Source organism: Klenkia sesuvii (genome assembly GCF_037083825.1).
In the GTDB taxonomy this organism is placed as follows: domain Bacteria; phylum Actinomycetota; class Actinomycetes; order Mycobacteriales; family Geodermatophilaceae; genus Klenkia; species Klenkia sesuvii.
Genome location: NZ_JBAPLU010000025.1, coordinates 1 through 52,729, shown reverse-complemented (window position 1 = coordinate 52,729; position 52,729 = coordinate 1). Strand labels below are relative to the sequence as shown.

Sequence of the window (52,729 nt, the reverse complement as noted above, 5' to 3'; positions counted from 1 at the left end):
CCCGGCGGGGGCGGGTCTGTGGGGTTGGGGTGCGGTCGGGGGGGGGTCCGTGGTGCGGCCCCCGCCCCCGGTGATCACTTGAAGACGTCCTTGACCTTCTCGCCGGCCTGCTTGGTGTTGCCGGCGGCCTGGTCGCGCTGACCCTCGGCCTGCAGCTGCTCGTTGTCGGTGGCCTTGCCGATGGCCTCCTTGGCCTCGCCCACCAGCTCCTCGGCCTTGTTCTTGATCTTGTCGACGGCGCTCATCACATCTCCTCGTGGTGTGGAACTGGATCGTTCGCAACCGGCCCTACGCTGTAAGCCGGCGTGCGAGCCACTCATGCGCAGCCGGGCCGGCGCCCAAACATGGATGACACACATCACATCGACGCCCTCTCGACATGCTGAGCCTGACGTGCAGTGCGAGGGTCGAGCTCGACCACCACCACGCCGGACGAGGAGCACCGTGGCCACCCGCACGCCACCCGACCCGGACGACCAGGGCCCGGGGGAATCCGGCGCCCTCGCCGACGGCGGCGTCGCACCACCCGACCACCCCGCCGACAGCGACCTGCCCGAGAACCGGGGGGAGCGACCGGCGCACGAGGCCACCGGCCCCCTCGACCTGGGCACCCGGGTGCCGCTGGACCGGGAGCGCATCGTCCGCGGCGCCATCGAATTCATCGACACCCAGGGGCTGCCGCTGCTCACCATGCGGCGCCTGGGTGCCGCGCTCGGCGTCGAGGCCATGAGCCTGTACCGCTACGTGCCCAGTCGCGACGAGCTGCTCGACGCGGTGGTCGAGACCGTCGTCGACGAGCTCTTCGCCGACGACGACGTCCTGCTCGCCCCCGAGCACGGCTGGCAGGACTACCTGCAGCGGCTGGCCCACGGGGTCCGCCGCATCGCCCTGGCCCACCCCGCCGTCTTCCCGTTGGTCGCCACCCGGCCGTCCGCCGCGCCCTGGGTGCGCCCGCCGCTGCGCAGCCTGCGGTGGGTCGAGTCGTTCCTGGGCGCCCTGCAGACGAGCGGGTTCAGCAGCACGCAGTCGGTGGTCGCCTACCGGGCCTACACCAGCTTCCTGCTCGGGGACCTGCTGCTCGAGGTGGCTCAGCGGGGTGTGGGCATCAACGCCGTCGACGACCCCGACGGCGCGGCCGACGCCGACCCGCTCGACCTGGCCGACTACCCGCTGGTGTCGGCGCTGCAGCCCCTGCTGTCCCTGGACGAGACGCAGGCCGAGTTCGAGGAGTCGCTGGAGAGCCTGCTCGACCGGCTGCAGACGATGCTCGACACCGGCGCCCACCACCTGCCCCCGGTGGCGGTCGACACGTCGGAGGTCGAGGCGCCGCCCCCGGCCGGCATCTGATCCGTCCTGATCGGTTCCGCCCCCGCCGCGTCGGGTAGGGGGCCGGCATGAGCCTGCTCGGATTCCTCGACCGCGTCGCCGACTCCCCCGCCCTGGACGCCGCCGACCGCCCCGCGCGCGAGGCCGTGGGCCGCGCGCTGCGGCCCCGGGCGCTCAAGGACGCGCTCCACGGCACCTGGCTCGGCCACCCGCTGCACCCGGTGCTGGCGCAGGTGCCGGTCGGGTCGTGGATCGCCGCCGGGCTGCTGGACGCCGTCCCCCCGCTGCGCCCGGCGGCCACCGTGCTCATCGGCACCGGGGTGGCCGCCGCCGTCCCCACCGCGGTGGCCGGCTCGGCCGACTGGTCGGAGCAGGAAGTGGGCGTGCGCCGGGTCGGCCTGGTGCACGCGGCGCTCAACACCGTCGCGCTCGGGCTCTACGCCGGGTCGCTGGTCGCCCGGCGCCGCGGGTCGGGCACCACCGGGCGGGTGCTGGCCTACGCCGGGCTCGCCCTGGCCGGCGGCTCGGCGGCGGTCGGTGGCCACATGAGCTACGCGCAGAGCTCGGGCGTCTCGCACGCCGCCACCGCGGCCCGCGCGCTGACGCACGACTGGATCGACCTGGGCCCGCTCGACGAGCTGCCCGACGGCGCGCCGGTGCGCCGGTCCGGGCAGGGTCAGGGCGGGGAGGTGCCGCTGGCCGTGGTGCGCCGGGGCGACCGCGTCGACGTGCTCCTGGACGCCTGCGCGCACCTCGGGGGCCCGCTGTCGGAGGGCACGGTGGCGCAGGTGCGCGGCCGCGACTGCCTGGTCTGCCCCTGGCACGACTCGGCCTTCGACCTCGAGGCGGGCCAGCCCACCCGCGGCCCGGCCGCCGTCCCGCAGGAGAAGCTGGTGGTGCGGCTCGACAGCGGCCGCGTGCTGGCCCGCCTGGCCGGCCGGCACACCGGTGACGACTGATCAGCCCAACGCCTGTTCAACCTAGCGCCTGATCAGTCCAGCGCGGCTCCCGCAGCCGCCCGGACGAGGTCGGCCAGCCGGTCCAGGCTGGGGGACCGCAGCCGCCACTGCTGCCACCACAGCACGACGTCCACCGCGCCCTCGGGGTCCAGCTCGACGAGGCCGTCGTCCGGCCCGGTCTGCAGGTCGGGCACCATGCCCCAGCCCACCCCCAGCCGCACCGCGGCCAGGTAGTCGGCGCTGGAGGGCACGTGGTGGGTCGGCGGACTGGGGCGGTCGTGCGTGCGCCGCCGCAGGTAGGCGGCCTGGAGGTCGTCGGTGCGGTCGAACACCACCACCGGCGCCCGGCGCAGCGCCGTCGGGGTCACCCCGTCGGGGAACCACCGGTCGGCGAACCGCCGGGTCGCCACGGGGCGGTAGGTCATGGCCCCCAGCCGGGTGACCGAGCAGCCCGGGACGGCGGCGGGGTCGGCGGTGACGGCCGCCATCACCGTCCCGTCCCGCAGCAGCGCCGAGGTCATGGTCTGGTCGGCCACCCGCAGGTCCAGCTGCACGTCGGCGGCCAGCGGGGCGACCGCGGGCAGGAACCACGTGGCCAGGGAGTCGGCGTTGACCGCCAGCGGCAGCACCGGCGGCCCGGCGGGCCCCCCGGCCCCGGTCAGCGCCGCACGGGTGTCGGCCACGAGCAGCTCGACCTGGCGCGCCAGACGCAGCACGGCGGCCCCGGCCGCGGTCGGGACGACGGGCCGGCTGCGCACGAGCAGCACCTGGCCGGTGGCCGACTCCAGGGCCCGGATCCGCTGGCTCACCGCGGACGGGGTGACGTGCAGGACGCCGGCGGCCGCGTCGAGCGTCCCGGTCTCGACGGCCGCGACCAGGGCGCGCAGCTGCGGGAGGTCCACCGGAGCCGGTCGTCTAGGACTGCTGGTCGTCGGACAGCAGCGACCACACGTAGTGGGCGGTCACCAGGTCGCCCGCCGCCGGCTCGCGGCTCCACCCGATCTCCTCGTAGCGGTGCCAGACGGCGGCCACCTCGGCCTGCAGGGCCACCATCTCCTCCCGCGTGAGGCTGAGCCGCCCCATGCCCAGTGCGTGCTCGCCGTCGCCGTCGCTGCCCTCCCGGGCCCGCCGCTCGAGCGTGGCGGCGATGCGGGCGCGCAACGGGGAGAGGTAGGCGTCGACCAGGGCCAGCCGCCCCGCGGGGTCGTCGACCGCGCTCAACCGGATGTCGTAGCGCAGCGCCGGCGCCTCCCACAGCCGCTCCCGCCCGTCCTCCCCGGCGGCGGCGCGGCGCACGAGACCCACCCGTTGCAGCTCGCGCAGGTGGTAGCTCATCGAGCTGGGGCTGACCCGGGTGCGCCGGGCCAGCTGGGTGGCCGTCATCGGGGCCTGGGTGGCGAACAGCTCCTCGAACGCGATGAAGCGCACGGGCGAGGCGATCACCGCGAGCTGCGCGGCGTCGTCCAGCTCGAGCACCTCCGCCTTGCCGTCCACACCGCCTCCGTCCCCGGGTCGTGCAGCTGCTGATCACGCAATCCCCCGCCGGGCCCGCAGGTGCGGGTGCAACAGCTGTGCTGTCGGTCCTGCAGGATCATGCGCGCCGCTGTCGACACGGGCCACCTAGCTTCTGCTCCGTGGAAGCTGCCGCACTGGCCGGTCTGGGCCTGGGACTGTCGCTGATCGTCGCCATCGGGGCGCAGAACGCCTTCGTGCTGCGCCAGGGTCTGCGCCGGGAGCACGTGCTCGCCGTCGTCGCGGTGTGCACCGCGTCGGACGTCGTCCTCGTCCTCGCCGGGGTGGGCGGCACGGGCGCGGTGCTGGCCCGGGCGCCCTGGCTGGTGAGCGTCGTGCGGCTGGCCGGGGCGGTCTTCCTGCTCGGCTACGCCCTGCTGGCCGCCCGCCGCGCGGTGCGGCCCGCCGTCCTGGCCCCCGACGCGGCCGGCACCCGGGCGCCGCTGGGCCCCGTCGTCGGCACCGCCCTGGCGCTGACCTGGCTGAACCCGCACGTGTACCTGGACACAGTGCTGCTGCTGGGCAGCATCGCCGGCACCCACGGCGAGCACCGGTGGTGGTTCGCCGCCGGGGCCTGCGCGGCGAGCCTGCTGTGGTTCGCCGGGCTCGGGACCGGCGCACGGGCCCTGCGCCCGGTGTTCGCCCGCCCCGGGGCGTGGCGGGTGCTGGACGGCGTCGTCGCGCTCGTCATGACCACGCTGGCCTTCTCGCTCCTGCTCTCCGCCTGACCGCGCCCGGTTCCCAGCAGACCCACAGCCGCCGATGGCCGACTGGCAGCCGACTCCCGGGCCCCGAGCGGTAGGAACGGGTCATGAGCAGCAGCAGGAGGCAGTTCCTCGGTCGCGCCGGGCTCGGGCTGGGCGGGTTGGCCGTGGGCGGGGCGGTCGGCGGGACGCTCGGCACCGTGCTCACCCGCAGTGACGACGACGTGCGCGACGAGGCGCGGGCCCGGGCGCAGGAGCAGTTCATGGAGGCCGGCGGCGCGGCCGACGAGGGCGAGAGCGTGGCCCGGCTGGGCACCCACCGCGTCGTCTGGAACACGACGGTCACCTCGCCGATCGCCTGCATCAGCTTCGACGACGGCCCGACGCCGGAGTACACCCCGCGGATCCTCGAGGCGCTGGCCGCCGCCGGGGTGACCGCGACGTTCAACGTCATGGGCCACAACGCCGTGCAGCACCCCGACCTGCTGCGCGAGGTGGTCGCCGCCGGGCACGAGATCGGCAACCACACCTGGGACCACCAGGACCTCACCACGCTGACCGCGGCGCAGACCCGCGACGAGCTGGTGCGCTGCCGCGACGAGGTGGCCGCGTTGATCGACACGCCCTTCACCAGCTTCCGGCCACCGCGCGGCGAGATCACCGGCTACGCGCTGCGGGTGGCCGCCGAGCTGGGCTACGACACCTACATCTGGTCGGTCACCCGCGGGCCCGGGGACAAGAGGGAGGTCTCCGAGATCGGTGACTACATGGGCCAGACGGTGATCGCCGGGGACGTCCTGGGCCTGCACGACGGCATCGGCCGCGGCACCTTCGACCCCGACGCCTCGTTCGCGCAGGCCCTGGCCGAGCGGCGCGAGCTCGAGGTGCGGGCGCTGCCCTCGGCGCTGCAGCAGATCGCCGACCGCGGCATCACGCTGATGAGCGCCAACCGGCTGCTCGCCCTCAGCGAGCCCGAGCCGATCGGCGGTCAGCCCGCGACGACGGTGAACTGACCGGCCCTCTCAGATCCGGACGACGATGCCGCGCCGGGCCAGCAGCTGGCAGACCGCCCAGACCACGACGACGGACAACCCCGCGTACAGGTAGGCCGCCGTGGTCGCGCTGGTCAGGCCGGTCAGCCAGCGGTCGACGGCCGGCTGGACGTCGTACCGCAGCAGCGCGCGGAACAGCAGCTCCGACGTCGCGAACGCCACGATCGCGTTCAGGCCGAGCACCTCGGCCGGGCGGAACGGGCGCCGGACCCCGCGGACGTCGACCAGCCAGATCGCCGTGGCCAGCACCAGCAGCCCGATGCCGCCGGTCACCAGCACGAACGACGGCGTCCAGAGCCGCTTGTTGACCGGCAGCAGCGGGGCCACCGCGAGGCCGACCACCAGCAGCGCACCGGCCCCGGCCAGCATCCGTGGCAACGCACCGCGGGCGCCGCACTCGAGCAGCGCCCGGCCGGCCAGCACACCGAGGAACACGGTGACCGCACTGGGCAGGTACGAGTGCGGCGCCTCGGCGGAGAAGTCGAGCCCGAGCAGGTCGTCGAACCAGTGCGCCCAGCTCGCGTCCGGCTCGACCGCCGTCCGGCCCGTGCCCGGGACCGGCACGAGCACCGCGACGAGCGTGAGGACGGCGAGCACGGCCGCCGCGGTGGGCACCTGGGCGCGGCGGGGCAGCCGGAGCAGCAGCCAGCACAGCAGGTACGCACCGGCGACGTGGCCCAGCACCCCGGCACCGACGGCGTCGAACCCGTACTTGGCGACCACGATCAGCCAGCCGAGCAGGGCCAGCTTCAGCACCCGCAGGACCACGGCGCCGGGTCGGTCGGCACGGCGGGAGAAGGGCATCGACACCCCGACGACCAGCAGGAACACCGGGAAGACGACGTCGGCCAGCCGCAAGCCGTGCCACGGCGCGTGCACGAACTGCTCCCCGATCTCAGCGTTGCCGCGGTTGTCCACGAACAGCATGCCGACCACGGCCAGGCCACGGGCGACGTCCACGCCGTGCAGCCGCACCGTCGTCCCCGCTGCTGCGCCGACCTCGGACCCCACGTGTCCATGGTCGGGGTGCCCAGCCGCCCGCACCATCCCGGTGGGGCCGGCATGGATCAGCTGGGTTCACCAGTGTCCGTCCTGGCTCACCGGCGTCGGTGAGCCAGGACGGAGTTGGATCAACCCAGCTGATCCACGCCGAGCCAGGCCGGGCCGGGTCTCGTCAGGTCAGCGGGGAGCGCGGGAGCATCCGGTCGCTGATGATCCGCTTCTGGATCTCGCTGGTGCCCTCGAAGATCGTGGTCAGCCGGGCGTCGCGCCAGTGCCGCTCGACCTGCCGCTCGGTGGTGTAGCCGTTGCCGCCGTGCAGCTGCATGGCCTGGTTGGTCACCCGCACCGCCATCTCGGTGGCCTGCAGCTTCACCATCGCCGCCTCGCGCTCGCACGGCACGCCGACGTCGAGCAGGTGCGCCACCTGCCGGTAGAACGCCCGCGACTCCTCGACCTGGGCGGCCATCTCGGCGAGGGCGAACCGCAGCGCCTGGAAGTCACCGATCGGGTGGCCGAACTGCTCGCGCTCCTGCAGGTAGGTGGTGGTGTCCTCCACCGCGGCCCGGGCCAGCCCGACCGCACGGGCCGCGGTGTGCACGCGGGCGGTGTTGAGGAACTTCTGCGCCTCGGCGAACCCGGCGCGCCCACCGCCGTCGCCGTCCCCGGAGTCCCCGCCGACCTCGACGATCAGGTCGTCGGCGGGGATGCGGACGCCGTCGAAGGTGAGGTCCCAGGTCAGGAAGCCGTGGTAGCCGACCTTGTCGATGGGGTAGCCGCTCAGGCCGGGCGGGAACGAACCGCGCTCCTTGGCCAGCAGCACGTTGCGCAGCCCGCGTGACCGCGACTCCCCCGGCTCGGGGTCGGCCACCCGCACCAGCACCTGGATGAAGTCGGCGGCCTGGGCGTTGCCGCACCAGCGCTTGTGCCCGGTGATGACCCACTCGTCGCCGTCGCGGACGGCGCGGGTCTGCACGTTCGCGAGGTCGGAGCCGGCGTCGGGCTCGCTCAGCGCGACGGCCCCGATCCACGAGCCCCCCGCGGACCTGCGCAGCAACGCCGCCCGCCGGTCGGGGTCGGCGACCGAGGTGCCCATGCCCTGCGAGCGGGCGAGGATCGAGGCCACGCTCATCCAGGCGCGGGCCAGCTCCTCGCTGACCATGCAGTACTCGAAGACGCCCAGCCCGAGGCCGCCGTGCTCCTGGTCCACGGTGATGCCGAAGTACCCGAGCTCGCCGAGCCGCTCCAGGATGCGCTGCGGGATCTCGCCCTTCTGCGGGTCGAGCTCGTTCGCGACCGGCAGCACCTCGTCCATCGCGAACGCCCGCGCCTGCAGCTGCAGCGCCTCGCGCTCGGGGGTGTGCCACGGCGGCAGCAGGTCGGGCCGGCGGGGCTCCATCTCGACGGTGCCGGTGGTGGTCTCGTCGGTCGCGGTCACAGCGGGCTCCTGCACGTCGTCGGGCGGGGTCGGTGCCAAGTTACCGGCGGGTAACAGTCGCGGCACCCGCACTGGCCGAGATCACACCCCGCCGGCCAGCACCCCGCGACCGCGCTCCGCGGCCGTCAGGTGTCGGACCGGACAGCAGACGGGCGTCGCCATGGACAGGTGACCGCCGTCGCCGAGGGAGTGAGCGCGCTGCGCGCCGCTGCGGCCGACGGGCGGCTCGACGCGGTCTGCGCGCGGCACGGGGTCCGGGTGATGACCGTGTTCGGCAGCGCCGTCCACCACCCCGGGACCGCACGCGACCTGGACATCGCCGTCCTGCCCGACCAGCCGGCCGGTCTCGACCTCCTCCGGTTGCTCGAGGACCTCGTCGAGCTGGCCTTCGGGATCAACGGGCACGTCGTGGTCGCCCGCGCGTGACCTGCGCCCATCCGGGCCCGCGTCAGCGCGGGCCGCGCTCGGCGGCCAGCGCGACGTAGTGCTGCACCACCTCGGCGTCGTCCACGGCGCCCAGGTTGAGCGCCTTCTCGGGCGGGACGCCCTGGAACAGACGCTTGAGCGGCACCTCCAGGCGCTTGCCGGTGCGGGTGTGCGGCACGCCGGGGACGACGACCACCTCGTCGGGCACGTGCCGCGGGCTGGCCTCGCGGCGCACGGCCTCGCGGATCTCGGCGACCAGCGCGTCGGTGAGCTCGAACCCGGGCGCCAGCTGCACGAACAGCGGCATCCAGTAGCTGCCGTCGCGCTGCTCGACGCCGAGCACCACGCAGTCGGCGATCGCCGGGATGCTCTCGACCGCGGCGTAGAGGTCCGCCGTCCCCATGCGGACGCCGCCGCGGTTGAGCGTGGAGTCCGAACGACCGGTGATGAGGCAGCTGCCGGTGGGGGTGATCTCCAGCCAGTCGCCGTGCCGCCACACCCCGGGCCAGGGCTCGAAGTAGGCCTCCCGGTAGCGCGAGCCGTCGGCGTCGGCCCAGAAGTACAGGGGCATCGTCGGCATGGGCTCGGTGACCACCAGCTCGCCGAGCTCGCCCACCACCGGGTGGCCGTCCTCGTCCCACGAGGCGGCGGCCACCCCGAGCATCGGCCGCTGCAGCTCACCGGCCACCACCGGCAGCAGCAGCGACGAGCCGATGAACCCGGTGGCCACGTCGGTGCCCCCGGACAGCGAACCGAGGAACACGTCGGGCTTGACCGCGTCGTAGACCCACTCGAACGTCGAGGCCGGCAGCGGTGACCCGGTCGACCCGATGCCCCGCAGCGCGGACAGGTCGTGGGCGTCGCCGGGACGCAGGCCGGCCTTCTCGCACGCGGTCAGGTACCCGGCGCTGGTGCCCAGGTAGGTGGTGCCGCACGCCGCGGCGACGGCGAACTGCGCGTCGAGGGAGGGCCAGCCCGGGGCTCCGTCGTGCACCACCAGGGTCGCCCCGGTCAGCAGCGAGCAGGCCGCGATGTTCCACATGATCCAGGCGGTCGAGGCGTACCAGGAGAAGCGGTCGCCGGGGCCGACGTCCAGGTGCAGGCCACCCTGCTTGAGCTGCTCGACCGCCACCCCGCCGTGCCCGTGCACGATGCCCTTGGGCAGGCCGGTGGTGCCCGAGCTGTAGACGATCCACAGCGGGTGGTCGACGGGCAGCTCCTCGAACACCGGTGCCTGGACGTCGGCCACCGCGTCCGCCCAGGGCAGCGCGCCGGCCGGCACCTCGGCGTGCAGGCGGGGCAGCGCGATCGTCGTCCGCACCGTGGGCAGGGACTCCCGCAGCTGCGCGACGACGTCCTGGCGGTCGTGCTCGCGGCCGCCGAACCGGTAGCCGTCGACGGCGACCAGCACCACCGGTTCGATCTGGGCGAACCGGTCGAGCACCGCACGGGGGCCGAAGTCGGGCGCGCAGGCCGACCAGACGGCGCCGATCGACGCGCAGCCGAGGAAGGCGACGACGGCCTCGGGCACGTTGGGCAGGTACCCGGCGACCCGGTCGCCGCGCTGCACCCCGAGCCGGCGCAGCGTCGCCGCGAACGCGCCCACCTGCCCGCGCAACGACGCCCAGGACAGCTCCTCGGGGGCCGACAGGCCGTCGGCGGTCTCGCGCACCGACACGATCGCCGGCCGCTCGTCGGTGGCGTGCCGCAGCGCCAGGCGGGCGAGGTTCGTCGTCCGGCCGGGGAACCACTCGGCCCCCGGCATGGCTCGCGACCCGAGCACCTCGTCGTCGGCGACCGGGGCGTCGAACACGTCGAACCAGGTGGCGACGTCGGCCCAGAACTGGTCCAGGTGCTCGGTCGACCAGCGCCAGACCGCGTCGTAGTCCTGGCCGAGCGGAAGCCCCCGTCGCTCGTCCACCCAGGCGGCGAACCGGCCCAGCTGGGAGGCGGCGATGGACTCAGGTGTCGGCGACCACAGCGTCACCCCCCGCACCCTGCCAGAACCGGCCAGCCGCCGTCCCGCCCGGCGCGGCCGGTCCCGGCAGGTGAGACTTCGGGGACCACCTGAGCGACCCGGACGGAGACCCTGTGCACCCGATCCCGCACCGCCCGCTGTGACGACGTCCGTGCTGGCCGCCGGCGCGGTCGAGGTCTTCGGGGTGACCCTGGTCGGCGTCAGCACCACCACCGGGGTGAAGGTGCTGTTCACCCTGGGCCTGCTGCTCGTGGTCCTGGTGCTGCGGGCGCTGGCGCTGCTGGTGGCCCGGCGCACGCTGGGCGGCGAGGTCGGCGACCCCCGACGGTTCTGGGTCCGGCAGGGCATCCAGGTGGTGGTCGCCGTGGTGCTGCTGCTGGGCGTCGTGTCGATCTGGGTGACCCCCGACAGCGACATCACCACCGGCGTCGGGCTCATCACCGCGGGGTTGGCCTTCGCGCTGCAGCAGGTGGTGCTGTCACTGGCCGCCTACTTCGTCATCCTGCGCGGGGACACCTTCGGCGTGGGTGACCGGATCACCCTGGGCGGGGTACGCGGCGACGTGGTGCGCCTCGGTTTCCTCAAGACCACGATCATGGAGATGGGCCAGCCGCCCGCCGTGGCGGGTGCCGACCCGGCCGTGTGGGTGCACAGCCGGCAGTACACGGGCCGGTTGGTCACGGTCACCAACGGGGCGGTGTTCTCCGAACCGGTCTACAACTACACGCGCGACTTCCCCTACCTCTGGGAGGAGATCGTGCTGCCGATCGCCTACACCGCCGACCGGGCCCGGGTGGAGGAGGTCCTGCTGGGTGCGGCACGGGCGCACGCCGTGGTCGGCGACCCGGCCGCGGAGGCGGCCCTGGGGCGCATGCGCCAGCGCTACGCGATGGCCGAGGCGACCCTGGACCCGGCGGTGTACTGGCGGCTCACCGAGACCTGGCTGGAGCTCACCCTCCGCTTCCTGGTGCCCCACCGCGGCGTGCGCGACATCAAGGACGCGATCAGCCGCGAGGTGCTGGCGGGCCTGGACGACGCCGGCATCGAGGTCGCCCCGACCAGCTACGCGGTCAGCTCGCTGCCGCCGGTGCGCATCGTCGCCCCCGAGGGCACCGGACGTCCCTGAGCCGGGGCCGCGGACCGCCCCGGGGTTGGCGACCGCTCCGCAGGGGCAGGGCAGGGGCCACCGACGAGCCGACACCGAGGAGACACCTGTGCCGACCCGCCCGCTGACCCGAGACCGCGGTCAGCTGCCCATCGAGGACCACGGCCTGATCGGGGACGGCGCCACCTGCGCGCTGGTCGCCCGCGACGGCTCGATCCCGTGGCTGTGCCTGCCCGACTTCGACTCCCCGCCCTTCCTGGCCGGCATCCTCGACCACGAGCGCGGCGGTGGGTTCTCGATCGCGCTCACGGGCGTGCAGGGGGCCGACCAGCGCTACCTCGACGACACCGGCGTCCTGCTCACCGAGCTGCACGGCCCCGACGGCGTCGTCGAGATCACCGACTGCCTGACCCTGCGCGCGGGCGCCGACCTCACCGAGCTGGTGCCCGCCGGCCGCTCGGAGCTGCTGCGACTGGCCCGGGTGGTCAGCGGCACCGCCGAGCTGACCGTGCGCCTGCGGCCCCGTGACGACGTCCAGGTGCGCGAGGAGGGCGGCGGCTGGGCGATCTCCTGGCCGGCCCGCCCCGACCTGCGGCTCACCCTGTGGTCCTCGCACCCGCTGGCGGTCCTCGACGACGGGTCGATCGGCGGCACCGCCACCCTGCGGGCCGGTGACCCGCTGACCGTGGCGCTGCACTGGTCGGGCAACACCCGGCTGCAGGACCGGCAGGACCCGGCCGCCCTGGTGCACCAGACCGCCACCGCCTGGCGGTCCTGGGCCGGCCGCATCCGGTACGAGGGCCCGCAGCGCCGGTTGGTGCGCCGGTCGGCGATCACCCTCAAGCTGCTCGACCACGCCGCCACCGGCGCGATCATGGCCGCGGCCACCTCGTCGCTGCCCGAGGACGTCGGCGGGGTGCGCAACTGGGACTACCGCTACACCTGGGTCCGCGACGCCGCGTTCAGCGTGTACGCGCTGCGCCGCATCGGGCTCACCACCGAGGCCGACTCCTTCCTGGCGTGGACCCTCACCAACGCCGAGCGCGACGGTGGCCCGAAGATCATGTACGCCCTGGACGGCGGCCAGCCGCCGGAGGAGTGGGAGGACCCGGCCCTGCGCGGTTGGCGAGGCTCGGCCCCCGTGCGCTGGGGCAACGGCGCCGCCGGGCAGACCCAGCACGACGTGTACGGCGAGCTGATGGACGTCGCCCACCAGTGGACCTCCGACGGCGGTTCGGTCGACCCCCACCTCTGGACGGCGCTCTCGGCCCTCGCCGAGCAGGCCATCGACAGCTGGCGGACCCCCGACCAGGGCATCTGGGAGATCCGCAGCGCAGGTCGACCCTTCACCTACTCGGTGGCGATGTGCCAGGTCGCCGTCGACCGTGCGCTGCGCATCGCCGACCGCTGCGGCCTGGACCACCCCCGCGAGCGCTGGGAGGCCGCCGCGCGCGAGATCCGGGCGGCGGTGCTGGAGCGGTCCTGGGACGAGGGGCGCGGTTCGTTCACCGAGCACATGGCCGCGGAGGGGGAGCCCAACCGCGGCGGGCTCGACGGGTCGCTGCTGGCCCTGCCGCTCCGCGGGGTGGTGCCCTTCGACGACCCCCGCATGGTCGCCACGGTCGAGCGGGTGCGCGAGCACCTCGACGCCGGTGACGGCCTGCTGTACCGCTACCTGCACAGCGAGTCCGACGACGGCCTGCCCGGCGACGAGGGCGCATTCCTGCTGTGCAGCTTCTGGCTGGTGGACAACCTCACCGGGCAGGGCCGCCTCGACGAGGCCGAGGCGCTGTACGACTCGCTGTGCGCCCGGGCCACCCCGCTCGGCCTGCTCAGCGAGGAGATCGACCCCCGGGACGGCTCGTTCCTGGGCAACTTCCCGCAGGCGTTCAGCCACCTCGGCGTCATCGCGTCGGGGTGGAAGCTGGCGCAGGCCCGACGCGCAGAAGCAGGCCGCCCGTGAAGCGTTCGTTCGTCGTCCTCGGTGGCTCCGGCGACCTCACCGGGCGGCTGCTGCTGCCCTCCCTCGCCGAGCTGTACGAGCGGGGGGTCCTCGACGGCGACGTCGAGGTGCTCGCGGTCAGCCAGCGGGACTGGGACGACGATGCCTACCGGGACTGGGCGCGGCAGCGGCTGACCGCGCACGCCGCCGACCTCGCCGAGGACGCCCGCGAGCGGGTGGTCGCCCAGCTGGGCCACCAGCCCGGCGACGTCACCGAGCCCGCGGACCTGCGGACGGCGCTGGCGCGGGTGGACGGCGTCCCGGTGGTCTACCTGGCGCTGCCCAACACCGTCTTCCTGCCCGCGCTCACCGCGCTGCGCGAGGTCGGCCTGCCCGCGGGCGCGCGGGTGGTGGTGGAGAAGCCCTTCGGCACGGGGATCGAGGACGCCCGCGAGCTCAACGAGGTGCTGCACGACCTGGTGCCGGAGGAGGGCGTCTTCCGGATCGACCACTTCCTGGCCAAGCAGACCGTGCTCAACGTCCTGGGGTTGCGCTTCGCCAACCGGATCTTCGAGCCGGTGTGGAACGCCCAGCACGTCGACGGGGTGGACATCGTGTTCGACGAGGACCTCGGGCTGGAGGGCCGGGCCGGCTACTACGACACCGCGGGCGCCCTGCGCGACATGCTGCAGAACCACCTGCTGCAGCTGCTGGCCGTCGTCGCGATGGAGCCGCCTCAGGCCCTGGACGCCGCGACCCTGCAGGCCCGCAAGGCCGACGTGCTGCGGGCGGTGCGCTCCCACCCCGGGCGCAGCGTGCGCGGCCGGTACACCGCCGGGCGGATCGGCGACCGCGAGCTGCCGGCCTACGCCGACGAGGACGGCGTCGACCCGTCCCGGGGGACCGAGACCTACGCCGAGTTCACCGTGACGGTGGAGAACTGGCGCTGGAGCGGGGTGCCGTTCCGGCTGCGCACCGGCAAGGCGCTGGGCACCCGGCGTAAGGAGATCGTGGTGCGGTTCAAGCCCGTGCCGCACCTGGCGTTCGCCGACGAGCAGCCCGAGCCCGACGTCCTGCGGCTGCAGCTGTCCCCGGACGGCATCGCGCTGGGCATCAACCTCAACGGCGCCGGTGAACCTTTCGAACTCGAGCGCGAGGTGCTGCGGGCCACCTCGCCGCCGCAGGACCTGCCCGCCTACGGCCTGCTGCTGCGCGAGATGCTGGCCGGCGACCCGACGCTGTCGATCTCCGACGTCGAGGCCGAGGAGGGCTGGCGCATCGTGCAGCCGGTGCTCGACGCCTGGGCTGCCGACGAGGTGCCGCTGGCCGAGTACGCGGCCGGCTCGGACGGGCCGGCATGAGCCCGTACGTGTCCGGTGAGCGCAACGTGCTGGGCGGTCCCCTGGAGGAGTGCGGCCACGACCCGGTCACCGGGTTCTACCGCGACGGCCACTGCTGCACCGGCAGCGAGGACATCGGCAGCCACACCGTGTGCACGGTGGTGTCCGCGGAGTTCCTCGCCCTGCAGGCCGGGCTGGGCAACGACCTCACCACGCCCCGCCCCGAGTTCGGGTTCGCCGGGCTGAACCCTGGAGACCGCTGGTGCGTGGTCGCCGTCCGCTGGCGGCAGGCCTTCGAGGCCGGCGCCCCGGCCGGGGTGGTGCTCGCGGCCACCAACGTCAAGGCGTTGGAGGTGGTGCCGCTGGAGATGCTGCGCGCGCAGGCCGTCGACGTGCCCGACGACCTGTCGGGGTGGGGGGAGTCCCCGCCCGCCTGAGGACGTGGGCGACCCGGGTCGGGATGGTTGCGCACGACCCTCCCGGGGCATCTCCGCCTCGACCGGCTCCAGACCAGGGGCCACCGAGCACGGAGGAACCGCATGATCCCCGCTGGCAACATCCGCGACTGGCGCGGCGAGAACGTCGTCGACCCCGAGGGCCACAAGATCGGCACCCTCGAGTCGATCTACGTCGACGTCGTCAACGACGAACCCTCGTTCATCGGGGTCGAGGTCGGCGGGCTCATCGGCGGGAAGTCGATCGTGTTCGTCCCGCTCCAGGACGCCACGGTCGGCCCGCGCGAGGTGCGGGTCAACTACGGCCGCGACCTGGCGAAGGCCGCGCCGAGCATCGACACCGACGGCGAGCTGACCGCCGCCGACGAGCCGAAGGTCTTCGCGCACTACCAGATGCCCTACTCCACCGGCGCCAACGGCGAGCGCCAGCTCGCCCGCCGCTGAGCACCAACCCCCTCGACGATCACGGACCTGTGCGCGGGACACGCCGCGACCGGGTGACCGGGGGTCCGTGATCGTCGTGATCTGGGGGGTCAGCTCTCCAGGGCTGACGGGTCCAGCCACGCCGCTTCCCAGACGTTGCCGCTGGGGTCGGTGAAGCTCGTGCCGTACATGAAGCCGTGGTCCACCGGCTCGCCGAACTGCCGGCCACCGTGCGCGACGGCCTTGGCGAGCAGGTCATCGCACTCCTCGCGACTGGCGGCCGAGAACGCGTTCATCACCGACACCTGCTGCTCGGGGTCCCCGGCCGTGGCGCCCGCAGGCAGGAACCCGGCGAACTTCTCCCGGGTCATGACCATCGCCACGATGTTCTCGGCCAGCGCGAACGACGCGGTGCTGTCGTCGGAGAACCTCAGGTCCTGCTCGAGGCCCAGCCCCGCGTAGAAGGCCGTGGCCGCGTCGATGTCGGACACCGGCAGGTTGACGAAGATCGTGCGCACGGCAGCTCCCTCGGGTCATCGGGCCGGCCCTTCCGGCCCCGTCCCCCCTCTGACCGCGGGCCGCCCCGGAAGTCATCGGCGCCGCGCCCTGTCCCGGCGTCGACAGCGGCGGCGGCACGCCGGCGGGCGTACCCGGGCGCGCAGCCCCATGGCTGCGCGCCGGCGGGGGTACCCGGGCGCGCAGCCCCATGGCTGCGCGCCCACGCGGGGCACCCGGGAAGGTGACCCGTCTGAGCGCGCAGCTGCTCCGGCACTGCGCTCCCCGACGTGAGCCGGCGACGCCGCCGGCCGCCTGGGCGCGCACCTGCGGGCCGGTACGCCGGTGCGCGGCCGGACCCGAGCGCGGGATCCGGTGATGCGGTCGCCCAGCGTCAGGCGATCCGCACGAGCTTCTTGTTCACGAACTCCTCGGCGGCCAGCAGGCCCATCTCGCGGGAGGTGCCGCTGCGCTTGATGCCGCCGAAGGGCAGCTCCGGGGAGTCGGCGAGCACCAGGTTGACGTAGACCATGCCGGCCTCGATGCGGTTGGCCACCCGCTCGCCCTGCTCGGGGTCGGTGGTGAACACGTACGAGCCCAGCCCGAACCCGGTGTCGTTGGCCAGCTCCACGGCGGCGTCCTCGTCGGGCACCGAGTAGACGACCGCGACCGGACCGAAGAACTCCTCGCCGTAGGCCGGGTTGTCCGCGGTGACGTCGGTGAGGACGGTGGGCTCGAAGAACGCGCCCTCCCGCTTCCCGCCGGCGACCAGGGTGGCCCCGGCCGCCACCGCGCGCTGCACCTGCTGCTCGAGCACCTCGGCGGCCCGCAGCGAGGACAGCGGCCCGAGCTCGGTGTCGGCCTGGGTGGGGTCGGCCGGCCGGATGGCGGTCATCTTCTCGACGACACCGGCGAGGAAGTCCTGGTACAGGTCGGCGTGCACGACGAACCGCTTGGCCGCGTTGCAGGACTGGCCGCTGTTGTCCATCCGCGCCTCGACCGCGGCGGAGACCGCGCCGTCGAGGTCGTCGGTGGACAGCAGGAGGAACGGGTCGGACCCGCCCAGCTCCAGGGCCACCTTCTTCAGGTGCTTGCCGGCGACCTCGGCCACCGCGGTGCCGGCCCGCTCGGAACCGGTGAGCGAGACGCCCTGCACCCGTGGGTCGCCGATGATCGCCGCCGCCTGGTCGTTGCTGGCGTAGACGTTGACGTAGGCCCCCTCCGGGAACCCGGCGTCGAGGAACACCTGCTCGATGGCGGCCGCGGACTCGGGGCACTGCGGGGCGTGCTTGAGGATGATCGTGTTGCCGACCACCAGGTTGGGTCCGGCGAAGCGGGCCACCTGGTAGTAGGGGAAGTTCCACGGCATGACGCCCAGCAGCGGGCCCAGCGAGGCCCGCCGGATGACCGCGGTGCCCTGCGAGCCCTCGACCAGGTCGATCGGCTGGTCGGCGGTGATCCGCTCGGCGTTGTCGGCGTAGTACTCGTAGATGTCGGCGGCGAAGTCGACCTCGCCCTCGGCGGCGGTGATGGTCTTGCCCATCTCGCGCACGATGAGGGCAGCCAGCTCGGCCTTGCGCTCGCGGTGCAGCTGGGCGACCCGGCGCACCAGCTCCCCCCGCTCGGTCGCCGACGAGCTGCGCGACCAGCCCCGGTGGGCGGCCGTGGCCGCGGTGATCGCCGCCTCGACCTGCTCGTCGGTGGCGGTGGGGTAGCTGGCCACGGTCTCGCCGGTGGCGGGGTCGACGACGGCGTACTCGGTCATGCTGGGGGCTCCCATCGGCGGACGACACGTGCTCGCGCTGCGATCATGCCTGGCGGACGACGGAAGGGCCACGCGTCTCGACGTCGTCGTCGGCAACGGATAACGTCGCCGTAGCACATCGAATCGACGGTTTCCGTCGTGGACGAGGGGGGACGATGGCCCGCTACGGCCCGCAGTTCGGCCCGGACATCACCTACCTGGGCGTCGACCGCTGCGACCACACCGACCCCGCGTCCATGGCCGGTGCCGACGTGGTGGTCCTGGGCGCACCCTTCGACGGCGGGACGTCGCACCGGCCGGGCACGCGGTTCGGGCCGCAGGCGATCCGGATGACCGACTACCTGCCGCACGACGGCTCCCGGCCCTCGCTGGCGCTGCGCACCGACGGCCTGCGCGACCTGCGGGTGCTCGACGCCGGCGACGTCGAGATGTACTCCGGCGACATCGAGACCGCGCTGCCGGCGCTGCGCGCGGCGGTGGCCGACGTCGTCCGGGCCGGGGCGATCCCGGTCGTCCTGGGCGGCGACCACTCCATCGCGTTCCCCGACGCCGGCGGGGTGGCCGACGTCCTGGGCCACGGCCGGGTGTCGATGATCCACTTCGACGCGCACGCCGACACCGGCGACATCGAGTTCGGCTCCCTGTGGGGCCACGGCCAGCCGATGCGCCGGCTGATCGAGAGCGGCGCGCTGCGCGGCGACCGGTTCCTGCAGATCGGGCTGCGCGGTTACTGGCCGCCGCCGGAGACGCTGGACTGGATGGCCGCCCAGCGCATGCGCTCCTACGAGATGACCGAGATCGGCCACCGCGGGCTGCAGACCTGCCTCACCGAGGCGTTCGCGATCGCCACCGACGAGTGCGACGGCGTCTTCCTCTCCGTCGACATCGACGTGTGCGACCCCGGGCACGCACCGGGCACCGGCACACCCGAACCGGGCGGCCTCACCGCCCGCGAGCTGCTGGACTCGGTGCGCCGCATCTGCCTGGAGCTGCCGGTGGTGGGCATCGACGTCGTCGAGGTCTCCCCGCCCTACGACCACGCCGACATCACCGCCGCCCTGGCCAACCGCGTCGTGCTCGAGGCGCTGTCCGCCATCGCGCGCAAGCGCTCCGGCGTCCCCTTCGACCCCTCGCTCCCCCTGCTCGCAGATCGGAACCTGCCGTGACCGCACACCCGCTCGACCCGCTGTCCGCCGACGAGTTCCGGGCCGCCGCGGCGATCCTGCGCCGGGAGAAGGGGGTCGGTGGCGGCTGGCGGTTCGCCTGCATCGAGCTGCGCGAGCCGGCCAAGGACGTCGTCCGCACCTGGACGGCGGGCGACCCGCTGCCCCGCGAAGCCCGGGTCACCTGCTTCGACCGCGCGACGAACTCCGCCTACAAGGCCGTGGTCTCGCTGACCGACGACACGGTCCTGGAGTGGACGGCGGTGCCCGGCGAGCAGCCGAACATGACCGTCGACGAGTGGCACGAGGCGCACGTCGAGCTGATCAAGAACCCCCAGGTCGTCGCTTCGCTGGCCGAGCGCGGCATCACCGACCTCGACCTCGTGCTCATCGACACGTGGGCGTACGGGCACTCGCTCATCCCCGAGCAGTTCCTGGGCCGCCGGGTGGGCTGGACCGACGTCTGGGTGCGCGAGACGCCGAACGGCAACCCCTACGCCCACCCGGTCAACGGTCTGCACCACGTGGTCGACCTGAACACGATGGAGCTGCTGGACATCGAGGACACGTTCCGGGTCGAGGCACCGACCGGCGCGATGGGCGAGTACGTGCCGTCGCTGGTGCCCGGGCTGGTCGAGCGCACCGACGTGAAGCCCTTCGAGCTCACCCAGCCCGAGGGCGTCTCGCTGTCGATGGAGGGCAACGAGCTGCGCTGGCTGGACTGGTCGATGCGCATCGGCTTCAACCACCGCGAGGGCCTGGTGCTGCACCGGGTGTCGATCGACGGCCGGTCGGTGGCGCACCGCATGAGCTTCGCCGAGATGGTGGTGCCCTACCGCGACCCCGGCGAGGACCACCACCGCCGCACCGCCTTCGACATCGGGGAGTGGGGCCTGGGCTTCATGACCACCTCGCTGGAGCTGGGCTGCGACTGCCTCGGCGAGATCACCTACCTCGACGCCGTGCTGCACGACAGCCACGGCGAGCCGTACACGATCACCAACGCCGTGTGCATCCACGAGGAGGACGACGGCGTGCTCTGGAAGCACGTCGACGAGCACGCCGGCGCCGAGGTGCGGCGCTCGCGGCGGCTGGTGGTCAGCTTCCACGCCACCGTGGCCAACTACGAGTACCTGGTCTACTGGCGCTTCTACCCCGACGGCCAGATCGAGTGCGAGGTCCGGGCCACCGGCATCATGGTGACCTCGGCGTTCGAGGACACCCCGCCCGAGCACGGCACCGTCGTCGACGACCACACCTACGCCCCCACCCACCAGCACTTCATCGTGGCACGGCTGGACATGGAGGTCGACACCCCCGACAACACCGTGGTCCAGTCGCACACCGAGGTGCCGCCGATCGGCCCGGGCAACCCCTACGGCGTGGCGCTGACCCCGCGGAAGCAGCCGATCACCACCGAGGGCGGCTTCGACCTCGACTGGGCCTCCCAGCGCGGGTTCTCGGTCACCTCGGCGTCGCGGCGCAACGCCTGGGGCGCGCCGACCGCCTACAAGCTGGTGCCCACCGCGGCGATCCCCGCGCTGGCCGGGCCCGAGTCGCCGCTCATGCAGCGGGCCGGGGTGGTCGCCCACCCGGTGTGGGTCAGCCCCTTCGACCCGGAGGAGCGCTGGCCCTCGGGCGAGTTCTGCAACCAGAGCTCGCGGGACGCCGGCCTACCGGAGTGGACGAAGGCCGGGCGCTCGGTGGAGGCCACCGACGTGGTGCTCTGGCACGTGTTCGGCATCCACCACGTGCCGCGGGTCGAGGACTGGCCGGTCATGCCGGTGGACGTCGTCCGCTTCGAGCTCAAGCCGACCGGCTTCTTCGACCGCAACCCCACCCTGAGCATGCCGCCGTCCGCGTCGGGCAAGCCGCACTGCCACTGACGAAGACCCCGGCACCCCGCACCTCCCGCACCCCCCCCCCCCCACCCCCCCCGCACCCCCCCCGCTGCATGTGACATCCAGCGGGGTCCGGCCACCTGGTCACCCCTGGATGTGACATCCAGCGGGGTGGGGGTGGGGGTGGGGTGGGGCGCGGTGTGGGGTCAGGCGACCGGGTAGCGGACGACGGAGCCGGGGCCGTCGAGGCGGGCCAGGGTGAGGCCGAGGGTGGCCAGCCGCAGGACGTCGTCGGGACGGCGGTCGCGGGTCACCGGGAACACGCCCGCGGACGCCGACCGGCCGACCGCGGCGACCAAGCGGCCGGCCGAGGCCACGAGGTCGCCCTCCACCACGGCGGCGAACTCGGCCGGCCCGCTGCGGGCCAGCCAGTCCCCCGGCCGCAGGGCGCGGGTGAGCCCGGCGCAGGCGTCCACCAGGACGCCGGCGCCGACCGGCTCGGCGTCGACCGGGAGGCCCACCACGACCAGGCCGGACGTCGGTGCGGTGCCCGCGGCGGGGCGACGGAGCGCGAGCACGTCCAGCAACGCGACCCGGGTGGGCAGCAACGTGGTGGCGTCGAGGTCGAGCAAGGTGGTCACCCCCGCCTCGTCGGCCGCCGGGACCACGCCCTGCAGCCCGTTCACCCCATCGGGGCAGGTCATGGCGGGGAGGCGGGGCCGCGTCGTGGGGTCCTGGTCAGTACACCTAGCCGCCGCCCATCGGCAGTCGCGGGCCCGACCGGTACCGGATCGGGTCGCCAGATACCGAGTCGATCATGGGCAAGTCGTCACCGCGAGCCGGACGATCGAGTTCTTGATACCCGCCTACGGTCCGCAGGTGCTCATCTCCCGCCGCCTGCGCCTGGCCGCACTGCTCGTGGCCGCCGTGCCCCTGCTCGCCGTGCCCCTGCTCGCCGTCCCCGCTCCCGCCTCCGCCGCCGGGGAGGTGGCCGGCGGCTCCTTCGCCTCCCCCGTGCCCATCCCGAACGCCGTCCCCGGCAGCTTCACCGCCACCAACGTCGGCGTGTCCAGCACCGGCTCCCGCGACGAGGCCAGCCACCCGTACTGGGACAACGTCACCTGGTACAGCTACACCCCGGCCGCCACGGGCGTCGTCTCCATCCGGGCCACCTCGATCGACCCCTCCGGCTGGGACAACACGCTCGAGGTGTGGACGACGGGCGGCACCCTGGTCGAGGAGCAGGACGACCGCTACGACCTCGACGCCCTCGTGAACCCCACCCTGACCGGGGGCACGACCTACCTCATCGGGCTGGGCGGGTACCGGCCGGTGCACACCGGCAGCGCCACCCTCAGCTTCGCCAACCAGGTGCCCGACGCCCCGACCGGGCTCACGGCCACCATCGGCAACGCCTCGGCGTCCCTGTCCTGGACGGCCCCGGCCGACCACGGCAGCCCCATCAGCTCCTACACCGTCGAGTGCCAGCGCGACGGCGGCAGCTGGAGCCCCTGCCGCACGGTCACCGGCACCCCGCCGAGCAGCTCCGCCACGGTGACGGGTCTGGTCAACGGCAGCTCCTACCGCTTCCGGGTGCTGGCCACCAACTTCATCGGCGCCTCCGCGCCGTCGGCCGAGGTGCCCGCCGGGGGCACGACCGGCGTCGTGCCGACCGCCCCCAGCACCACCACCGCGACGGCACCCGCCACCGCCGTCCGGTTCGACGACGTGACCGTCGGGGTCACGGTCGCGGCCGGCGGCACCGCGGTCGCCGGGGGCACGGTCACCGTCAGCGACGGCGGCACCGTGCTCGGCACCGGCACGATCAGCGGCACCACCGCCTCGGTCGTCGTCCGTCCGCAGGTCGGCACGCGCACGCTCACCGTCGCCTTCGGCGGCACCACCGGGACCCAGGCCAGCAGCACGACCGTGCCGGTGACGGTCACCGGGGCCCCGCAGACGATCGCCTTCACCCAACCCGGCCCGGCCTCGGCGGGCACCGCGCAGGAGCTGCGGGCCACCTCGTCGGCGGGCCTGCGGGTGGCGTTCACCGCCACCGGCCCGTGCTCGGTCTCCGGCACCCGGGTCAGCTCGACGGCCACCGGCACCTGCACCGTCACCGCGTCGGTCGACGGCGACGCCGACCACCTCGCAGCCGCCCCGGTCGACCGCAGCTTCGACGTGGTCGCCCCGCTGGACCTCACGCTGCGCGTGGACACCCCGCTCTCCGGCGTCGCGGCCGGCGCACCGGTCGTCGTCCGCGGGGTGGGCCTGCTCCCCGGGTCCACCGTGACCCTGGAGCTGCACAGCACGCCGCGCCGGCTGGCCACCGCCACCGTCGGCCCCGACGGCACCGTCTCGGTGCCGGCGACCCTGCCCCAGGACGTCGAGGCCGGCGACCACCAGCTGATCCTGCTCGGCACCGCGCCGGACGGGTCGGCGGTCCGCACCACGCTGGCCCTGAGCGTCGACGCCGACGGCCGGCTGGTCCGGATCGGCGACGACCGTGCTCCTGCTGCACTGGCGACCACCGGCTCGCCGGTCGGCGCGGCAGCCGGCGGGGCGGCCCTGCTGCTCGCGCTCGGCGGCGGCCTGCTGCTGGCCGGCCGGAGGCGCAGCACCACCCGCTGACCGAGCACGCCCGACGGCCCCGTCCCCCTCGCGTGGGGGGCGGGGCCGTCGGCGTCAGGCCGGGGGCGGGACGGGGCGGAACGCCCCGGTGGCCGGGCCGGGCCAGAGACCCTCGAGCACCTCGACCGTCTCGTCGCGGGCGCCGGAGGCGGCCCCCACGGTGCGGAACCGGGTGGGCGGGATGCCGTCGACCATGTCGTCGAGGACGTCGGCGACCACCACGGTGACGTTGTCGGTGGCGGGGGCGGCGAGGGCGGCGCCGAGGAGGGTGGCCGCGGCCTGGTCGGCGTTCTCGGCGGTGGCCAGCAGCTCGGCGAGCGTCTGCGGCGCGAGCGCACCGGAGAGCCCGTCGGAACAGACGAGCAGGCGGTCGCCGGGCGCGACGTCGACCGACAAGACCTCCAGGCCCTCGACGTCGTCGGTGCCGCCGTGCAGCGCGGCGTAGACCGCGGAGCGCTGGGGGTGCACCAGCGCCTCCTCCTCGGTGATCGACCCCGCGTCGATGAGGGCCTGCACGAGGGTGTGGTCGCGGGTCAGCTGCACCAGCTCCGGCGCCCGCCAGCGGTAGGCCCGGGAGTCACCGATGTGGACGAGGACGGCGGCGTCGGCCTGCACCCCGATGCCGCACAGCGTCGTGGCCATCCCCTCCAGGCGGGGCCGGTGGCCGACGGCGGTGCGGATGCGCTCGTTGGCCGCCGAGACCAGCGCGGCCAGGCCGCCGTCGGCCTGGCCGGGGTCCAGGCCGCGGCCGAGGGGGGCCAGCCAGCTGATGACCAGGGACGAGGCGACCGCGCCGCCCACGTTGCCGCCCACCCCGTCGGCCACCGCGACCAGCGACGGGGAGACCAGCCCGGAGTCCTGGTTGTCCGGGCGCGGACCGGTGTGCGACCGGGCAGCAGCCAGCAAGGACAGCGCCACACCCACCCCCGTCCGTGATCACCCTGCTCGTCGGGGCCAGTAGACCAGCCGGGGAGCGGCCCCGCCCGGGAGAGCACCCCCTCGGGGGTGGTGGCGCGGTGGTCAGGGGGCGGGGCTGAGCACCCAGAGCACCTCAGCCGGTGCGGTGCCGGGGGTGATGACCTGCGGTTCGCGCTGGCCACCCGGGGTGAGCAAGGTCTCGTGCACCTGCTGCCCGCCGAGCTGACCGCGGTGGCCGCCTCGCACACCGCCTACGAGCTGCTGAGCGTCCTGGCCCTCAACCGCGCCTGATCTCCCTCGCGCCGGGCCCGCCGGGGTGGCCGGACATCCCTGACGGTGGCCGCCCGTTCCATCAGCTGGCAACCGTAGGAGATGTCCGGCCACCTCACCGGCCGGGGCCGAGCGCCACCCGGGGCTCCACCACCGGCCCGAGGCGGCGCTGCGGCACGAGGTCCAGACCCACGCCGCGGGCGGCGAGCTGGGCGGCGCCGGTGGCCGAGGCGCTGCGCACCCGCACGTGCTGCACCGGACGGCCCAGGGCGTCGGCGAGCAGCTGCTGCACGGCCGGGGTGCGGACGCCTCCCCCGGTGAGCACCACCGGGGCGTCACCGGCCGGGTCCAGCAGGTCGGCGCCGGCCGCCACCGCGTCCGCGACCCCCTCCAGGGCGGCCCGCCCCAGGTCGGCGCGGGTGGTGCCGGCGTGCAGCCCGGTCCAGGCGGCGCGGTCGTCGGGTCCCGCGACGCCGCCGCGCTCACCGGTGAGCCACGGCGTGAACCGCACGCCCCCGGCGTCCGGGCCGTCGAGCGTCGCGACGAGCTGGTCCCACCCGAACCCGAGCACGCGGCGCACCCAGTCCCAGGCCAGGCCGCCGTTCTGCAGCGCGGCCATGGCGTACCAGCCGTCGGCGGCGTCGGCGTAGAGGTGCGTGACCGGGTCGAGCGCGGGGCCCGGGACGGCGGCCGGTCGCAGCAGCTGGGCGCCGGTGCCGAGGTTGACCTGCAGGCCCGCCGTCGTCCCGGTCGCCAGCAGCGCCAACGGGGTGTCGGCGCCGCCCACGACCACGGGCACCTCGCCGAGGGCGCCGAGCACCGCCGTCCCCACGACCTGGTGCGCCGGCAGCACCCGGGGCACCGCCGCCCCGGCGAGCGCGACGGCCGGCGCGGACCAGTCGTCGGCCGGGACGTCCCACAGCAGGGTGGCCGAGGCGTCGCTGCGGTCGGTGACCAGCGGGTCGGCATCGGGCACGAGGGTCGCCCGCAGGGCGTCCTTGGGCAGCAGGACCCCCGCGGCGCGGGCCACCAGCTCGGGCTCGTGCTCGGCGAGCCAGGCGGTCAGCGGCCCGGTCATGCCCGGCACGAGCGGGTTGGCCAGCGCGGCCCGGTCGTCGTCGGGCAGGCTCCGCCACCGCTCGACCTGGGCCGTCGCGCGCTGGTCGGGCCACAGCAGGGCCGGGGACAGCGCGGCGCCCGAGGCGTCGACGAGCACCGCGCCGTGCATCTGGCCCGAGATCCCCAGCCCGCGGACGGCGTGCCCGGCGAGGTCGAGGTGGTCCAGCGCCTCCCCCAGGGCGGACCGCCACACGGCGACCGGTGTCTGCGCCCAGCCCGGCTGCGGGGTCTCCAGCGGGTAGCCGACCTCCGCCTCGGCGACGACCGCGCCGTCGGTGTCGAGCGCGGCCAGCTTGAGCCCGCTGGTGCCCAGGTCGGCGCCGAGGAGGAGGTCGGCCATCAGCCCGCGACGCCACCCACCAGCGCACCGATGCCGAAGGTGACCGCCATCGCCAGCGCCCCGCCGACGACCAGCCGGACGACGGCGACGCCGACCCTGGACCCACCCAGCCGCGCGCTGACCGCGCCGGTGAGGGCCAGCGCCAGCAGCACGACCACGAACGTGACCGGCACCCGGACGGCGGTCGGCGCGAGCAGGATGGCGGCCAGCGGGAGCAGCGAGCCGAGCGTGAAGGCCAGTGCCGAGGCGCCCGCCGCGTGCCAGGGGTTGGTCAGCTCCTCGGGGTCGATGCCCAGCTCGGCCTCGACGTGGGCGGCCAGCGCGTCGTGGTCGGTGAGCTCCTCGGCCACCCGGCGGGCGGTGGCCGGGGAGAGCCCCTTGGACTCGTAGATGGCGGCCAGCTCGGCGAGCTCCTGCTCGGGCATCTCGGCCAGCTCGCGCTTCTCCTTGCGCACCAGCGCCTGCTCGCTGTCGCGCTGGCTGCTCACCGACACGTACTCGCCCAGGGCCATCGACACCGCACCGGCGACCAGGCCGGCGACCCCGGCGGTGAGCACCGGGCCGTCGGCGGTGGTGGCCCCGGCGACGCCGACGACCAGTCCGGCGGTGGAGACGATGCCGTCGTTGGCGCCCAGCACCCCGGCGCGCAGCCAGTTCAGCCGTGAGCTCAGGGCGCCGGCGTGCGGCTCGCCCTCGTGGGTGGGTGCTTCCTGCGTGGTCACGCCGCGAAGCTAGGTCGTGCCCGCCCGCCCCGCCACGAAGGCGAGCCTGCGCTCAGCGATGATCAGGGGGTCAGCCCTCGTCGCCGCCGCGGTCGTCGGTGGGGGCATGGGCGGCGGTGTCGGACCAGGTGGCCTCGGCGCCGGAGTGCCCGATCCGCACGACCTGCTGGGTGACCCCGACGACGGCGACGACGGCGAGCACCGCAGCCGCGACGCCCAGCGCCTTCGAGGTCGCGGGCCGGCGGCCCAGCAGGTGGACGACGACGGCCATCACGAACAGGCCGATCATCCAGGGCAGCAGCCCGTCGGCCAGGTGCGCGTGCTCCTCGATCAGCTCGCTGCGGCCGACCATGCGCTCGAGGTTCTCCCCGCTCTCGGTCGACAGCGGGGTGAGCACCAGGCCGACGAGGGCCACGAGCGGGGTGACGATGCCCAGCCGCGCGCGGGCGGCGGGCCAGAGGGCATGCAGCAGCACGAGCAGGGCACCCAGCGGGACCAGCACCACGGTGGCGTGCACGATCAGCGGGTGGGCGGGCAGACCGAAGACGGTCTCGGGCACGGGGTCCTCCTGGCGCAGTGACGGGGTGTGCACATGCACCCATGCCACCGTGTGCGCAGGCTGTGCCTCAGCCCTCCGGGCGCCGTGTGCCCCAGGCGTAGGTCTGCTTGGCCAGGCCCAGGTAGACGAAGGTCTCGGTGGACTCGACGCCGTCGACGCCCCGGATGCGGCTCACGGTGTCCAGCAGCTGCTCGTCGTCGGCGCAGACCACCTCGACCAGCAGGTCGAGCGAGCCGGCCGAGACGACCACGTAGTCGACCTCGTCGAAGGCGGCCACGGCGTCGGCGACGACCCGGCTGTCCCCGCGCACCCGCACCCCGACCATGGCCTGCCGCGGGAAGCCGACCTGGCGGGGGTCGGTGACGGCGACGATCTGCATGATGCCGGCGTCCTGCAGGCGCTGGACGCGCTGGCGGACGGCGGCCTCGCTGAGCCCGACCGCCTCGGCGATGCGGGCGTAGGGACGCCGTCCGTCCTGCTGCAGCTGCTCGATGATGGCCCGGGAGGTGTCGTCCAGGACCACCGGCTGACGCTCGACCACTGCTTCCCCCCACGGATCCCGTCGTCGACCGGACCCCCGGCCACCGGAACAGTAGTGCGCTCAGTCGACGAGCGAGGCCCGGCGCCGCACGCGCCGCTCGTACCGGTCCAGCTGCCCGCCCAGCGGGCGGCCCAGGTACCGGCCCAGCACGACCCCCGCGGCCAGCGCCAGGCCGATCGCTGCGGCACCGACCAGCTCGGCGGTGCCGCCGGCGACGTCGCCGCCGACCACGACGGCGAACAGCCCGCGGTAGATCGCCAGCCCCGGCAGCAGCGGCACGATGCCGCACACCGCCACGAGCAGCGCCGGCACCCGCAGCCGGCCGCCCAGGGCCTCGCCGCCGAACCCGACGACCGCGGCCGCGGCCGCGCTGGCCACGGCGGGGCCGACACCGACCGCGCCCGCCGCGGCCGTGGTGGCCCAGGACAGCCCGCCCGCCACGACGGCCACGGCCAGTCCGCGCGGCCCGGCGTAGGAGGCCAAGGCCCACGAGCCGCCCATGAGCGCCGCCGCCGTCAGCGCGACGGCGAAGGGGACGGTCACGGTGGCCGGATCGACGACCCGCAGCGGGACCTCGACCCGCCGGGCGACGTCCAGCACCGCGGCGATGCCCACGACGATCCCGGTGGTCAGGGTGATGACCTCGAACGCGCGGGCCGCGGCGGTGACCGGGAACCCGCTGATGGCGTCCTCGGCGGCGCCGACCAGGTAGAGGCCGGCCAGCAGCACGACGATGCCGGCGGCGACCACCAGCGACGCCCGGATGTCCACCCCCGCCGCGACCAGGGCGACCGCGGTCGAGGTGACCACGGCCGCGCCGGCCGCCTGCTGGAAGAACACCGGTAGGCCCCGTCGGTTGAGCGCGCGGATGGTGCGCTCGACCACGGCGGTGGTGACCGCGGCGACCACGGCGACCAGCCAGTTCCCGCCCAGCAGGGCCGCGACGCAGGCGGCGACCCCGGACCACCCCAGGGCGTGCAGGGACCGCCGGTAGGGGTGCGGGGCGGCGAGCACGGCGTCCAGCCGCCGGTGGGCCTCCTCGACGCCGAGGACCCCGTCGGTGACCTCGGTGGCCAGGTCGGTGATGCCCTGCAGCCGGGTGTAGTCCAACCCGCGGGGGCGGACGATGCGCATGAGGGTCAGCGGCGGGACGTCGTCGGGGTCGTAGCCGATGGTCAGCGAGGTGAAGGTCATGTCGACCTGGCAGTCGGTGAGGCCGTAGGCGGCGGCGACCCGCAGCGCGCTGGCGGTGACGTCGGCCGCCGAGGCCCCGACGGCCATCATGGCTTCGCCGATGCGCAGCGCCAGCGACAGCGCCGACCGCGCGGTGGCCTCGTCGACCCCGCCCGGCCCGGCCCGCAGCGCCAGCGGCTCGGTCGGCGGCCCCGAGCCGATCATGGCGCGGCGCGCGCGGTCGGGCAGGCGGGCCCGCCCCTGGACCGGTTCGCGTGACACGGCCCCAGGCTACGGACCTCCGGGGTCAGTTCGTGACCGCGGCCAGCAGCTGCAGCTTGTCGTGCGTCGCGGTCCCCGGCGCGGCGGTGTAGACCAGCAGGGAGTGCCCCTGGAGGGGGTCCTGCAGGGTCTGGCACTGCAGCTCGAGCAGGCCGAGCTCGGGGTGCACGAGACGCTTGCGCTCGCCGGGGTGCACGCCGACCTCGTGCAGCTCCCACAGCCGGCGGAACTCTGCGCTGCGGGCGAGCAGGTCCTCGGCGAGGTGGGCCGCACGGGAGCGGGGGCCGCGCAGGGCGAGCACGTGCCGCAGGCCCGACGTCCACGCGCGGCCGAGCAGGTCGTGGTCGTCGGGGTGGTACGGCGCCCGGGTGGCCGGGTCGGTGAACCACCGGAAGCCCAGGCTGCGCGCGGGGCCGGTGCGCAGGGACGCGTCGCCGAGCAGTGCGACGCCGGGACGGGTCTGCCGCAGGGTCTCCCCCAGCTCGGTGACCACCTTGGCCGGGGTGTCGTCGAGCCGGTCGAGGATGCGCAGCATGCCGGGGCTGAGGTGCTCGCCCACGCCCCCGCCGCGCACGGGAGGGTGGTGGCCGGCGAGCCGGTACAGGTGGTCGCGCTGGTCCAGGGAGAGGTGCAGCGCCTGGGCGACGGCGGCGACCATCGACGCCGAGGGCTGTGGGCCGCGCTGGCGTTCGATGCGGGCGTAGTAGTCGACCGACATGTGGGCCAGGGCGGCGACCTCCTCGCGGCGCAGCCCGGCGGTGCGGCGGCGCTGCCCGCGCGGGAGCCCGACGTCCTCGGGCTGGAGCGACTCGCGGCACCGGCGGAGGAAGTCCGCCAGCCCGCTGCGGTCCATCTCCACGTGCGCTCCCCGGGTCGGTGTCCCCCCGTTCTACCGGGTGCCCGCGACCGCAGGCAGGGCCTGCTGATCCCCGGCTGAGCAGGGCGTGGTGCGCCTGCGCGGCGGCGTCGACGCTGGGTGCACACCACCGATCCCGAGGAGCTCCCCGTGGCCCGCACCCCGATCCAGATCCCCGACCTCACCGGCACCCGCGCCGTCGTCACCGGCGGGAGCGACGGCACCGGCCGGGTGATCGCCACCCGGCTGGCCGCGGCCGGCGCCGAGGTGGTGCTGCCCGTGCGCAACCCGGCCAAGGGCCGGGCCGCCGTCGAGGGCATCCGGGCGCAGGTGCCGGCTGCCGACGTCTCGTTGCGCGAGCTGGACCTGTCGTCACTGGCGTCGGTCGCCGCGCTGGGCGAGGTGCTGCGTGCCGAGGGGACGCCGATCGGCATCCTGGTGAACAACGCCGGCGTGATGACCCCGCCGGAGCGGCAGACCACCGCCGACGGCCACGAGCTGCAGTTCGGCACCAACCACCTCGGCCACGTGGCCCTGGTCGGGCAGCTGCTCCCGCTGCTGCGGGCCGGCAAGGCCCGGGTGGTGTCGCAGATCAGCATCGCGGCGAACCAGGGCGCGGTGCAGTGGGACGACCTGGACTGGACGCAGAGCTACGCCGGCGGGCGCGCCTACAGCTCGTCGAAGATCGCGATGGGGCTGTTCGGTCTGGAGCTCGACCGCCGCAGCCGGGCCCACGGCTGGGGGCTGAGCAGCGCCCTGTCGCACCCGGGCATCGCGCCCACCAACCTGCTGGCCGCTCGTCCCGAGCTGGGCCGCGGTCGCGACACCGTCGGCCGCCGGGTCGTGCGGGCGCTGTCGGCGGTCGGCCTGGTCGGCACGGTGGACAGCGGAGCCCAGCCGGCGTTGCTGGCCGCCACCGCCCCGGACGCCGGCGGGCGCTTCTACGGCCCGTCGGGGCCGGGCCACCTGGCCGGCGGGCCGGCGGAGCAGAAGCTGTACAGCCGGCTGACCAGCACTGCCGACGCCGCCCGCGCCTGGGACGTGTCGGTCGCGATGGCCGGGGTGCCGGCCCTGTCCGGACCGGAGGGTGCGGACCAGCTGAGCTGATCCCCAGGCGTCCTCAGGCCAGGCCGAGGGTGGCCCGGGCCTTGCGGGCGACGGCCTCGTCGAGGAGCTTCCCGTCGGCGCCCACGGCCACCCCCGGCGAGGCGGCCAGCCGGACGAGGACGTCGCGCGCGGCGGCCACCTCCTCGGCGCTGGGCCGGCAGACCCGCTCGACCACCTCGACCTGCGCGGGGTGGATGCAGGCCCTCCCCCGGAACCCCAGTGCCAGCAGCCGCCGGGTCTCGGCCTCGAACGCCACCAGGTCGCGGAACTCCGTCGACACCGCGGCCGGCGGCGGCGCGATGCCCGCTGCCGCGGACGCCAGGACGACGGTCGAGCGGGCCAGCAGCAGCTCGGCGCCGTCCGGGCCGGGGGTGACGCCCAGGTCAGCGGCCAGGTCCACCTCGCCCAGCTGCAGGCAGCGCACCCGCGGCCCGCTGGCCAGTGCGGGGGCGGCCAGCACGCCGGCGGCGCTCTCCACCAGGGGGCTCACGCCCAGGCTGCACGGCGCCCGGCCGGTGGCGGTCTCGGCGGCGAGCAGCTGCTCGTGCACCCGGTCCAGCAGGGCACGCGTGGACGCCTTGGGGAGCACCACACCGGTGAGGCGGGCACCCCGGGCGACCGCGTCGACGTCGTCCCGACCTCGTTCACCGGTGCCGACCCGCACCCAGACCTGCGCGTCGACCGGAGGCCCGGCCAGCCAGTCGACGACGGCGGCGCGGGCGGCGTCCTTGCCGGCCGGGGGGACGGCGTCCTCGAGGTCGAGGACGACGGCTCCCGCACCCGACGCGAGCGCCTTGGCGAAGCGGTCGGGCCGGTCGCCGGGCACGTAGAGCCACGACCGGACGGTCACCCGACGACCGTCGCGCCGCTGACCAGCGACTTGGCGATGACGGTGCGCAGGACGTCGTTGGTGCCCTCGCCGATGGCCATGAGCGGGGCGTCGCGGTAGAGCCGCTCGACCACGAACTCGGTGGAGTAGCCGTAGCCGCCGTGGATGCGCATCGACTCCAGCGAGAGCGACAGCGCGGTCTCGGAGGCGAACACCTTGGCCATGCCCGACTCGGCGTCCACCCGCTTCCCGGCATCGGCCTGGGAGGCGGCCCAGTAGGTGAGCAGTCGGGCGGCCTGCAGCTGGGTGGCCATCTCGGCGAGCTTGAGCGCGATGGCCTGGAACTCGGCGATCGGGTGCCCGAACGCCTCGCGCTCGCCGGCGTACTTCAGCGCTGCGTCGTAGGCGGCCTGCGCGACCCCGACCGAGCGGCCGGCGATGTTCAGCCGGCCGATCTCCAGGCCGGACAGCGCCTGCTTCATGCCCTTGCCCTCGACCCCGCCGAGCAGGTCGGTCACCGGCACGCGGACGTCGACGAGGCTGATCTCGCACGACTCGGTGCCCTTGTAGCCGAGCTTGCCCAGGTCGCGGCTGACCTCGAAGCCCTCGGACGACGTGTCGACCAGCAGCAGCGACATGCCGCGGTGCCGGGGCTCGGCCGCCGGGTCGGTCTTCACGAGCACGGGCAGCACGTCGGCGTGCCGGGCGTTGGTGATCCAGGTCTTGGTGCCGTTGACGACGTAGTGGTCGCCGTCGCGCACCGCGGTGGTGGCGATGCCCTGCAGGTCGGTGCCGGCGCCGGGTTCGGTGAGGCCGACGCCGGTGCGCCACTCGCCAGTGGCGAGCTTGGGCAGGAAGCGGTCCTTCTGCTCCTGGGTGCCGTGCTTGGCGATCATCCAGGCCGAGAGGCCGTGGCTGCCGAGTATGCCGGCGATGCCCATCCAGCCGCGGGCGATCTCCTCGTAGACCAGCGTGAAGCTGACCATGTCCAGGGCCAGGCCGCCGTACTCCTCGGGCGTGGTGAGCCCGAACAGCCCCAGCTGCTTGAGGTGCTCGACGATCTCGGTCGGGTAGCGCCCGGTGCGCTCCCACTCCGACGCCACGGGCACGATCTCGCGGTCGACGAAGCGCCGCAGCGTCTGCTGGAAGTCGCGCTGCTCCTCGTTCAGGGTGAAGTCCACGGGTTCCCTACTTTCCGAAGGCGCCGGCGGCGGCCAGTGCGGCCACCTTGTCCGGGGAGTAGCCGAGCAAGGTCGTGACGTCGTCCTGGTGCTCGTTGCGGTGCGGGGCGCGGCGGTGGTCGGTGCGCTGGGGCCCGAACCGCACCGGGCTGCCGACCTGCTTCACCGTGCCCCAGTGCGGGTGCTCGGTCTCCAGCAGCAGGCCGCGGGCGGCGGCCTGCGGGTCGGCCAGCGCCTGGCCGACGTCGTTGATCGGGGACGACGGCACCCCGGCCGCCTGCAGCAGCGGGAGCCAGTGCCCCAGCGTGTTGGCCGCGAACGCCGCCTTGAGGTGCGGCAGCAGCTCGTCTCGGTTCCGGTCCCGCAGCGCGAAGGAGGCGAAGCGCTCGTCGTCGCCGAGGTCGGGGCGCTCCAGGACGGCGACCAGCCGCTGCCAGAACTTCTCCTTGGCGCAGCCGACCACGAGCCAGCCGTCGGCGGCCTGGAACGCCTGGAACGGGACCAGCGAGGGGTGCGCGGAGTCGACGGTGCGGACCGGTTCGTACCCCGCCGTCATCGCCCAGGTCGCGGGGTAGGTCAGCAGCGAGACGGCGGTGTCGTAGAGCGAGACGTCGCAGTCGCCGCCGACGCCGTCCCTCCTCGCGGCGTGCAGGCCGGCGAGCAGGCTGAGGGCGGCGACGAAGCCGCTGGAGAAGTCGACGAGGCTCAGCCCGGTCTTGGTGGGTGGGCCGTCGGGGTCGCCGGTGAGGCTCATCCAGCCGGCGATGCCCTGCAGGACGTAGTCGTAGCCGGGCTCGTTCTGCCGCGGGCCGGTCATGCCGAAACCGGTGAGGCTGCAGCAGACGATGGCCGGGTTGAGGTGGGCGAGGTCGGCGTACCGGATGCCGATCTTGGCCGGGACGTCGCCGCGCAGGTTGGACCAGACGGCGTCGCTGGTGCGCACGAGGTCCTCGAACACCTCGCGGCCGGCGGCGGTGGAGATGTCGAGGCTGAGGCTCTGCTTGTTGCGGTTGAAGGTCTCGTAGAACAGCGAGTCCTCGCCATGGACGTAGGGCGGGACGTAGCGGCCGATGTCGCCACCGGTGCGGGGGTCCTCGATCTTGATGACCTGGGCGCCGAGGTCGGCCAGGTGCACGCTACCGAAGGGGCCGGCGCCGTACTGCTCGAGCGCGATGATCCGGACGTCCTCGAGCGGCCTCACTGGCTCATCGGCCCCGTCTTGGCCTCGGGGAAGTGGTTCTGCCCGATCCCCGACTCCCGGGTGGCGACCATGACCGAGCGCTTGAACGAGATGCACTCGTCGCCGTCGGCGTTCAGCCCGCGGGTGACCATCGAGACGATGCCGGCGTACGGGCGGCTCTTGGAAGCGCGCAGGCCGGTGCAAAGGCTCTCGGCGTAGAGCGTGTCGCCGACGTAGACCGGGTGGGTCAGCTTGACGTCGGTCATCTCGAGGTTGGCGACGGCGTTCTGACTCATGTCCAGCACCGACAGCCCGAGCGTCAGCGCGATCGTCAGGCCGGAGTTGACGATGACCCGGCCCCCGGTGATCGGGTTCTGCGCGGCCAGGTGCGCGTCGACGTGCTGCTGGTTGGTGTTCATCGTCAGCATCGTCAGCCAGGTGTTGTCGGCCTCGGAGATCGTGCGGCCGAGCGGGTGCTGGTAGACGTCGCCGACGACGTAGTCCTCGAAGAACCGCCCCAGGACGGCGGGGTGCGTGGCCATGGATGTGCCTCCCTCGACACCGGCACGCTAATTGTCTGATGATTACCGGCGCAAGCCCCTGCGACGTGGTGGAGGACCCGTGGACGGCACCAACTCCGTGATCCGCCGGGTCGACCGGCCGGCTCCCCCGGCCGGGCCGCTGTCGGGGGTGCGAGTGGGCGTGAAGGACAACGTCGACGTGTCCGGCGGGCCCACGACCTGCGGTTCCGCGTTCTTCGCTTCTCGCGTGCCTGCTGCGGATGCCGAAGTGGTGCGGCGGCTGTCGGACGCCGGGGCCGCGGTGGTGGCGACGCTGAACCTCAGCGAGTTCGCGGTCGGGGTGACCAACCAGAACTCCGCGGCCGGTCCGTGCCGCAACCCGTGGGACCTCTCGCGGATCCCGGGTGGGTCGAGCGGCGGGTCCGGCGCCGCCGTCGCGGCGGGGCTGGTGGACCTGGCGCTGGGCACCGACACGGGCGGCTCGATCCGGCTGCCGGCGTCGGCCTGTGGCGTGGTCGGGCTGCGGCCCACGCACGGCTCGATCCCGCTGGACGGCGTGTTCCCGGTCTGCGACGACGTGGACACGGTGGGGCCGTTGGCGCGGGACGTCTCGCTGGTGGCGCGGGCCCAGCGGGTGCTGACGGGGTCTGTTAGTGCTCTTCCCCAGCCCGCCGCGCCGCGGCGGATCGGGATCCCGGTGCAGTTGCTGCACGACGTCGACCCCGGCGTGCAGGCGGTGGTCGACGCGGCGCTGGCGGTGTTCGGCGCCGAGGTGGTGCCGGTCGAGGTCGAGGGCCTGCTCGCCGCGCAGGACATCGTCTACACGCTGGTTCACGCCGACCTGGCCCGCATCCACCGTGATCGCCTGGCCTCCGAACCCGAGCGGTTCCACCCGGACAGCCTGGTGCGCATCGGCCTGGGCCGGGACATCACCGCCGAGCAGCGAGCCGGGGCCGTCCAGGCGCGGCGGGAGCTGCAGTCCCGCATCTCGGCGGCGATGGACGGCGTCGATCTCTTCCTGACGCCGACGCTGCCGGTCGACGTCCCCCGCGCGGACCCTGACGACGTCCTGCGGGTGTCCCGGCGGTTGGGGTCGCTGACCTACCCGTGGTCACTGCACGCCGGGCCGACGCTGGCCTTGCCGGTGGGGTCCCACCCGGTGTCGGGGATGCCGGTCGGCGTCCAGCTCACCGCCCCGGAGGACGCCGAGGACGTCCTGTTCGCCGCCGGCCTCTGGTTCCAGCAGCAGACCGACCACCACACCCGCCGCCCGCCGGTCACCGCTTGAGACGTTTCCGCGGAAACACGCGTGCGCCCGCACCCATGGGCCGCCTGCGCTACCACGCGGTTATTCGTGACGTCACCGCCACCTGCTGGCGCACTCGCACACCGCTGCGCCCAGGCGCGGCCACCTCCCTCGCAGCACGCGCCAGATCTGAGCACATTCCGCACAATTCGCGCATGACCGTCATGGACCCGTCGACCCGGGCCGTCTCGGCGACCGAGGCCGCCACCGCCGGGCTGCCCAAGCTGGTGAAGGACGTGGAAGCAGGAGGTGACGTGGTGGTCGAGCGGCACGGGAAGCCCGTCGCCGCCGTGGTGAGCATGCGCCACCTGCACGAGATCCAGCGCCTCGAGGACGACCTGCGGGACACCGCGCTGCTGCTGGCACGTGCGGCGACGGACTCGGGCAAGCGCATCGCCCTCGACGAGGTCATCACCGCCCTGCGCTTCGACCGCGCGGAGATCGAGGCCGAGCTCGATGCTGGCCTTGCCGCCGGCCGGGAGTGACCTCACGTCACCGACGCGGCGGCCGGCACCCGGACGCCGAACGGACCGTGGTCCGGCTGACGGAGCCCGCCCCAGACGACCTCCACCGGATGGCCCGCAAGGGCGCGACCTACAGGTGGTCCGCTGGGCGCTCAGGGAGTTCGTCCTGCTCGAACGCGACCCCATGGCAGGGGAGGCGCTGCGCGGAGGTCTCGTCGGCTACCGCAAGCTGGTGGTGGGACAGGAATTGGCGCATCGTCTGGCGGGTGACCCACGACGATACCGGTCGCACCGTGGTGGACGTCGCCGAGGTGTGGGCCCTGGGCGCGCGGGCCGACGCGGAGGTCTACGAGGAGATGGTCGCCCGCGTGGCGAGCCTGCCGGCCACCCCGGCGACCATCCCGCTGGCCGAGGTGGTGGAACGGCTGGGCCGCATCGCCACGGGTCTGTCCCCCACCCGCACCGAGCCGACGCGGGGCCAGGGCTCGGTACCGGACTGGCTCGTCCAGGCCCTCGTCAAGGTCGTCGGGATACGCCCCGACGAGGCCGCGACCCTCGACCCCGATGAAGCGGCCAGACGCTGGACCGAGTTCACCACGCGCTCGCAGAGCTGACGGAGCACCGGGCCGCGGCCTCGTCCGGGCCAGGACGGCGTTTCCGCGGAAACACCCAGTCGCCCGGGATCAGCGCTGCCGCCGACCTCGCACGGCGGGCTCGAAGCCGTCGGCGTCGTGGTACCGGACCTCGACGTCCAGACCGCGGGCGTCGAACTCTCGCTGCAGGTCCTGCGCGAGGGTCCACCCTTCGTCAACCCAAGCGGCGGGCATCTCGTGCAGGCCGTACGGTCAAGCGGCTTGGGCGTTTCCGCGGAAACGTCGAGCCCGCAGTCCCGTGGCCGCCGGCGGTCAAGAACATCGACGCCGCCTGCTCCAGGCATGAGAGAACCCGGCCCCTCACCAGAGGTGAGAGAACCAGGTGGTACGAGCCAACTGAAGTGACCAACTTCGCTCAGTGTCGAGTCACCAGCCCCTGCGAGATCGGCGCTCTCGATGCGGAGCACGTGCGTGGCACCGGTGAGGACCGGCACGTTGACGTCGCGCTGCGCCCGCCCGGCCCAGGGGGCGGTCAGCTCGAGCGGGGTCGCCGTCCGGCATTTTGCCTCCCCTGCGCGGAGTGGACACCATTACGTTAGAACATACGTGCGACATTGCTCTTTCTGCACGATTCGGCTGCCCGGCGTGGGGGGGGGTAGATGCCGGCGGCCGCCAACCGGAAACCAGGTCGCACGGTGCAACGCTCTGATCTGCGGGGAGGCAGGAACGTCCCGGAGACCCACCCTGGTTCTCCGCCCGGAGCGCGATGTGGGACACCGTCGGGCGCAGCCCCTAACTGGAGACCCCGGGCACGCACCGCAACTGCACGCCCGGGGTCAGCGCTGGCACCAGCACCAGACTGGCACTCAGTTTCGGCTGAGGCGGTCCATCTGCTGGTAAGCGCCGGTCAGGTGGTCGAGGTGCCGCCGCATCGCCGTGACCGCCCCGTCTGCATCACGCGCGGCGACCAGGTCGTGCAGCTCGGCGTGGTCATCCGCCACGCACGACCAGAACCCGTCCGGCGCGTGGTCGCGGCCGAACCGCGTCGCCAGCACCCGGAACAGCGGCGCCGTGATCACCTCCAGCAGCGGGTTGCCGGTCGCCCGCAGCAGCACCAGGTGGAAGTCCTGGTTCGCCGCGTACGTGGCCTCACCCACGGCCACAGCTGGGTCGAACTCCGCCCGCCGCAGGTCCTCCAGCTGCTCGTCGGTCCGGTGCCGCGCAGCCTCGCCGGCGGCTGGCACTTCCAGCAGGTGACGCAACGACATCAGCTGACCGACCGTCACCCGCTCCGCCGCCGCCATCAGCGTCATCCCGGTCTCCAGGTGCGCCGACAGGTGCGCCGCCGTCGGCACGCTCACGAAGCTCCCGCCGGACACCCCCCGCGTCGTCTGGATCAGGTCCTGCGACGCCAGCGAGCGCAGCGCCTCGCGCACCGTGGACCGCCCGACCCCGAACTCGGCCGACAGCTCCTGCTCGTTGGGCAGCCGCTCCCCCGGCGCCAGCTCGCCGCTCACGATCCGGGCGCGCAGCGCCCCGGCCAGCACGGCGTACGCGGGCCCGGTCACGCCGCGCAGTCTGCCAGCGGAACCGGTTCACACGGTGTTGACACCGCAGGCGTTGACGCCGCCAATCGTCTGACACTTGGATGACCCCGTGCCCGCCACCGCCCGCATCGCCGTCGTCTTCTACAGCGCCACCGGCAACCTGGCCGCCATGGCCGAGGCCCTGGGGCGCGGAGCCGAGGAGGCCGGTGCCGAGGTGCGGCTGCGCATCGTCCCCGAGCTCGCGCCCCCGCAGGCCATCGCCGCCAACCCGAAGTGGCAGGCCTTCGTCGACGAGGCCCGCTACGAGACCGCCACCCTCGACGACCTCGAGTGGGCCAACGGCATCGCCCTCGGCAGCCCCACCCGCTTCGGCCTGCCCTCGGGCCAGCTCAAGGAGTTCCTCGACACCACCGGCGGCCTCTGGTTCAGGGGCTTGCTCGCCGACAAGGTCGGGACGGCGTTCACCAGCGCCTCCACCGGCCACGGCGGCCTGGAATCCACGATCCTGGCGATGAACAACGTGCTCTACCACTGGGGCTCGCTCGTCCTCCCCCTCGGCTACGGCGAGCGGCACCTCATGAAGGAGTCGGGCAACCCCTACGGCGGTTCCTTCGTCTCCCGCTCCGGCGCCGCCCCCGACGACGTCGCGCTCGAGGCCTGCCGCCTCCAGGGCGTCCGCCTCGCGAAGTTCGCCCGCGCCGTGGCCACCGCGGTCGAGGCGTGACCGCCGAGCCCGTCCGGGTCGGCATCGGCCGCCTCGACAGCACCGAGCGCCCCGGCCTGGTCCTCGTCGACTGCCAGAAACTGTTCACCCTCGACCCCGCCGTCGACGAGGCCGCGAAGGCCTGCGGCCGCGCGGCCCAGGCAGCCCGCGACGCCGGCGTCCCGGTCGTCTGGCTGCGCGTCCTCTTCGACGACGGCGAGGACCTCGGCCCGGTCTGGACGGCGAAGGCCCCCGCCCTCACGCAGCTGCGCCCCGGGGCGGACCTCGCCGAGTTCGACCCCCGCGTCGGCTACGTCGAGGGCGAGCCGGTCGTCACCAAGAAGCGGGCCTCGGGCTTCGTCCGCACCGAGCTCGACAACCTGCTGCACGAGCTCGACGTGCACACCCTCGCCGTCGCCGGCTTCACCACCGCCGGCTGCGTGCGGGCCACCGTCGTCGACGCCGCCTCGCTCGACTACGCCCCCGTCGTCCTGGCCGACGCCGTCGCCGACCGGTCGACGGCCATCCACGACGCCGCCCTGGTCGACCTCGACGCCCGGTACGCCGACGTCGTGCCCGACGGCGCGGCCTGGTTCCGGGCGTTGGGGGGTTCCGGGACGTAAACGTCTGACATATGGTCGCGGTCACAGGAGGGAGCCCCATGAGCATCGCCCGCCAGGTCGCCGACGTCGTCGCGCGCACCACCTGGGACGACGTCCCCGAGGCCGTCCTGGGTCGCGCCCGCCACCTGGTGCTCGACGCGGTCGGCCTGGCCTTCGCCGCCTCCGCCCACCCGTTCGCCGACGTCGCCGCCGACGCGCTCACCACCTTCGGCACCGGCGACGTCCCCACGCTCGGCACGAAGACCCGGCTGCCCGCGCGCGACGCCGCCGTCCTCAACGGCGTGCTCGTGCACGGTCTCGACTTCGACGACACCCACATCGGCGCCGTCACCCACGTCTCCGCCGCCGCCCTCCCGGCCGCCATCTCGGCGGCCGTGGCCGCCGACGCCAGCACCCGCGACCTCCTGCTGGGCTACCTGCTCGGCGTCGAGGTCTCCGCCCGGGTCGGCCTGGCCGGCGCCGGCCACTTCCACGACCTCGGCTTCCACCCCACCGCCGTCGCCGGCGCCTTCGGCTCGGCCATCGCGGCCGGCAAGGTGCTGGGGCTGTCGGAGACCCAGCTGGTCGCCGCGCAGGGCGTCGTCGGCTCGATGGCTGCCGGGCTGCTGGAGTTCCTCGAGGACGGCGCCTGGACCAAGCGCCTGCACCCCGGTTGGGCCGCGCAGTCGGGCATCACCGCCGCCACCTTCGCGAAGGCGGGCTGGACCGGCCCCGAGGCGGTCTACGAGGGCCGCTTCGGCCTGTTCGCCACCCACCTGCAGGGCCGCGACGCCCACCCCGAGCTGGTCGCCGCCGGGCTCGGCGAGCGGTGGGAGACCCCCGAGACGGCCGTGAAGCCCTACCCGGTCTGCCACTTCGCGCACGCCTTCGCCGACGCCGTCCTGCTGCTGCGCGCCGAGCACGGCCTCACCGCGGACGACGTCGCGTCCGTGCGGTGCGCGATCCACCCCACCCCCGGCAAGGTCGTCTGCGAGCCCGCTGCCGCCAAGTGGGAACCCCGCGACGAGTACGACGCCAAGTTCTCGCTGCCCTACATCGTCTCGACCGCGCTGGCGCGCGGCCGGTTCACCCTCGCCGAGCTGTCGGACGACGCGCTGCGCGACCCCGAGGTGCTCGCCCTGGCCCGGAAGGTCGAGGTCGTCCCCGACGACGACAGCGCGTTCCCGCAGGCCTACTCCGGGTGGGTGCAGATCACCACCACCGACGGCCGCGTGCTCACCCACCGCGAGCAGGTCAACCGCGGCCACGCCGACCGCCCGCTCACCGACGCCGACGTCGTCGCCAAGTACCGCGGGTCGATGGCGCCGGTCGCCGACGAGGCCACCACCGAGCGGGTGCTCGCCGCCGTCCGCGCGCTCGGGGACGGCGGCTCCGCCCGCGACTTCGCCGAGGCCTGCGCCGCCGGCTGACCCCCACAGACCCCGGCAGCGACGCCGGTCATCCCCCTTCCAGACCAGAGGAGCAGGCATGGACTTCGGCGTCTTCATCCCGATCGGCAACAACGGCTGGTTGATCAGCGAGAACGCACCCCAGTACATGCCGAGCTTCGAGCTCAACAAGCGCATCGTGCAGGAGGCCGAGGCACAGGACTTCGCCTTCGCGCTCTCGATGATCAAGCTGCGCGGCTTCGGCGGGAAGACCGAGTTCTGGGACCACAACCTCGAGTCGTTCACCCTCATGGCCGGCCTCGCCGCCGTGACGGAGAAGATCAAGCTCTACGCGTCGACCGCCGTCCTCACGCTGCCGCCGGCCCTCGTGGCCCGCATGGCCACCACGATCGACTCCATCGCGCCGGGCCGGTTCGGGGTCAACATCGTGTCGGGCTGGGCGTCGGGTGAGTACTCGCAGATGGGCCTGTGGCCCGGTGACCAGTACTTCGGCGAGCGCTACGACTACTCCACCGAGTACGTGCAGGTGCTGCGCGACCTCTGGGAGACGGGGACCTGCGACCTGGACGGGACGTACTTCCAGATGACCGACTGCAAGCTCTCGCCGCGGCCGAGCGCGCACGTCGACATCGTCTGCGCCGGGCAGAGCGAGCGCGGCATGCGGTTCTGCGCCGAGCACGGCGACTACAACTTCATCCTCTCCCCGGGCATCAACACCCCCGAGACGTACCGGGAGCCCACCGAGAAGCTGGCCGCGGCCGCCGCGAAGACCGGCCGGGACGTCGGCTCGCTGCCGCTGTTCATGGCGATCATCGCCGACACCGACGAGGAGGCCCAGGCCAAGTGGAAGAGCTACCACGACGGCGCTGACCTGGCGGCGCTGGGCTACATGAACGAGGAGGGCTCGCGCGACACCTCCGCCGACTCCGGTGGCACCGCGCGGACGATCAACCTCCCCGAGGGCGCGGTCAACTTCAACATGGCCACCCTGCTCGGCTCGCCCGAGACCGTCGCCCGGCAGATCGACGAGGTGGCGAAGATGCCGGGTGTGAAGGGGATGATGTTCACCTTCGACGACTTCGAGCAGGGCGTGAAGACCTTCGGCGAGAAGGTCAAGCCCCTCCTCGGCTGAACGCCGGCGGGGCTCCCGTCCCCCCGTGCGGGAGCCCCGTCGGCCCATCTCCGGAAGGACCCCTCGCGTGACCTCGTTCGTCGCCCCCCGCCCCAACCCGCGTGCCCGCCTCCGCGAACTGCTGGCCGCCGCCCAGGAGTCCCGCCGACCCCTGGTCGCGCCCGGCGCCTACGACGCCCTGGGCGCGCGGCTGGTGCAGCAGGCGGGGTTCGACGTCGTCTACATGACCGGCTTCGGCACGTCGGCCTCGCTGCTCGGGCGCCCCGACATCGGCCTGCTGGGCGGCGCGGAGATGACCGACAACGCCCGCCGCATGGCCCAGGCGGTGGAGGTGCCGCTCATCGCCGACGCCGACACCGGCTACGGCAACGCGCTCAACGTCGTCCGCACCGTGCGCGAGTACGAGCAGGCCGGCGTTGGCGGGCTGCAGCTGGAGGACCAGGTCTCCCCCAAGCGCTGCGGGCACATGAGCGGCAAGGCCGTCGTCGACGTCGAGGAGGCCGTGGCCAAGGTGCGGGCCGCCGTCGCCGCCCGCACCGACCCCGACCTCGTGGTCATCGCCCGCACCGACGTCGCCCAGGTCGAGGGCACCCGCGCGGCGATCGACCGGGCCCTGCGGTTCGCCGACGCCGGTGCCGACGTCCTGTTCGTGGAGGCCCCGCGCACCGCGGAGGACGTCGAGCTGGTCGCCACCGAGCTGAAGGGCCACCACCTGCTCTTCAACTGGGTCGAGGGCGGTGCGACCGAGGGCCTGACCATGGACACCGTCGCCGAGCTGGGTTTCTCGCTGGTGCTGTTCCCGATCAGCACCCTGCTCGCCGCCACCCGCGCCATGCAGACCGCGCTGTCGACGCTGAAGCAGACGTCCTCCACGGCCGGCGCGCCGATGGGCGACTTCGGCGGGTTCCTGGAGACCATCGGCCTGCCGGGCATCCGCGAGGACGAGGCGCGCTTCGCCGGCTGAGGCCCACGTGCCGGCCGCCCCCGGGCACCCGCTGACTCCCCGGGCACCCGCCGGCTCCCCGGCATGGGATCCCGTGCACCCACCTACGAGGCCGCGGGGCGGGTGCACGGGATCCCATGCCGGGGGTGTGGTGTCGGCGACGTCAGTAGGTGAACGTCGCGACGCTGGTGCGCAGGTCGGCAGCCATCCGGGACAGCTCGTCGACCGCCACCCGGGTCTGGGACAGCGCCTGGGTGGTCGAGGTCGCCGCCGTGGAGACCCCGGTGATGTTGGCGGCGATCTCCGTCGTCCCGCCGGCGGCCTCGGCCACGCTGCGCGACATCTCGTTGGTCGTCGCGGTCTGCTCCTCCACCGCGCTCGCGATGGTCAGCTGGTAGTCGTTGATCTGCCCGATCACGGTGCTGATGCGCCCGATGGCCTCGGTGGCCCCGCCGGTGTCGGCCTGGATGGCCTCCACCCGCCGGGCGATGTCCTCGGTGGCCCGCGCGGTCTCCTGCGCCAGCTCCTTGACCTCGTTGGCGACCACCGCGAACCCCTTGCCCGCCTCACCGGCCCGGGCGGCCTCGATCGTGGCGTTGAGCGCCAGCAGGTTCGTCTGCTCGGCGATGCTGGTGATCACCTTCACCACGTCCCCGATCTCCTTGCTCGACAGACCCAGCTTCTGGATCGTCTGGTTCGTCGCCTCCGCCTCGCTCACCGCACCCGCGGCCACTCGGGCGGCCTCGTTGGCGTTCTGGGCGATCTCCCGGATCGAGGCGCTCATCTCCTCCGCACCCGCCGCCACCGTCGCCACGCTGCGCGACACCTCGTCAGCCGCCCCGGACACCACGCCCGACTGCACACTGGTCTCCTCCGACGACGCCGAGATCTGCGCCGCCGACGCCGACAGCTCCTCCGCCGACGCCGCGACCGCATCGGCCGAGCTGACCACCTGCGCCATCACCCCGCGCAGGCCCACCAACGCCGCATCCAGCGACGCGCCCATCCGACCCAGCTCGTCCTGGCTGGTCAAGCCCACCGACACCGTGAGGTCACCGCCGGCCAGGCCCTCGGCCGCGTCCTGCACCTTCCGCACGCTGCGGGCGATCCCCGTGGCCACCAACCAGCCGATGGCCAGCGCGAGCAGCACACCGACGACCAGCACCGCGATGCTCACCGTGCGCGACCTGTCCGCCGCGGCCCGGGCTGCGGCGGCGGCCGTGGCGGCCTCGTCGGACTCCATGCGGGTCAGCTGGCCGAGGTCCTGCTCGAGCTCGTCGAACACCGGCTTGAGGTCAGCGGCAGCCAGCACCCACTCGGTGTACTGCTTGTCCCTCGCCAGCGGCGTCAGTGTCTGGTCGGCGGCCTGCTGAGCCTGGGCCAGCAGGGCCGTCGCGGCGTCGACCAGGGCCTGCTTGTCGTCGTCCGCCACGACGGCGGTGTACGCGGTGGAGTTCCTCGCGTAGTCTTCCGCGGCGGCGTCGGCGGCCTGCAGCGCGGCCTGCAGGGCGTCGTCGTCGGCAGCCAGGACGGCGTCCCGGTTGGCGATCCGGATGGCCTGCACGTCGGCGTCCATGTGCGCGATGGCCGCGACGCTGGCCAGGTTCTTGCGGTAGATGTCCTGGGTCGTGGCGGCACTGTCCTCGAGTGCGCCGATGCCGACCAGGCCGATGCCGACGGCGACGGCGGAGGCGGTGGCGACGGCGGTCAGGACCTTGAGCCTGATGCTACGGTTGGCCCACGAGCGGGCGAGCGCGGACGGTGACACGGGGACTCCCGAGGGACGTGCGGCGGCCGCCGAGGCCCCCCGGCGGGCCCGGGCCGGTGGGACCGGGCACCGGGGACGACGACACGCCTGGACCGATCTTGAGCGCAATGCGGACGATGCGCGGAGAAAGGTCGGCGGAACGGGATCTTCCTGTTGTCATGTCGACCCGGCCGCCACCCGCGCACATCACGGACACGGTCGCCGCCCCGGAGCAATGACGAGGCGCTGACCAGCACTGATGTGCCCGGGGCCGGCCCCCGCCACGAGCGATCCGCGCCGCCGAGGACCCGGCCAGCTGATCAAGCGTGCACAACCGAACTATTCGGTCATACGGAGTTCCGGATCGCGTCGTCCGTAACCGTCGACCCGCCGGCGGCTACCCGAGGACGACGAGCAGGTCCCCGCCCTCGACCTGCTGCACCGCGCCGATCGCGACCCGCGAGACGGTGCCGGCCTGCGGAGCGGTGATGGCGGCCTCCATCTTCATGGCCTCGATGGTGGCCAGGGTGTCCCCGGGGGCGACCTGGTCGCCCTCGGCCACCTGCAGCGTGACCACGCCGGCGAACGGGGCGGGGACCTGGCCGGGGTCGGACCGGTCGGCCTTCTCCGCGGCCTTGACGGCGGAGTCGACCGCGCGGTCACGCACGCTGACCGGCCGCAGCTGCCCGTTCAGCGTGCACATGACGGTGCGCATGCCGCGCTCGTCGGGCTCGCTGACCGCCTCCACCCCGATCAGCAGCCGGACGCCGGGCTCGAGGTCGACGGTGTGCTCGGTACCGCGCCGCAGGCCGTACAGGAACTCCTTGCTGGGCAGCACCGACGTGTCGCCGTAGGTCTCGCGGTGGGCCTCGAACTCCCGGGTCGGCCCGGGGAACAGCAACCGGTTCAGCGTCGCCTGCGGGGCCCGCTGCAGGCCGGAGAGGTCGTCGTCGGACAGCTGCGCTGCGGGCTCGGCCGCGCGGCGACCCTCCAGCGCCCTGCTGCGGAACGGCTCGGGCCACCCGCCGGGCGGGTCGCCCAGCTCACCGCGCAGGAACCCGACGACCGAGTCGGGGACGTCGAACTTCCCCGGGTCGTCCGCGAACGCGGCGACGTCGACCCCCGCACCGACCAGCTGCAGGGCGAGGTCACCGACGACCTTGGACGACGGCGTCACCTTCACCAGGTGCCCGAGCAGCCGGTCGGCGGCGGCGTAGGCGTCCTCCACCTCCTCGAACCGCTGGCCCAGCCCGAGCGCGATGGCCTGCTGGCGCAGGTTGGACAGCTGCCCGCCCGGGATCTCGTGGGTGTAGACCCGCCCGGTCGGGCTGGGCAGCCCGGACTCGAAGGGCGCGTACACCCGACGCACGGCCTCCCAGTACGGCTCCAGGTCGTTGACCGCGGCCAGGTCGAGGCCGGTGGCCCGTTCGGTGTGGTCGGTGGCGGCCACGATCGCGCTCAGCGGGGGTTGGCTGGTCGTGCCGGCCATGGACGCCACCGCGCCGTCCACGGCGTCCACCCCGGCCTGCCAGGCGGCCATCAGGGTCGCCAGCTGGCCACCGGCGGTGTCGTGGGTGTGCAGGTGCACCGGCAGGTCGAAGCGCTCGCGCAGCGCCGTGACCAGCGTGGCCGCGGCCGGGGGGCGCAGCAGGCCCGCCATGTCCTTGATCGCCAGCACGTGCGCTCCGGCGGCGACGATCTGCTCGGCCAGCCGGAGGTAGTAGTCGAGCGTGTAGAGCGTCTCGCCCGGGTCGGAGAGGTCACCGGTGTAGCAGAGCGCGACCTCGGCCACCGCCGTGCCCGTCTCGCGCACCGCCTCGATCGCCGGGCGCATCTGCACCACGTCGTTGAGCGCGTCGAACACCCGGAAGACGTCGATGCCGGCGCGGGCCGCCTCGTGCACGAACGCCTCGGTCACCCGCGTCGGGTAGGGCGTGTAGCCGACGGTGTTGCGCCCGCGCAGCAGCATCTGCAGCGCGATGTTGGGCACGGCTTCGCGCAGGGCGGCCAACCGCTCCCACGGGTCCTCGTGCAGGAAGCGCAGCGCGACGTCGTAGGTCGCGCCGCCCCAGCACTCGAGGCTGAGCAGCTGCGGGGCGGTGCGGGCGACGTGCGGGGCGACGGCCAGCAGGTCCTTGGTGCGCACCCGGGTGGCCAGCAGCGACTGGTGGGCGTCGCGGAAGGTGGTGTCGGTGACCGCCAGTGCGGTCTGCGCCCGCAACCGGGATGCGAACCCGACCGGGCCCAGCTCGCGCAGCAGCTGCCGCGACCCGGCCGGGGGCTGCCCGACCAGCTCGACGGCGGGCAGCTTCTCGGTGGGGTCGACCAGGTGCGGCCGCTCGCCGTGCGGGGCGTTGACGGTGACGTCGGCCAGGTAGGCCAGCAACCGGGTGCCCCGGTCGGCCGACTGCCGGGCGGTGAGCAGCTCGGGGCGCTGCTCGATGAACGACGTCGTGACCCGGCCGGCGCGGAAGTCGGGGTCGTCGAGCACGGCCTGCAGGAACGGGATGTTGGTGGCCACGCCTCGGATGCGGAACTCGGCCACCGCCCGGCGGGCCCGGGCCACCGCGACGCCGAAGTCGCGCCCGCGACAGGTGAGCTTGACCAGCATGGAGTCGAAGTGCGCCCCGACCTCGGCACCCATCGACGAGCCGCCGTCCAAGCGCACCCCGGCGCCGCCGGGCGAGCGGTAGGCGGTGATGCGGCCGGTGTCGGGGCGGAAGCCGTTGGCCGGGTCCTCGGTGGTGATGCGGCACTGCAACGCGGCCCCGCGCAGGTGCACGGTGTCCTGCGCGAGCCCCAGGTCGGCCAGCGTCTCACCGGCGGCGATGCGCAGCTGGGCCTGCACGAGGTCGACGTCGGTGACCTCCTCGGTCACCGTGTGCTCGACCTGGATGCGCGGGTTCATCTCGATGAACACGTGCCTGCCCGACTCGTCGAGCAGGAACTCCACGGTGCCGGCGCACGAGTAGCCGATGGCCCGGGCGAAGGCCACGGCGTCGGCGCAGATCCGCTCGCGCAGCTCGGGGTCCAGGTTGGGCGCCGGCGCCAGCTCGATGACCTTCTGGTGCCGACGCTGCACCGAGCAGTCGCGCTCGAAGAGGTGGATGACCTCACCGGTGGTGTCGGCGAGGATCTGCACCTCGATGTGCCGCGGGTTCACCACCGCCTGCTCGATGAACACCGTGGCGTCGCCGAACGCGGACTCGGCCTCGCGCATCGCGGCCTCGACGGCGGCGCGCAGCTGGTCACGGGCCTCCACCCGCCGCATGCCGCGGCCACCACCGCCGGCGACCGCCTTGACGAAGACCGGGAAGTCCATGCCCTGCGCCGCGGCGAGCAGGGTGTCGACGTCGTCCGACGGCTCGCTCGACCCCAGCACCGGTAGCCCTGCGCCCTTGGCCGCCGCGATCGCGCGGGCCTTGTTGCCCGTCAGCTCCAGCACCTCGGCGCTCGGACCCACGAAGGTGATGCCGGCCTCGGCGCAGGCCGCGGCCAGGTCGGGGTTCTCGGAGAGGAACCCGTACCCGGGGTACACGGCGTCGGCCCCCGCCCGGCGGGCGGCCGCCACGACGGCCGCGACGTCGAGGTAGGCCCGCACCGGGTGCCCGGGCTCGCCGATCTCGTAGGACTCGTCGGCCTTCAGCCGGTGCACCGAGTTGCGGTCCTCGTGCGGGAACACCGCGACGGTGCCCGCGCCCAGCTCGTAGGCGGCCCGGAACGCCCGGACGGCGATCTCCCCGCGGTTGGCGACCAGGACCTTGCTGAACACGGGCAACTCCCCGGGGACGGCGACGCGTGTGGGCACCGTAGCGGCAGGGCACGACAGGACGGTGACCTCACCGCGCACCGCCCTCGTGACCGGCGCCTCCAGCGGCATCGGCAAGGCCACCGCCCTCCTGCTCGCCGCCGAGGGCGCCTCGCTGGTGCTGCTCGCCCGCGGCCGCCCGGCGCTGGAGGCCACCGCCGCCGAGTGCCGTGCCGCCGGGGCCGCCGACGTCGTCGTCGAACCCTGCGACATCAACGACCGGGACGCCGTGGCCGCCGTCGTGCAGCGGGCGGGGGCGCTCGACCTCGTCGTGCACTCGGCCACCGTCATGGCCTACGGCGACGTCGAGGACCTGCCCGTCGAGGTCTTCGACCAGGTCGTCGACACCGCGATCAAGGGGACGGCGAACGTCGCCCGACCCGTGCTGGCCACGTTCCGCCGCCAGCAGCGCGGCGACCTGGTGGTGGTCAGCTCGCTGCTGGCCTCGATCACCGCGCCGACGATGGGCGCCTACGCCACCGCGAAGTGGGGCCAGCTCGGGCTGGTGCGCACCCTGCAGCAGGAGACCCGCGACGTCCCGGGTATCCGCATCGCCGCGGTCTCGCCGGGCGGGGTCAACACCCCGATCTACTACCAGGCCGCGACCGTGCTGGGGAACACCGGGCACCCGCCGCCGCCGGTCTACTCCCCGCGCCGGGTGGCCCGCACGATCCTCGACGTCGCGGGCTCCCACCGCCGGCTGCGGCAGTCGGGGATCGCCAACCCCGTCATCATCGCCGGCTACCGGCTGGCTCCCGCCGTCTTCGACGCCGCGGTGGGCCCGCTGCTGCGCCTGTTCGGCATGGCGCGCGACTCGGTGCCGCCCACCGAGGGCAACGTGTTCGCCTCGGTGCCGGACAAGAACACCGAGAAGGGCCCCTGGCACGACATCTGACCGCGCTACGGTGCCGTTGAATTGGGTGCCGCGATACGACCCGATGCCTATGAAGCGGAATACCGACCACCCTTCAACAGGGGCACGCAACCAAGAAGACTTTCAAGATCAAGTAAGATCCTTCCGTGCCGACCACACTTGATGAACTGCGGGATATTGCTCCCATCGTGGCGGCACTCGTTGCTTCAGCATCCCTACTAGTGGCCTTCTTCAGTTTTCGCAGCAGCCGCCAGTCTTTGAACCAATCGCGAGCGGCGTTGCTCAATCAAGTGCGAACCGAATGGACCAAGCTGCGCGACGATTGGCGCTTCTCCATCATTCTCGCCCGCGGTTCTGACGACTACTACAGCATGGCTCCGAAGGCCGTCAGGGAGTCAATTCACGATATAGCCAAACAGGTGGCTTCGAATGAAGATTGGTCTCATCGGCAGGCCGTCGTCAACGGCTGGGCCGCTCAGGTCGGCGGCGTAGTCGAATTCCTCGATTATGCCGCAAATCTCGTTCTGTCAGGACGGCTCACGCCAGCCGATCTGTATGGCATTCTCGGTCCCGAGGTGACCCGGCACGGACGATCTGTTCGATGGATGATTGGATATGCGCCGACACGATGGAATCCGGATTCGATCCCGGCTGGATATTCATCCGATACCTGGTTGAGCGAGTTGGTGGTCGCAAGCTTCGCTGGTCGACAAGACCGGATTCTTGCACTCATTGACCTCCTGTGGGCTCAGCTCGCCAAGTCGGGCGACCACGAACCGCATGTACTCGCTGGCCCCGCCATGCACAAGAGAGCAACGGGCGATGCTTGTCGGCGACGCGTGCGCAGACTCGGACGCCAGCTCTCGGGTCGCAGGACCGCCAGCAAACTCGAATCAACCCTGCTTTGGTCAGAGTTCCTCCCACCACGAGCCATCTACCAGGATGGTCTGAGCCTGTATGGAGTGCATTTCGACTATCGCCTCACACGAACCGGCCTGTGGAGGGTCAGGGCTTACGCCCGCGTGCTCCGCTCACGGTTTGAGCTTCCTGCGAGCTTCTATGTGTGGCGCCGTCGCGTAGTTGACCGCCTGCGTCGAACCCGTCGCGGCAGAGCCATCGTCAGGGTTGTAGTCGCCCAGTATCGATTGAAGCATCCACTCAGACGACGGTGATGCTCGGTACGGTCGTCCTGCTGCTGCTCGGCTGAACCCGCACAGTGGGGTGGTGAACCCCTTCGACGCGGCCCGGGCCGCCTTCCGCGGCCGGGTGTCCGGTGACCCGACGGGGGCGCCGGACTGGGTGCGCGCGATCGCCACCGTGGGCAGCGGCGACGGATGGTTCGACCCCGACGGCGTGGTCTGGCGGGTGCACGGTGACCTGTCCACGCTGGTCGGCGGGGTGGCCGCGCTGCTGGGCCAGGGCGCGCACCCGCTGGCGTTGGCCGGGGTGCAGCGGCACTCGGCCTACCGCGAGGACCCCTGGAAGCGGCTGGCCGGCACCGCGCGCTGGCTGGTGGTCAGCACGTTCGGGTCCGCGGAGCTGGCCGAGCGGGAGTCGGCGCGGGTGCGCGGGATGCACCGCCGGGTGAAGGGGACGCTGCCCGACGGCCGCGCCTACTCCGCCGGCGACCCCGACCTGCTGCGCTGGGTGCACCTGGCCTTCACCGACGCCTTCCTGGCCGCGCAGACCGCCGTCGGGCGCTCGATGTCCCGCTACGGACGGCACTGGGGCGACGAGTACGTGCGCGACTGGGCGCGCTCGGCGCAGCGGCTGGGGGCAACCGACCTGCCGACCTCCCGCGCCGAGCTGGCCGAGGCGATCCGCAGCTACCGGCCGGTGCTGGAGCCGGTGCCCGACGACCTGCTCGCCTTCCTGCAGGGTCCGCCGGGCCTGTCGCCGCCCGAGAAGGTGGTCTACGCCGGGTTCTCCGCGGGTGCGGCCCGGCTGGTCTCCCCCACGATCGCCCCGCTGGCCCGGGTGCCCGGCCGGGCCTCGCGCAGCCCGCGTGACCGCGCCCAGCTGCTGGTCACCGAGGTGCAGCTGCGCACCCTCAACCTGGCCCTGGGGGCGCACAGCCCGAGCGAGGAGGCCGCACGCTGGCGCCTGGGCACCGGCCCCGCCCCCGTCTGGGCCGCCTGACGCCCGCCACCCACCCAGCCCGCCAGTTGATCATCGGCGCCTGGCTGCCGCCGGCGGCGCGTCGAGCGACCACCTGCCGATGATCAACACGGGGCGGGGAGGATGACCGCCCGTGGAGTTCTCCCAGCTGGTCACCGAGGCCGTCGCCCGGCTCGACGGCGTCGCGCAGACCACTCCGGTGCAGCTGAACGCTCGCCTGTCCGCCCGCACCGGCGCCGACGTCTGGACCAAGCGCGAGGACCTGCAGGTGGGCCGCTCGTACAAGGTGCGCGGTGCCTACAACACCATCGCCCAGCTCGACCCGGGCACA

General features: G+C 73.8%; 50 protein-coding genes. 26 read left to right on the top strand and 24 right to left on the bottom strand.

The genetic code is table 11. The features are described 5' to 3' along the window. Positions 1-74 precede the first annotated feature (74 nt). On the bottom strand, positions 75-245 hold the full coding sequence (locus tag TEK04_RS18735) for a CsbD family protein (RefSeq protein ID WP_336405877.1): 171 nt from the start codon (positions 243-245) through the stop codon (positions 75-77). Between the two features lie 199 nt (positions 246-444). On the opposite strand from TEK04_RS18735, the gene TEK04_RS18730 reads away from it, so the two are divergent. Next, a complete protein-coding gene (locus TEK04_RS18730) occupies positions 445-1,347 on the top strand; it encodes a TetR/AcrR family transcriptional regulator C-terminal domain-containing protein (protein WP_336405876.1) in 903 nt (300 codons plus the stop codon). A gap of 47 nt (positions 1,348-1,394) precedes the next feature. Then, positions 1,395-2,285 carry a Rieske (2Fe-2S) protein gene (locus tag TEK04_RS18725; protein WP_336405875.1) on the top strand — a complete coding sequence of 297 codons (891 nt, stop codon included), beginning with the start codon at positions 1,395-1,397 and terminating at the stop codon, positions 2,283-2,285. 32 nt (positions 2,286-2,317) lie between these two features. Here TEK04_RS18725 and TEK04_RS18720 read toward each other — a convergent pair whose 3' ends face one another. After that, entirely contained in the window at positions 2,318-3,187 is an 870-nt protein-coding gene (locus tag TEK04_RS18720) for a LysR family transcriptional regulator ArgP (RefSeq protein WP_336405874.1), read from the bottom strand. 13 nt (positions 3,188-3,200) lie between these two features. Next, complete coding sequence (locus TEK04_RS18715) at positions 3,201-3,779, bottom strand: helix-turn-helix domain-containing protein (protein ID WP_336405873.1); 579 nt, start codon at positions 3,777-3,779, stop codon at positions 3,201-3,203. Between the two features lie 140 nt (positions 3,780-3,919). Here TEK04_RS18715 and TEK04_RS18710 point away from each other — a divergent pair, with 140 nt between their 5' ends. Together TEK04_RS18710 and TEK04_RS18705 are read left to right on the top strand one after the other, a co-directional pair. Further along, entirely contained in the window at positions 3,920-4,525 is a 606-nt protein-coding gene (locus TEK04_RS18710) for a LysE/ArgO family amino acid transporter (RefSeq protein ID WP_336405872.1), read from the top strand. Positions 4,526-4,608: 83 nt separating this feature from the next. Beyond that, positions 4,609-5,514, top strand: coding sequence for a polysaccharide deacetylase family protein (locus tag TEK04_RS18705; protein WP_336405871.1), 906 nt, complete (start codon positions 4,609-4,611; stop codon positions 5,512-5,514). Positions 5,515-5,523: 9 nt separating this feature from the next. Here the strand turns inward: TEK04_RS18705 and TEK04_RS18700 are convergent, their stop codons facing one another. Continuing rightward, positions 5,524-6,564 carry a heparan-alpha-glucosaminide N-acetyltransferase domain-containing protein gene (locus TEK04_RS18700; protein WP_336405870.1) on the bottom strand — a complete coding sequence of 347 codons (1,041 nt, stop codon included), beginning with the start codon at positions 6,562-6,564 and terminating at the stop codon, positions 5,524-5,526. A 163-nt stretch (positions 6,565-6,727) separates the two neighbouring features. Next, complete coding sequence (locus tag TEK04_RS18695; RefSeq protein ID WP_336405869.1) at positions 6,728-7,990, bottom strand: acyl-CoA dehydrogenase family protein; 1,263 nt, start codon at positions 7,988-7,990, stop codon at positions 6,728-6,730. Between the two features lie 168 nt (positions 7,991-8,158). Here TEK04_RS18695 and TEK04_RS18690 point away from each other — a divergent pair, with 168 nt between their 5' ends. After that, positions 8,159-8,416: a hypothetical protein gene (locus TEK04_RS18690; RefSeq protein WP_336405868.1), complete on the top strand. Its 258-nt coding sequence runs from the start codon at positions 8,159-8,161 to the stop codon at positions 8,414-8,416. A 22-nt stretch (positions 8,417-8,438) separates the two neighbouring features. Here the strand turns inward: TEK04_RS18690 and TEK04_RS18685 are convergent, their stop codons facing one another. Continuing rightward, the gene (locus TEK04_RS18685) at positions 8,439-10,403 is read right to left on the bottom strand and encodes an acetoacetate--CoA ligase (RefSeq protein ID WP_336405867.1); all 1,965 of its coding nucleotides are present in this window, start codon (positions 10,401-10,403) and stop codon (positions 8,439-8,441) included. Between the two features lie 130 nt (positions 10,404-10,533). Between TEK04_RS18685 and TEK04_RS18680 the strand changes: the two genes are divergently transcribed. The 5 genes from TEK04_RS18680 (at position 10,534) to TEK04_RS18660 (ending at position 15,680) form a co-directional block, all read left to right on the top strand. After that, on the top strand, positions 10,534-11,520 hold the full coding sequence (locus TEK04_RS18680) for a mechanosensitive ion channel family protein (RefSeq protein ID WP_336405866.1): 987 nt from the start codon (positions 10,534-10,536) through the stop codon (positions 11,518-11,520). Between the two features lie 88 nt (positions 11,521-11,608). Next, positions 11,609-13,462, top strand: coding sequence for a glycoside hydrolase family 15 protein (locus TEK04_RS18675; RefSeq protein WP_336405865.1), 1,854 nt, complete (start codon positions 11,609-11,611; stop codon positions 13,460-13,462). Next, positions 13,459-14,802, top strand: coding sequence for a glucose-6-phosphate dehydrogenase (locus TEK04_RS18670; protein WP_336405864.1), 1,344 nt, complete (start codon positions 13,459-13,461; stop codon positions 14,800-14,802). The genes TEK04_RS18675 and TEK04_RS18670 overlap by 4 nt, the downstream gene beginning before the upstream one ends. Next, a complete protein-coding gene (locus TEK04_RS18665) occupies positions 14,799-15,218 on the top strand; it encodes a DUF2237 family protein (protein WP_336405863.1) in 420 nt (139 codons plus the stop codon). The genes TEK04_RS18670 and TEK04_RS18665 overlap by 4 nt, the downstream gene beginning before the upstream one ends. A 102-nt stretch (positions 15,219-15,320) precedes the next feature. Further along, a complete protein-coding gene (locus TEK04_RS18660; protein ID WP_336405862.1) occupies positions 15,321-15,680 on the top strand; it encodes a PRC-barrel domain-containing protein in 360 nt (119 codons plus the stop codon). 89 nt (positions 15,681-15,769) lie between these two features. Here TEK04_RS18660 and TEK04_RS18655 read toward each other — a convergent pair whose 3' ends face one another. Both TEK04_RS18655 and TEK04_RS18650 read right to left on the bottom strand, forming a co-directional pair. Beyond that, positions 15,770-16,177, bottom strand: coding sequence for a VOC family protein (locus TEK04_RS18655; RefSeq protein ID WP_336405861.1), 408 nt, complete (start codon positions 16,175-16,177; stop codon positions 15,770-15,772). Positions 16,178-16,548: 371 nt separating this feature from the next. Further along, a complete protein-coding gene (locus tag TEK04_RS18650) occupies positions 16,549-17,919 on the bottom strand; it encodes an NAD-dependent succinate-semialdehyde dehydrogenase (protein ID WP_336405860.1) in 1,371 nt (456 codons plus the stop codon). Positions 17,920-18,074: 155 nt separating this feature from the next. Between TEK04_RS18650 and speB the strand changes: the two genes are divergently transcribed. Together speB and TEK04_RS18640 are read left to right on the top strand one after the other, a co-directional pair. Beyond that, entirely contained in the window at positions 18,075-19,085 is a 1,011-nt protein-coding gene (speB, locus tag TEK04_RS18645; RefSeq protein ID WP_336405859.1) for an agmatinase, read from the top strand. Continuing rightward, on the top strand, positions 19,082-20,968 hold the full coding sequence (locus TEK04_RS18640; RefSeq protein WP_336405858.1) for a primary-amine oxidase: 1,887 nt from the start codon (positions 19,082-19,084) through the stop codon (positions 20,966-20,968). The genes speB and TEK04_RS18640 overlap by 4 nt, the downstream gene beginning before the upstream one ends. A gap of 161 nt (positions 20,969-21,129) precedes the next feature. Here the strand turns inward: TEK04_RS18640 and TEK04_RS18635 are convergent, their stop codons facing one another. Next, positions 21,130-21,627: a GGDEF domain-containing protein gene (locus TEK04_RS18635; RefSeq protein WP_336405857.1), complete on the bottom strand. Its 498-nt coding sequence runs from the start codon at positions 21,625-21,627 to the stop codon at positions 21,130-21,132. A 175-nt stretch (positions 21,628-21,802) separates the two neighbouring features. On the opposite strand from TEK04_RS18635, the gene TEK04_RS18630 reads away from it, so the two are divergent. Further along, positions 21,803-23,554: a fibronectin type III domain-containing protein gene (locus tag TEK04_RS18630; protein ID WP_336405856.1), complete on the top strand. Its 1,752-nt coding sequence runs from the start codon at positions 21,803-21,805 to the stop codon at positions 23,552-23,554. A 54-nt stretch (positions 23,555-23,608) separates the two neighbouring features. Here TEK04_RS18630 and TEK04_RS18625 read toward each other — a convergent pair whose 3' ends face one another. The 7 genes from TEK04_RS18625 to TEK04_RS18595 all read right to left on the bottom strand — a co-directional run bounded on the left by TEK04_RS18625 (position 23,609) and on the right by TEK04_RS18595 (position 30,331). Beyond that, entirely contained in the window at positions 23,609-24,472 is an 864-nt protein-coding gene (locus TEK04_RS18625; RefSeq protein ID WP_336405855.1) for a PP2C family protein-serine/threonine phosphatase, read from the bottom strand. Positions 24,473-24,857: 385 nt separating this feature from the next. After that, positions 24,858-26,201, bottom strand: a complete 1,344-nt coding sequence (locus TEK04_RS18620; protein WP_336405854.1) for an FGGY family carbohydrate kinase — start codon at positions 26,199-26,201, stop codon at positions 24,858-24,860. Further along, positions 26,201-26,923 (bottom strand): VIT1/CCC1 transporter family protein, encoded by a 723-nt coding sequence (locus TEK04_RS18615; protein ID WP_336405853.1) that lies wholly within the window; start codon positions 26,921-26,923, stop codon positions 26,201-26,203. Before TEK04_RS18615 ends, TEK04_RS18620 begins: the two co-directional genes overlap by 1 nt. Before the next feature lie 70 nt (positions 26,924-26,993). Then, positions 26,994-27,482 carry a DUF2231 domain-containing protein gene (locus TEK04_RS18610; RefSeq protein WP_336405852.1) on the bottom strand — a complete coding sequence of 163 codons (489 nt, stop codon included), beginning with the start codon at positions 27,480-27,482 and terminating at the stop codon, positions 26,994-26,996. A 67-nt stretch (positions 27,483-27,549) separates the two neighbouring features. After that, positions 27,550-28,005, bottom strand: a complete 456-nt coding sequence (locus TEK04_RS18605; protein WP_336405851.1) for an Lrp/AsnC family transcriptional regulator — start codon at positions 28,003-28,005, stop codon at positions 27,550-27,552. Between the two features lie 78 nt (positions 28,006-28,083). Then, positions 28,084-29,478 (bottom strand): threonine/serine exporter family protein, encoded by a 1,395-nt coding sequence (locus TEK04_RS18600; RefSeq protein ID WP_336405850.1) that lies wholly within the window; start codon positions 29,476-29,478, stop codon positions 28,084-28,086. A gap of 25 nt (positions 29,479-29,503) precedes the next feature. Beyond that, positions 29,504-30,331: a helix-turn-helix transcriptional regulator gene (locus tag TEK04_RS18595; protein ID WP_336405878.1), complete on the bottom strand. Its 828-nt coding sequence runs from the start codon at positions 30,329-30,331 to the stop codon at positions 29,504-29,506. A 153-nt stretch (positions 30,332-30,484) separates the two neighbouring features. On the opposite strand from TEK04_RS18595, the gene TEK04_RS18590 reads away from it, so the two are divergent. After that, a complete protein-coding gene (locus TEK04_RS18590; RefSeq protein ID WP_336405849.1) occupies positions 30,485-31,441 on the top strand; it encodes an SDR family oxidoreductase in 957 nt (318 codons plus the stop codon). 13 nt (positions 31,442-31,454) lie between these two features. Here TEK04_RS18590 and TEK04_RS18585 read toward each other — a convergent pair whose 3' ends face one another. The 4 genes from TEK04_RS18585 to TEK04_RS18570 are packed head-to-tail and all read right to left on the bottom strand — an operon-like array spanning position 31,455 to position 35,173. Continuing rightward, a complete protein-coding gene (locus tag TEK04_RS18585) occupies positions 31,455-32,291 on the bottom strand; it encodes an HpcH/HpaI aldolase/citrate lyase family protein (RefSeq protein WP_336405848.1) in 837 nt (278 codons plus the stop codon). Further along, on the bottom strand, positions 32,288-33,451 hold the full coding sequence (locus TEK04_RS18580) for an acyl-CoA dehydrogenase family protein (RefSeq protein WP_336405847.1): 1,164 nt from the start codon (positions 33,449-33,451) through the stop codon (positions 32,288-32,290). Before TEK04_RS18580 ends, TEK04_RS18585 begins: the two co-directional genes overlap by 4 nt. 7 nt (positions 33,452-33,458) lie before the next feature. After that, positions 33,459-34,652, bottom strand: a complete 1,194-nt coding sequence (locus tag TEK04_RS18575; protein ID WP_336405846.1) for a CaiB/BaiF CoA transferase family protein — start codon at positions 34,650-34,652, stop codon at positions 33,459-33,461. After that, positions 34,649-35,173, bottom strand: a complete 525-nt coding sequence (locus tag TEK04_RS18570) for a MaoC family dehydratase (protein WP_336405845.1) — start codon at positions 35,171-35,173, stop codon at positions 34,649-34,651. The genes TEK04_RS18575 and TEK04_RS18570 overlap by 4 nt, the downstream gene beginning before the upstream one ends. Positions 35,174-35,252: 79 nt before the next feature. Here TEK04_RS18570 and TEK04_RS18565 point away from each other — a divergent pair, with 79 nt between their 5' ends. The 3 genes from TEK04_RS18565 (at position 35,253) to TEK04_RS18555 (ending at position 37,536) form a co-directional block, all read left to right on the top strand. Beyond that, positions 35,253-36,440: an amidase gene (locus TEK04_RS18565; protein WP_336405844.1), complete on the top strand. Its 1,188-nt coding sequence runs from the start codon at positions 35,253-35,255 to the stop codon at positions 36,438-36,440. A gap of 173 nt (positions 36,441-36,613) precedes the next feature. Next, a complete protein-coding gene (locus tag TEK04_RS18560; RefSeq protein WP_336405843.1) occupies positions 36,614-36,943 on the top strand; it encodes a type II toxin-antitoxin system Phd/YefM family antitoxin in 330 nt (109 codons plus the stop codon). A 245-nt stretch (positions 36,944-37,188) separates the two neighbouring features. Next, positions 37,189-37,536 carry a hypothetical protein gene (locus TEK04_RS18555; RefSeq protein WP_336405842.1) on the top strand — a complete coding sequence of 116 codons (348 nt, stop codon included), beginning with the start codon at positions 37,189-37,191 and terminating at the stop codon, positions 37,534-37,536. A 69-nt stretch (positions 37,537-37,605) separates the two neighbouring features. On the opposite strand, the gene TEK04_RS18550 is transcribed toward TEK04_RS18555, so the two are convergent. Continuing rightward, on the bottom strand, positions 37,606-37,749 hold the full coding sequence (locus TEK04_RS18550; RefSeq protein WP_336405841.1) for a hypothetical protein: 144 nt from the start codon (positions 37,747-37,749) through the stop codon (positions 37,606-37,608). Between the two features lie 632 nt (positions 37,750-38,381). Beyond that, entirely contained in the window at positions 38,382-39,083 is a 702-nt protein-coding gene (locus TEK04_RS18545) for a FadR/GntR family transcriptional regulator (protein ID WP_336405840.1), read from the bottom strand. Positions 39,084-39,171: 88 nt separating this feature from the next. Between TEK04_RS18545 and wrbA the strand changes: the two genes are divergently transcribed. The 5 genes from wrbA (at position 39,172) to TEK04_RS18520 (ending at position 43,872) form a co-directional block, all read left to right on the top strand. Further along, a complete protein-coding gene (gene wrbA / locus TEK04_RS18540) occupies positions 39,172-39,786 on the top strand; it encodes an NAD(P)H:quinone oxidoreductase (protein WP_336405839.1) in 615 nt (204 codons plus the stop codon). Further along, positions 39,783-40,388 carry a cysteine hydrolase family protein gene (locus tag TEK04_RS18535; RefSeq protein ID WP_336405838.1) on the top strand — a complete coding sequence of 202 codons (606 nt, stop codon included), beginning with the start codon at positions 39,783-39,785 and terminating at the stop codon, positions 40,386-40,388. Before wrbA ends, TEK04_RS18535 begins: the two co-directional genes overlap by 4 nt. Before the next feature lie 38 nt (positions 40,389-40,426). Then, entirely contained in the window at positions 40,427-41,797 is a 1,371-nt protein-coding gene (locus tag TEK04_RS18530; RefSeq protein WP_336405837.1) for an MmgE/PrpD family protein, read from the top strand. Positions 41,798-41,855: 58 nt separating this feature from the next. Then, positions 41,856-42,908, top strand: coding sequence for a pyrimidine utilization protein A (gene rutA / locus TEK04_RS18525; RefSeq protein ID WP_336405836.1), 1,053 nt, complete (start codon positions 41,856-41,858; stop codon positions 42,906-42,908). Between the two features lie 67 nt (positions 42,909-42,975). After that, positions 42,976-43,872 (top strand): isocitrate lyase/PEP mutase family protein, encoded by an 897-nt coding sequence (locus tag TEK04_RS18520; protein ID WP_336405835.1) that lies wholly within the window; start codon positions 42,976-42,978, stop codon positions 43,870-43,872. Positions 43,873-44,014: 142 nt separating this feature from the next. Here TEK04_RS18520 and TEK04_RS18515 read toward each other — a convergent pair whose 3' ends face one another. Further along, positions 44,015-45,619: a methyl-accepting chemotaxis protein gene (locus tag TEK04_RS18515; protein WP_336405834.1), complete on the bottom strand. Its 1,605-nt coding sequence runs from the start codon at positions 45,617-45,619 to the stop codon at positions 44,015-44,017. Between the two features lie 376 nt (positions 45,620-45,995). Next, entirely contained in the window at positions 45,996-49,370 is a 3,375-nt protein-coding gene (locus TEK04_RS18510) for a pyruvate carboxylase (RefSeq protein WP_336405833.1), read from the bottom strand. 61 nt (positions 49,371-49,431) lie between these two features. On the opposite strand from TEK04_RS18510, the gene TEK04_RS18505 reads away from it, so the two are divergent. The 4 genes from TEK04_RS18505 to TEK04_RS18490 all read left to right on the top strand — a co-directional run. Next, positions 49,432-50,301: an SDR family NAD(P)-dependent oxidoreductase gene (locus TEK04_RS18505; protein ID WP_336405832.1), complete on the top strand. Its 870-nt coding sequence runs from the start codon at positions 49,432-49,434 to the stop codon at positions 50,299-50,301. A 125-nt stretch (positions 50,302-50,426) separates the two neighbouring features. After that, positions 50,427-51,452, top strand: a complete 1,026-nt coding sequence (locus TEK04_RS18500; protein WP_336405831.1) for a hypothetical protein — start codon at positions 50,427-50,429, stop codon at positions 51,450-51,452. Positions 51,453-51,504: 52 nt separating this feature from the next. Next, positions 51,505-52,419, top strand: a complete 915-nt coding sequence (locus tag TEK04_RS18495; protein WP_336405830.1) for an oxygenase MpaB family protein — start codon at positions 51,505-51,507, stop codon at positions 52,417-52,419. A gap of 112 nt (positions 52,420-52,531) precedes the next feature. Then, the coding region (locus tag TEK04_RS18490; protein ID WP_336405829.1) for a pyridoxal-phosphate dependent enzyme at positions 52,532-52,729 on the top strand (198 nt) is incomplete at its 3' end.

Excerpts from the sequence above, each read along its gene's own strand:
- TEK04_RS18735 (WP_336405877.1), bottom strand. The coding sequence starts at position 245 with ATGAGCGCCGTCGACAAGATCAAGAACAAGGCCGAGGAGCTGGTGGGC.
- TEK04_RS18725 (WP_336405875.1), top strand. The coding sequence starts at position 1,395 with ATGAGCCTGCTCGGATTCCTCGACCGCGTCGCCGACTCCCCCGCCCTG.
- TEK04_RS18705 (WP_336405871.1), top strand. The coding sequence starts at position 4,609 with ATGAGCAGCAGCAGGAGGCAGTTCCTCGGTCGCGCCGGGCTCGGGCTG.
- TEK04_RS18665 (WP_336405863.1), top strand. The coding sequence starts at position 14,799 with ATGAGCCCGTACGTGTCCGGTGAGCGCAACGTGCTGGGCGGTCCCCTG.
- TEK04_RS18660 (WP_336405862.1), top strand. The coding sequence starts at position 15,321 with ATGATCCCCGCTGGCAACATCCGCGACTGGCGCGGCGAGAACGTCGTC.
- TEK04_RS18650 (WP_336405860.1), bottom strand. The coding sequence starts at position 17,919 with ATGACCGAGTACGCCGTCGTCGACCCCGCCACCGGCGAGACCGTGGCC.
- speB (WP_336405859.1), top strand. The coding sequence starts at position 18,075 with ATGGCCCGCTACGGCCCGCAGTTCGGCCCGGACATCACCTACCTGGGC.
- TEK04_RS18635 (WP_336405857.1), bottom strand. The coding sequence starts at position 21,627 with ATGACCTGCCCCGATGGGGTGAACGGGCTGCAGGGCGTGGTCCCGGCG.
- TEK04_RS18620 (WP_336405854.1), bottom strand. The coding sequence starts at position 26,201 with ATGGCCGACCTCCTCCTCGGCGCCGACCTGGGCACCAGCGGGCTCAAG.
- TEK04_RS18595 (WP_336405878.1), bottom strand. The coding sequence starts at position 30,331 with ATGGACCGCAGCGGGCTGGCGGACTTCCTCCGCCGGTGCCGCGAGTCG.
- TEK04_RS18570 (WP_336405845.1), bottom strand. The coding sequence starts at position 35,173 with ATGGCCACGCACCCCGCCGTCCTGGGGCGGTTCTTCGAGGACTACGTC.
- TEK04_RS18560 (WP_336405843.1), top strand. The coding sequence starts at position 36,614 with ATGACCGTCATGGACCCGTCGACCCGGGCCGTCTCGGCGACCGAGGCC.
- TEK04_RS18550 (WP_336405841.1), bottom strand. The coding sequence starts at position 37,749 with ATGCCCGCCGCTTGGGTTGACGAAGGGTGGACCCTCGCGCAGGACCTG.
- TEK04_RS18530 (WP_336405837.1), top strand. The coding sequence starts at position 40,427 with ATGAGCATCGCCCGCCAGGTCGCCGACGTCGTCGCGCGCACCACCTGG.
- rutA (WP_336405836.1), top strand. The coding sequence starts at position 41,856 with ATGGACTTCGGCGTCTTCATCCCGATCGGCAACAACGGCTGGTTGATC.